The sequence below is a fragment of the Mangrovitalea sediminis genome (genome assembly GCF_002514725.1).
Lineage (GTDB): Bacteria > Pseudomonadota > Gammaproteobacteria > Pseudomonadales > Oleiphilaceae > Mangrovitalea > Mangrovitalea sediminis.
This window is the reverse complement of record NZ_NTLB01000002.1, coordinates 115,344-173,014: the sequence shown is the minus strand read 5'-3', so window position 1 is coordinate 173,014 and position 57,671 is coordinate 115,344. Positions and strand designations below refer to the sequence as shown.

The window sequence follows — 57,671 nt, the reverse complement described above, 5'->3', positions numbered from 1 at the left end:
TTCCCGAGGGGCACTACGAAGACGTCACCATGAAGAGCACAGTGGTACCCAATCGCAACATGATCCTGCTGTCGCTCGCCGTCGGCTACGCAGTCAGCCTGGAAGCCCAGGCTGTCTGGTATGGTGCTCACGGGGGCGATCACGCCATCTACCCGGACTGCCGCCCGGAATTCGTCGAGAAGATGGATGCCGTCTGCCGTGTTGCCAACTACGAACCGGTCGCCGTGGTCGCGCCCTACCTGTACAGCAGCAAGGGCGAGATTCTGCGCGAGGGCCTTGCCATGGGACTGGATTACAGCCATACCTGGACCTGCTATAACGGCAGGGAACAAGCCTGCGGCCGCTGCGGCTCCTGCGTGGAGCGGCTGGAAGCCTTCGCCGAGAATGGCGCCAGGGACCCCTTACCCTACGAGACGACCTGATGTATCGCGTCAAGGAAATGTTCTACACCCTGCAAGGGGAAGGCGCCCAGGCCGGCCGGGCCGCTGTGTTCTGCCGTTTCAGCAAGTGCAATCTCTGGAATGGCCGGGAACGTGACCGCGCCAAGGCCGTCTGCAACTTCTGCGATACGGATTTCGTCGGTACCGATGGGCAGAACGGCGGCACCTTCGATAACGCCGACAGCCTGGCGGAGAGCATCGCCTCGCACTGGCCCACCGAGGCAGGCGGCCGGCCTTATGTGGTTTGCACCGGCGGCGAACCTCTCCTCCAATTGGATGCGCCGTTGATCGATGCCCTGCACAGCCGCGGTTTCGACATCGGCGTCGAGACCAACGGCACCCTGGCGGCGCCGGCGGGGATCGACTGGCTCTGTGTCAGCCCCAAAGCCGATGCCGAAGTGGTCATCGAACGCTGCGACGAACTCAAGCTGGTTTATCCACAGCCACTGGCCATGCCCGAGCGTTTCGAGCACATCCAGGCACTGCATTACTTCCTGTCCCCCATGGCCTCTCCGCTACATCCAGAAGGTCCGGATGCGCTAAAGGAGCGTAATACTCAGGCGGCCACGGCTTATTGCCTGGCCCATCCAAAATGGCGACTGACACTGCAGATGCACAAGATTATCGGTATCGATTGACGTTAATATCGACGCTGTTTTGTCAACGGCTATCGACAGGGATAAGGCGAACCCATAACTGGTCTGATCCCTCCGTTAAGCGACCGCATGATCGCACTGCCACTGCGGAACGATCGAGCGCTGTCGAACACCAGGGTACCCTCATCCGGCTTTCCGGCATCGGTGACGCCACAACCGCAGCCTCAGTCCCGGGCCAGCAGGTGATCCAGGGTCTTGCTGTAGCCGGGGGCGAAAACCTCGAGGAAATACTGTACCTCCGGCAGCCCATCTTCCTTGAGACGGGCCAGGATCTGATCCGCCGCATGATCGAATTCACGGTTGCCGGCACGGATCTCCGATTGGCACTTGAGGTAGGCCGACAGCCTGTCAGCTGCCTTGACCAACTGCCGGGTTTCCTCCGGCCACTGGCTTTCTTTCAGGTACGGCAAAAAGGCCTCTCGCAACGTCTCCGGCAGCAACGCCAGCAACTCATCCTGGGCCTTGTCCTCGATATCGCCAAATGCCGCCCGCATGACCGGGGAATGGTATTTGACCGGCGTCGGCATGTCGCCCGTAATCACTTCCGCCGCGTCGTGATAGAGCGCGGCAGTGACCACAGCGTTGGCATCGACGTTGCCGCCGAATTCCTCATTGCGGATCACCGCCAGTGCGTGGGCGAGTACGGCGACGTCCCAGGAATGGGTCGCCACATTTTCTTCGATGGCATTACGCATCAGTCCCCAACGCTGTATCCAGCGCAAACGACCGAGATAGGCGAAGAAATGGCTGCGACGTGCAGGCTTTGCTGAAACCGCTTCTCTTTTCGACATCGACACTCCCGTCGCTCACACAAATCGCTGATTATTGGTTTGTACAACAGGCTACGCAGACCACAACCGGCAGACCCTGGCGTGACTATTCGGCGCTTGTCCGGCCACCCCTCGCCAGGGTATCGAGAAGCCCATCGACATGCTCGATAGCCGCATCGAAATCGTAACTTTCCAAGGCACGCTGTAGCTGGAGTCGATCGTCCGCAACATTGCGGGCATCGAGGTCCGCCGCCAGGGCATGCAGGGCATTGACGGCAGCTCCGTCGTATTCCGCCAGAAGCTGCCGTAGTTGCCGCAGCCCGGACAGCAGTTCATCGTCGGTCAACGTCGCCTTCCGTACGGTTTTCTCCACCGGCTTCAGGTCTGCGGCGTCGATGGCATCAAGGACCGCCCGATGCGCGTTCGCCACGTCCCGAAGCTCCTGATCCGACGCTGTCCGCTGCTGCAGCGACTTTTCCAGCCGCGCAGCAGACCGTTGCAGGGCTCCCGCACCCAGGTTACCGGCCAGGCCTTTCAGGGTATGGGCCAGCCGCTGAGCCAGTTCGGCGTCGCCAGCATCGAGCGCGGCCTGCAACTGTGCCATGGCATCCGCCTGCCGAGCACGGAATAGCTGCAGCAATTGATTGTAGGCACGCTCATCGCCGCCCAGCAGTGCGATCCCGCGGCGACGGTCGAGCACAGGACCATCCGCGCGGGAGGGCTTCGGCGCCGGTGCCGCATGTACCTCGGGAATTGCCTCGGTCCCCAGCCAACGCCAAATGACCCGATGCAGTTGGGCAATGTCTATGGGTTTGGCGACATGATCGACCATGCCCGCAGCCAGCGAGACTTCGCGATCGTCAGCCAGGGCATTGGCGGTCATGGCCACAATCGGCGGTGCCTGCTCGCCAAGGCGACGCCGAATCTCAGCCGTCGCCTGATAGCCATCCATCACCGGCATCTGGCAATCCATCAGCACCAGCTCGTAATGCCCCTCCAGGGCGCTGTCGACCGCTTCGCGGCCATTTTCGGCAAGATCCACCTTGAGACCGATTTCGCCCAGCAGTGCAGCAGCCACTTCCTGATTGATATCGTTGTCTTCGACCAACAACACACGCCGCCCCTCCAGGTGGGACAGCTGCTGGTCCGAGAGGATCGGCATCAGGTGGTCGTCACCTTGACGCCGCACCGAATGCCCCAACGCCTGCAACACGCTGTCGAGCAAGGTCGATGGGCTCAACGGCTTGGGCACGAAGTGATGGATACCTACCGCCTGGGCCTCACTCAGGGCATCACTCTGATCATAGGCCGATACCATGATAATAACCGGCGCCTCCGGTGCCGTACCGCTACGTTGTATTCGTCTCGCCGTTTCGACGCCATCCAGCCCCGGCATGCGCCAGTCCATCAGCACCAGCCGAATCGGCGGCTCCGCCACCGCCAGTTGGTGTAGAGCCTCCTCACCCGAGGCTGCCATCACAACCTTCAGGTCGAAACTTTCCAGGATGTCGCGCAGGTTGTCACGGGCGGTTTCGTTGTCATCCACCACCAGCACCGGCAACCCTTCCAGCACATTGAGCGGCATAGCGTCGATCAAGCTGCCTTCGGCAATGCCCATGCGGGCGGTGAAATGGAAAGTGCTTCCCTCACCGGGCGTGCTCTCGACGCCGATTTCGCCGCCCATCATCGTCACCAGCTGCCGGCAAATCGCCAGCCCCAATCCGGTACCGCCGAACTGCCGGGTGGTCGACCCGTCAGCCTGACTGAATGACCGGAACAGGCGCTGCTGCTGCTCAGGCGAGATGCCGATACCGGAGTCACGCACACTGCAATAGAGGAGAAGGCTGTCAGCATCCCTTTGCTGGGCTCGCAGACTCAGGACGATTTCACCCTGGTCAGTGAACTTGATGGCGTTACTCACCAGGTTAATCAGTATCTGTGAAAAGCGCAGGGGGTCGCCCACCAGTTGCAGTGGCAACCCCGGTTCTTCCACGAAGACCAGCTCAAGCCCCTTTTCACCGGCCCGGTGTCCGAAAAGATCGCCGATCTGCGTCAGGATATCATCGAGACGGAACGTCACCTTCTCCAGGTCGAGACGGCCAGCTTCGATTTTGGAGAAGTCGAGAATATCATTGATGATGCCCAGCAGGTTGTGGGCAGCCCCATCGATCTTGTCGATGTAGTTACGCTGTTGCGCATCCAGCGACGTTTGCTGGGTCAGGTGCGTCAAACCGATAATGGCATTCATCGGCGTACGGATTTCATGGCTCATATTGGCCAGGAACTCACTCTTGGCGCGACTGGCCTGATCCGCTGCCTGCTTGGCCTCTGCCAGGGCCATGGCCACCCGCCGCTGCTCCGAGATATCGGCAATAATGGCGATACACTCATCGGGCTCGCCTTGACGGTTGCGCATGACCGTAAACCGCAGATCCCCCCAGCGCAAAGTGCCGTCCTGCCGCCGGAAGCGGACCTCCTGCTTGAAGTGCAACTGACCATCCTGGCCGATGGATTGCAGGTGCCGGCTGATGGCATCCTGGTCATCCGGATGGATCAGCATCAGCAGGTTCATCTGCTGCAGGGACTCCCCCGAATAGCGGGACAGCCGCTGGAAGGCGGGATTGGCCCGCTGGATATTGCCGCGGATATCCAGACTGACCAGGCCCACATCCGCCTGGTCGAAGATGGTGCGGAAAAAGGCCTCGCTCCGGGCCAGCTCCTCTTCTGCCCGTTTTTGCCGGCTGATATCGACCCAGTAACCGTTCCAAAGCACCCGTCCGTCCCGTTGCCGATAGGGCAGTGCACTACAGCCCAGCCAGCGCCGGGAACCACCCGGCAGACGGACTTCCACCTCTTCATTGACCGGGCCTTCGGCCTCGGCGAATTGGGTAATGAGCCGTTGCCGGGTTTCATCATCGACGACCGCCAGCATCAGGTCGGGCTGGGCAATCGCCAGCTCGCGCCGGATGCCGTGAGTACGGATCACGCCGTTGCTGAGGAAGGTCACCTTCAACGCCTTGTCTGTCTGCTGCTCCAACTGAAAGACCGTCCCGGGCACGGAGTCGGCGATTTCCTGCAGGCGCTTCTTGGCCAGCTCGATCCGTTCGTTGGCCTCCTTCGGTTCGGTGATGTCCATCATCAGGCCGTCCAGGCTGGCGGCCCGTCCCTCGCTATCCGCCGAGACCTGCCCCCGCTCGCTGATCCAGCGCCTGGCGCCGTCCCGGCGCTGGATGCGGTACTGGACGTAATAGGTCGACCGGGTTTCGATGGCCTGCTGTAGGGTCCGTTCGACGGTGTCCCGGTCTTCGCGCTCTATCCACTGGTGCAGTTGTGACAGGGGCTGTCCGATCAGTGCCTCCGCCCGTTCGCCCACCAGGTTTTCGATCACGTCGCTGATAAAGCGGATGCGCGGTGGAGCCTCCAGGTCAGCACGGTATATGGCGCCCGGCGTGTTCTGGACCAGCGTGCGAAACTGCTGCTCCTGCCGCCGCAATTCCGTCTCCGCCGCCTTCTTGTCGCTGATATCCCGCATGGCCACCAGCACCTTGGGACGACGATCCGTCGTCTGCCGGGCGACCGCCCAACTGACTTCCATGATGAATTCGCTGCCGTCCTGGCGCCGACCGGGAATTTCCAGCCCCGTGCTGACCTGCGCATCGAGTGGCCGCGTCAACACCTGATCCAGTGTCGCCCGGCAGCCGGCCTCACAACGATCGGATATCAGCGTCATGAAAGCCTGGCCGCGCAGGGTCTCCGGCGCATAACCGAACAGGCTGCGGGCCCGCTCGTTGAGGTATTCGATGCGTCCCTGATCGTCGCAGATCACCATCGCGTCCGGCGTCGCTTCCAGCAGGTGCTGGAACCAGCGCGCGACCGATGCCAGCTCGGTCACGTCGGTGACCAGGGCTTCCACCGCCAGGACCTGTCCGTCGCTGGCACAGATCGGACGCAGTGCCAGTTGCAGCTCATGGGTCTGGCCATCGGCATCGCGCATCTCGATGGTATGTAACGGCGTGGTCTTTCCACTGAGCGCCAACTCCGTGTAACGCAGATTGTCACCGTTGATCGGATTCGGCGTGAACAGACGCGGATACAGGTGCTGGAACTCTTTCGGGGAATAGCCCAGCACGCTGGCGACCGTTGGCGTCACGGTAAGGATGCTGCCGCCCGGCCCCATCTGAAAGTAGAAGAAATGCTTCACCAGGCCTTCCAGCAGCGCGGAAAAACGCTGGCCACGGGCATCGAGAATACTTTCCTCGCGCCCTTTAAGCTCCTGCGCCATCTGCGACAGGGTTTCCGCCAGGCTACGCACTTCCACGCTACCCCTATCGACGGGGATCGCCGTATCCCAATCCCCGGCACGCATCCGCTCCACACTGAGGCGCAGGGATTCCAGGGGCCGCGATACCCGGCGTGCGGCAAAGAAGACGGCCAGCGCCGCCCCCACCAAAAGAATCAGCAGGCCCGCCAGCGCGGTATGCATCTCATGTCGAATCGGTGCGTAGACCACCGCCCTGGATTGGGTAACCAGCAACCGCCAGTCAGGCAGCGGCACCGGCGCATGGGCAGTCCACAACATGTTGCCATCGCTCGTCTCCACCGCCTGGAAGCCTGGGCTGGCGCTCAATGACCGGTCAAAGAAATGGAAGTGGTCGCTGAACAGCTGGTCCGACTGCAGATTGCTGTTCATGATCTTCAGCGGATCAGGGTTGTAGATGTACTGGCCGTCGCTGGTGGTCAGGTAAAAGCTGGCTGGGTCCAGGTCCAGGGCTTCCGCCAGCTCCTGCACATTGATATCGGCGGTGATCACCCCCAGCAACTGACCATCCACGACCAGCGGATAGGCATAGGTGACCATCACCACCTGGCCGGCGGACCGCTCGAAATAGGGTTTGCTCCAGTAGGGACGCAGGGTGTCCGCCGGGACGTGGTACCAATCGAAGCGGGGAGCCGTGTAGTCGATATCGGTGGCGACCAGATCGAGGCTGACCGTGCCAGCCTGCGAGCGACGCACGTAGGGGGCAAACAGGCGGCGGTCGTGATAGGCATGGGGCGCAAACGCCACCGCCATCGCGTAGAGCACGTCATCCGTGTGCTCCAGGTGATTACGCAGCAGCAGGTAGAGCTGATCGGGGGATTGCTGGGGATTGGCCTTGATCAGCTCGGCCAGTTCCCGCGTGCTTTGGGCGGTCCTGAACAAGAGGCCATCCAGATGCTTCGCCGCACGGTCGGCCCGGTGCTCGAGCTGCGCCACATTCTCCTGCCGCACCTGCCGACGGCCTTCGATGAGCTGAAAGGACAGCAGCAGGACAAAGATGAGGGCGACCGGGACCAAGGTCGCCAACATGATGCGATAACGCAGCCGTCCTGGTCGCATAGCCATCCTTCCGCGTGGTCTGTCGCCCCGGTTCAACGAGTCCCCATGGAGAAGCCGAGGACGACTTTGCCCTGTTCAAACTTCGCCGACATCTCCGGCGACTTGACGAACAGCTGTTTGGGTGGCGCCTGGTACTGCGTCACCAGTGCGTGCTGCAGGCTTTGCGCCCGGGCATTGGCCAGTTTGGTCAGCGCATCGGCGGGGAGTTTCTGCGTCTTGGCGAGCGCGTCAAGCAAGGCATTTTCCCAAGCCGTACTCTGCAACCGCTCCGCGCCGGCAACCCCTGATGCCTTTTCCAAGGCGGCGAGTGCTGCAGCGCCCTGCTGGCTGCGCAAGCGACTTTCCAGCGCCTTGATTCGATCACCCAATGCGGCATCTGCACCGAGTTGCTGATCCAAGTCGCCCATGATCCGGGCCCGTCCCAAACCGATCCTGTCCGCCGCAGGAGCCACGCCACCGCTGATATTGAGGATCAGTTGCGGTCGCTTGGCGAGGGCCTCGGCGAGACCTTTCAACTTCTTCTGTTCGCTTTCCGGAATCTGAGCACTGCCAGGCTCGAACCGGGCATGACTGAGTTCGTCCCCGGTCAGGCCGGCCAGATCGGTAAGGGTGCCGAGAACCGCGAAGGGTGTCGTGGCGGCACGCACGATCAGGTTGACGAACGCATGCAGGACAACGCTACTGACGCTGAAACTGGGATCGTCGAGATCGCCACTCACCGGAATATTCATATCGATGACGCCATCGCGGTTCCTTAACAGTGCCAATCCCAGCTTGACCGGCGCCTTCACCGCGTCGGGGCTGTCCGTCGCCGCCCCCAGGTCGAGCTGGTCCAGGTTTACCCGGTTACTGGACTCCAGATGCTTTCCTTCGATCTTATAGTCGAGGGACAGCGCCAGCTTGCCGTTGGCGACCTGATAACCGAGATAACGGCCGAAATAGGGTGATAACGGCGGCAGGGAAATGTTGTCCGCCTTAACCGTGAACTGGGTCGTGCTCTGTTTGCCGATGGCCCCCAGTTCCCCATTGACGTTGAGTTGCCCGTAATCCCCCAGCAGGCCTTTCAGATCGAGCTTCGCCTTTTCCGGTCGCACGTTCGTCAGGCCGGTAATGGTGCCGTTGAGATCATGCAACCGCGTGTTGACCGCCGGTTTCATGGAGCGGTCCTCGAGATCCACCTGCCCCTTCTGCAGGGCAATATGATCGATGCGGAGCACCGGCCAGGGACCGGCTTCGGACGTATCCTTCTGCGCCGCCGGGGCCGGGGCGGCCTTGGCGGGCGCGGCAGAAGCTACCGCCAATTCATCCAGGTTGGTCTGCTTGTCGTTGAGGCGAATGATGTGCGCTGTCGGCTCGGTCAACTGCACCTGGCCGACATGGAAAACCAGCGGCTGCAGGTTGAACTGGATCTGGTTGATCGCCAGCTTTTGCCAGTCCACCAGGGGTTGTCCGTCGGCAAGGGTCTGGGTCGCCAGTTGGTCGACACTGGCATCGCCGGACAGGGTCCCGCTCAGCTTGTTATCTTTCTGCCCCAGGTTGAGTTCACCGCTGAAGCTGGCCGTGCCGTCCTTCACTTTCATGGCAACCGACTGCTGCAGGTAGCCCTGCACCCCCGCCAGCGCCATCTGATCCAGGCGGATCTTGCTCGATAGGGTGAAAGGTTGCGGCGTGACATCGCCGGTCACCTGCAAGCTACCCTGGGTACCCGGCTGCAATTGCAGGCTGTAGTTGATAGGGCTGTCCAGCTTGTCGCTCAGACCACCCGCCTCGGCGGAAATATCGCTCAGGGTGATGGTATCCGGGTGCGTCAGGGTACCGTCGTACCAGCTTACCTGACTGTGTTTCAGGCCGATGTGCTGGATAGACCAACGAAAAGCGGCGCTGCCGCCGCCCGCCGGATTGGCCGGCTTATCGTCGCCCGAGGACTGGAACGGACGCATCACATTCAGCGCACCCGTTTTGTCGCGACGCAAAGCGATGTCGAGATCCTGGGCGGCAATGTCGGCAATGCCGAGCTGCTGTTGGTCCAGGTCAAAATGAATGCCGCTGACCTTGATGTTAGCAGCCTTCAGCAAGGTGTTTTGGGGGGCATCAGCCGTGGCATCGCCGATCAGCCCCACCGCTACATTGTTCAGCTCGACACTGCCGTCATGAGTACTGATATTGAAACGATTGCCGATATCCAGGTTGTAACCCGTTGTCACCGACACATCGCCGGCCGCCAGATGATAGGGCGCATAGGCCGCAGCAAAATGCCAGATAGTCGCCTGATCGATATGCTCCAGCTTGAGTTTGCCCTGGGACTGGAACGGCAGCAGATTCAGCGATCCCTCCCATTGCAGCGACTGTTTTTCGCCGATCTTCGCCGACAGCTGGTAGTGGCCGGCGTTTTCAGCATCACCCGTCTTGTCCAGCGTGCCGATATTGTTCAGGCTGAGATCGATCGGGGCGACATTGAACTCCGCTGGCTTGGCCTGACTGAAATCCCGAAGCTTGATATGCCCGCCCTTGATCTCGATGTGCGACAGCAAGAGTGGCGGCGGCGACCCAGCCTCCTTGGACGGTGCTTTATCCGTCGTAGTCGGGTGCCGCTGCTGCCAATCCCGCACCAGGTTCAGCTGGTAATGCTTGAGCAGATCGAGACGGACAAACGGCTGATCCAGTTGGATATCGTCAAAATCGATCACACCTCGAAACAGCGACCAGAAAGACAGGTTGACGAACAACCGCTTGAAGGCGACCACCTCTGCACCCTGGGCATCCTTCGCCTGCAGGTTATCGATCTCCAGCGTTAACCCAAACGGATCGAAGTAGATGTCGCTCACCTGCGACTGCCAGCCGAGCTGCTCCTGCAACTGTTTCGGCAACTGCTGCTTGAGCCACCAGGGCACAATGACAAAACCGACGAGGGCATAGAGAATCATCAGCAGTGACAGCCAGAACGAAACCATGCGATAGATCGGTTTGCGGGGACGGGTCGCCGGGGCTGTCACGGAAAGCTCCTTCTGAGGATTGGGACGCACGATAGCCGGAGAAACGGGCCCACTGGCCCATGAATTCTGTGTTTCCTAACTGGCAGGATACGAACAAATCGGGGTCAAGTGTAGAGGGCTTTATGTTTAGCCAAGACATCGCATGATCTGGAGCAGCCTTCGACGCCCGCGGCGCCGCCTGGCCTAGTCCTCGACCGGCATCTCCGGCAGTGCCACCGACTTTATCAAAGCAAACAGTAACTGGCCGGGGTGGAGATCGAGCAGGCGTGCCGAGCGCCGGGTAATCCGGGCGAGCAAGGCACCGGTCTCGGTCTCCAGGCGGACCGTGCACTGTCCGTTGCCATGGTCATACCAATCCAGGACCTGCACAGGCACGCTGTTGAGAATACTGCTGTCGCTCGGCCGTTCCAGGGCCAGGCTCAAATCCCGGGCATGCAGCAATAAGCGCACGCCATCCCCCGGTTCGCCGCCAACACGGGGAATCCAGAGCGTTTCCCGGCCCCAGGCGATAGCCGTCAGACCATCAGCCACATCATGGGAACGGATGCTTCCATCAATCGGCGTGAGCGCATGGGGCAGCCGGGCCTGGGATTGTTCCAGATCAGTCAGTAACGGTCGCAGCCCACCTGACGCACAAATGCGCCCCGCCTCGATCAACAACGCATGATCCGCCAGCAGGCCGACCTCCTCCAGGCTGTGACTGACATAGAGCACCGGAATACCCACCCGCGTCGGTAACTGGCGCAAAATTGCGATCAACGGCTGACGGGCCTGCTGATCCAGCGCCGAAAGGGGTTCATCGAGCAACAGGACGCTGGCGTCAGTGACGAGACTGCGGGCAAGAGCGACACGCTGCCGCTGCCCGCCCGATAGCTGGGAGGGCCGCTGTTCCAGCAGATTCCGGATGCCGGTCAACGATATCGCCTCGTTCCTTGCCAGACGGGGTTTTTGGGCGCGCTTGAGTGCATAGTCGAGGTTACCGGCTACCGTCAGGTGCGGCAGCAGGGCGCCGTCCTGAAACACCAGACCAACGCGACGCCGGTGCGCCGGCACCTGCTGCTCCGCCGACAACCAGGTTTCATCCCCCAGGCGAATATGGCCGGTTGCACGGGTTTCCAATCCCGCCAGCACCCGCAGCAAGGTGGACTTACCCGCCCCGGAAGGGCCGATCAATGCCGTAATCCCGCCCCGGGGCACCTGTCCAACAGCCTCCAACTGAAAGTTCCCCTGCCGCAAACGGATGGCGAAATCGAGCGTCATGACATCGCCTCAGACCAACGTCGTTTCAGCAGATAAACCGCCAACAGCAAGCCGAACGACACGCCAAGCAGGATCAGCGACAGATGATTGGCCGCCGCGTAATTGAGGCCCTCCACCTGATCGAAAATCGCAATGCTGGCGACGCGGGTCTGCCCCGGTATATTGCCGCCGATCATCAGCACCACGCCGAACTCGCCCAGCGTATGGGCAAACGTCAAGACACAGGCTGTCAGCAAGCCGCCTCGGGACTGGGGCAGGATCACCGAAAAGAAGCGGTCCAGCGGTGCTGCCCCGAGGGTTGCCGCGGCCTCCAGCGACCGTCTATCGAGGGCAGCGAACTGGGTTTGCAGGGGTTGAACCATAAATGGCAGCGAATAGAGGCAGGAACCGACCACCAGTCCCGTAAAAGAAAACACCAGCGGAGGGCCACCGAGCGCCGCGATCCAATGCCCCACGCTGCCGGTCGGGCTGAATGCAACCAGCAGGTAAAATCCCAACACCGTCGGCGGCAACACCAGCGGCAAGGCGACGACGGCTTCGATAAGGGCCCGGACCGGATGCCGGTTGCGCGCCAGCCACCAGGCCAACGGCAGCCCCAGCAACAACAGCACCAGCGTCGTCAGGCCCGCCAGCTTGAGGCTGAGGAAGAGTGCGCCGGCATCGGCCATCGGTGATCAGTCCGGCAGCTTGTAGCCGGCGGCCTCGATGATCGGACGCGCCTTGGCACTCTGCAGGAACGTCAGGAAGTCGCGCCCCGCCGTATTGTCGGTCAGACGTACGGCCTGCTGCTCGATCGGCGCGTGCATGCTGCCCGGCACTATCCAGAGTGATGAATCCGGCAGGTGATTGGCACGGGCATGGCTCAACGCGATAAAGCCCAGGCTGGCCGCACCGGATGCAACAAACTGGTAGGCCTGACTGATATTCTCGCCCAGCACCAGACGATCCTTTACCGACTGCCAGAGATGCATTTTTTCCAGGGTTTGCTGCGCAGCAAGACCATAAGGTGCCAGCTTGGGATTGGCAATCGCCAGAAGCTGCCACTGACCCGGTTGCAGAAGGGTGTCATGCGCATGCATTCCACCCGGCTGCCATAACGCCAATTGCCCGATGGCATAGGTGAAACGCGAACCCGCCTTGCCGTGACCGTCCGCCTCCAACAATTTGGGGCGGTGGATGTCCGCTGCCAGGAAGACGTCATAGGGGGCGCCATGTTCGATCTGGGCATAGAGTTTACCCGTGCTGCCCCGCACCAGCTCGATCCGGTTACCCGACACTTTTTCGTACCGGGCAGCCAGTTGCTTGGCGACTCCGGCGAAGTTGGCTGCGACGGCGACCCGTGCCGTCTCACTCCAGGCAGATACACTGGCGAGACACAGGCAAAGCAACAGAACGAGACGAGACACGGTCAATTCTCCTAGACTGTAGGCAGGTGGGGTGGTGAGGCACCGCAAGCATGTGCGCACGAACGCGCGGCCACAACCCCGGAAGCAAACCATTGTTGACCGCAGAGGTCAACCGATCGCGGAGACCGTCGTGATGACGACACAACCCAGACTGGACCCCAATCAGGCAGCCCTGATGGTTATCGATATTCAGGGACGCCTGGCGGAATTGATGTGCAACGCCGACAGCTTCGAACAGGAAGCCGCCCGCATGATCCGTGGCGCGCGACTCTTCGAACTCCCCGTATTCTGGATGGAGCAGATCCCTGAAAAACTGGGGCCGACACGGGAAACGGTGGCACAGGCGCTGGAAGGACTGAGCCCGATCCCCAAGACCACATTCAGCGCCTGGGAAAACGACGAGGCCCGGAGGCGCCTTCAGTCCAGCGGCCGAAAACAGGTGCTGCTGGTCGGCATCGAGGCCCATGTCTGCGTCTGGCAGACCGCCCGCGACCTGCTCGACCAGGGTTATGCGGTATGGGCCGTCTCCGATGCCATCAGTGCACGTCAGTCCAGCAACCGGGAGCTCGGTCTCATGCGGATGAAAGAAGCCGGCGTGCAACTGACCTCGGTTGAGATGGCGCTGTTCGAAATGCAGAAACAAGCCGACACGTCCGACCGCTTCAAGGCCATGGTTAATCTGTTTCGTTGATCTGACGCGGTGTGACAGGAACCCGAAGCCGTTATCATGGGCGACTGACCGACTTTCCCAGGAGGAATGCAGTTCGTGGACATCAGTCAATTGCGTCGCGAGTACGAAAGCGAGGGCCTCGACGAACGTCACCTCGATCCCGACCCCTTCAAGCAGTTCGAACGTTGGTTCCAGGACGCCCAGGATGCCGGCCTTGCGGACGTCAATGCCATGTCCCTGGCCACCGTGTCCAGCGCCGGTATGCCCAGTGTCCGCACGGTACTACTCAAGGCCTTCGACGGACAGGGCTTCGTCTTTTTCACCAACTATAACAGCCACAAGGGACGGGATCTGGACAGCACCCCCCGTGCGGGCCTGCTGTTCCCCTGGCTGCCGCTGAACCGGCAGATCCTGCTGGAGGGCGATGTCAGCCGTGTCGACCCGGCCGAATCCCGCGATTATTTTCACTCCCGACCGCGCGGCAGCCAGCTGGGCGCCTGGGCCTCGGCGCAGAGCCAACCGATAGCCTCCCGCGACGCGATCGAGGAAAAACTGACCGAAATGGCGCAGCGCTTTCCGGAAGGAGAGATTCCCCTGCCCGATTTTTGGGGCGGTTATCGGGTGAGCCCGACACGTATCGAATTCTGGCAGGGGCGCCCGGATCGACTGCATGACCGCTTCGAATACCGGCGCGGCGCAGCAGGCTGGACCCTGCAACGCCTGCAACCCTGAGCGACGGGAATCACCTTGCCCGATATCGGCTTCTGGCTCTACCAGCCGGCCCCGCTATCCCCAGCCTCTGAACCGCCCGACTGGTTATCGTCCGCCGAGCGGTCTCGCTGGCATGGGCATCAGGGAGCGGCGCGAGAACGCTTCTCCCAGTCGCGGGCACTGTTGCGGCAGGCTCTGACCCAACAGACCGGCGAACCCTTTGCTGACTGGTCACTCTCGGCAAAAGGACCACCAACCGTAGTCACACGGCCGGACTGGCGACTGTCTCTATCCCATACCGGCACCTTGATGCTGGCCGGCATTGCGGTCGGCGGCGAAGTCGGTGTGGATCTGGAAGAACGTCGCCCGGAGCGGCGCTGGCGTGACGTTGCCGAGCGCTGGTTTGCGCCTGCCGAACGAGACCTGCTGGCCACCCTCGACGATAGGGTCGGGAGAGACGTTTTCTATCTGCAATGGACCCTCAAGGAAGCCTGGGTAAAAGCCACCGGCCGGGGGCTGGCCAACCACTTCGACAGTATCCAGCTGACGCGCAACCGCAAGGGCGACTGGTGCGTCAGCGGTGACCGAGAGGAAAAGGACTGGCGCTGCCGACTGGGCTATTGGCGGGATAATGTAATGGCATTGGTTTGGCGCCTCCCCGGGCAGGAGCCTCCGCCACTCCATCTCCTGGCCTGGAAGGCCGATCAGCCGGAAGCGCTGTTATCCCGTCATCCGGTTGACGTAGACTGGCGCATCGATACCCAGATTGCGCCGAGGTCGCCATGAATGATACCGCTCAACGCTGCTCCTGGTGCGGCAATGATCCCCTTTATGTCCATTACCACGATCACGTCTGGGGCCGGCCGGTCGCCGATGGGCAGGAACTTTTCGAAAAACTCTGCCTGGATGGTCAGCAGGCCGGACTGAGCTGGATTACGATCCTGCGTAAACAGGAAAGTTACCGGACCGCCTTCGACCACTTCGATGCCGAAAAGATCGTCCGTTACGACGACGCCAAAATCGAAGCATTGCTGCAGGATCCCGGCATCATCCGAAACCGGTTGAAAGTAAATTCCATCATCCGCAACGCGCGCGGCTATCTCGAGTTCGCCGAGCGCGGCGAGTCGTTCAGCGAATTCATCTGGTCCTTTGTCGGCGGACGCCCCATCATCAACGAACGGGGGAGCCTTGCCGACGTCCCCGCCGTAACGCCGGAAGCGGAAGCACTGTCCCGAGCACTCAAGAAACGAGGCTTCAACTTTGTCGGCCCGACCATCTGCTACGCGTTCATGCAGGCCGTAGGCATGGTGAACGATCACCTTCTGAACTGCCCGGCGCGCTCAGCCAGCCTGAAAGACGCGCAAACCTTCCAGTTGTAACCGGTACCGCCGCACACGGATATAACACCCCGGATGATCTCCGGAGGCCGGGGCCTCGTATGTTCCTGCACAACGCATGAATGAGGTATACCGCCGTGCGTATTACCCTGGACCAGTTACAGCCGCTCAGCACGGGTATCGACTGCCTGGAAATTCTTTCACTGGAAGGTCAGCGCTACGTCGCACGCCTTTGGATAGATGGGCAACCGGCGCTGCTCTCCGACGCAAAGCAGCAAACCTGCCTGTTTCGAAGTGCCTGGGAAGCCCAGAACCTGCTGAGGGAGATTCCGATCGGGGAAACCGTCGTCGTTCATCAGGCCGCCTACAACGAAATGGTCGGGCTCGACGAGCACGCGGTAGCGCCGTTGCGAATCAGGCTGAGAGGGAAAAGCTGATGCTGGCAACGCAACGTCTGGCGGTGGCGGTCGGCCTGGCGGGGTTGATCCCCTTTCTCGCCGGTCCACCAGCCCTGCTGCTCTGGCCCGAGTGCACGCAGATAGTACCCCTGTTCTATCTTTACGCGGCCGGCATTCTGGCCTTCATGGCCGGCATTTACTGGGCGATCAGCATGCAGGTAGAGGACCGGGCATACCCCATTTCCCCCCTGGTATCGCTGCTCCTCAGCCAGGGCTTCTTCATCGTTGCCGGCCTGGGTTTGCTCGCGCCACAATCGATGCGCACAGGCGTATTCCCCCTGGCCTACATCGCGCTCTACATCGTCGACCATCGCCTGTTGGACAGCTATTGGCCGCACTGGTATCTGCGCCTGCGCGGCGGGCTCACGCTGGTCGCGGTGCTATGCCTGCTCGGCTTTGGCCTGGTCGAGGGATTCCTCGGAGTGCCCTCCCTGGCGCTACTGTAAGACTTCAGCGCCCCTGCTGTTGCAACCACTGGCTGATCTGACTGGCTCGCATCGCTCCGCTCATACGGGCGACTTCCTGTCCGTTATCAAACAGGATCATCGTCGGGATGCTACGGATGCCATAGCGCGCTGCGCTGCTTTGGGCGACTTCGGTATTCACCTTGACGAAACGGACCCGGCCTTCCCAGTCAGCAGCCGCCTGTTTGAATTCCGGCGCCATCATCTTGCAGGGACCACACCAGGATGCCCAGAAGTCGATCAGTATGGGCAGGTCAGAACGGCGCAGATGGGTATCCAGGGTCTGGTCATCGAGCTCAACAGGCCCCATACCCAGCAGCGGCTTTTTACAGGCGCCGCAGGACGGTGACTCCTGAACACGGGCTGCAGGCACCCGATTGGTCTTGTGGCAATGGGGACAGACGATTTGAAGAATATCGGACATAACGCACACTCCTTGGGAAGCGCTGATCCAATCCCCGCACGTTTGCCACGCCTGAAACCCACCTTGTCGAGATTTCAGAAATGACCAAAGGTTTCCGGTCGACGACCGGCTCAAAAGCAGAAGCGCTGGGGATTGGATCAGCGCTTCCCTTGCACGTTATGCCCGATATGGAGGCAAGACGCCCCGTTTCAAGCACCCGACGAGGCGACCGAGTCCCGCCCTGTGCCTGACGACGCTTTTTGTGCGTGCATCCGGCTCGTCAGCCGGACAACCGGACCAAGCGCCAGGCCCGGTATCCCGATGCGGCATTGCGCCGCTCGTCAGGCAGCGACGATCGCATACTCGTGGTTATGCGGTTCGATCAATGCCTTGTGGAGATTGGCGATGGATTTCTCGTAATTCTCTTCGTCGACAATGAATTGCATATCGACCTGACGAATACACTGGTGGATAGCCAGAATGCTGATGTCCTCGTCCGCGAGGGCTCGCACGGTACGCGCCAGCAGACCCGGCACCTGCATGTCGCTGCCGATGGCCGATACCATGGCCACCTTCCGCGTCGTGATTTCCGCATTGGGGAACACTTCTTCCAACGCTTTCACCACCCGTTTCACCTGACGCAGCGTGCTGTCCAGATAATGGGTAATGGTGTTGGCATTGGTGTCCTTGGTAATGAAGCGGGTCTTGAAGCGAGCCAGGACTTCCAGGATCTTGCGATCCGAACCCGGTTCCCCCTGCATATCCTGGTCGAACACCTCGATCGCGAACACGGATTTGCGACCGGCGATGATCTCCACCTGCGGTTTTTCACTGACATAACCGCGAGTGATCAACGTACCGGTGTGCTCCGGCTCGAACGTATTCTTCACGCGCAGGGGAATATCGTTCTGGCGCAGCCCCTTGGCAGCGCGCGGATGGATCGCCTCCATCCCCAGGTTGGCCAACTGGTCAGCCACGTCATAGTTGGTGCGGCCAATCGGCACCACCTTTTCCTTGCCGACAATGTTGGGGTCTGCGGAACTCAGGTGATACTCCTTGTGAATGACCGCCTCCCCTGCATCCGTAATGCAGGCAATACGGCTGAAGGTCATCTCACTGTAGCCCCGGTCGAAAGTGCGCATCAGGCCTTCCTGACATTGCGCATAACCCGTCACGATGGGCAATTCCCGGCTGAGGTCGATATTCTCGAAGGTCAGACGGATTTTCTCGTCCAGCGGCAGCAGCGCATTGTCACGCCAGCCAGTGAGATCGACCATGCGTGCGTTGATGCCCTCGTTCTGCAGCAGCAGCGCGGTATTGAACGCACTGTGGGCCTCGCCGATTCCGGCCAACATTTCACGAACGGTCAGCAGATGCTCCTCCAACTGGAAGTGCCCATAGGAACAGAGCCGCTGAAGATCCAGCAGGCAGTTGCGGACGCCTTCAACCCGTTCGGTGATAAACTGATCAGCCTGCTGTGCCAGCATTTGATCCGAGAACAGTTTGGCATTGATCTCGCACAGATGACGGCTCAGCCGGGTCAGTTCGTCGCCCCAGGCCCAGTCGGATTCAGCATTGGCGAAGAGGCCGAAAACACCCGGTTCGCCGGTTTTCTTATGCTCCAGCAGCTTGTCCGTGACGCCGCCGTAAGCGGAAACAACGAAGATGCGGTTGTAGAGGTCATCACTGTCGCGTTCGCTCAAGATGATGTTCTGACGAACGGACGGATAGTCGCTCATCGAGGTTCCGCCGATCTTCTCTACAGTATGATTTGCGTGTGTCATAGTCCTGTTCTTTCGGTCGCGTGAATGGGAACCGCCTTCCTGCAGCGGCGGACGCCGGACTTCCCGGCGTCCCAGGCACGTCTGCGCCCGATGACAATACCGGTCTCAGCCCTGAACCGGCTCCGCGTCCAGCGGATAAACGCCATTCTCGTCATGTACCTCTTTGCCGGTCAGCGGCGGGTTGAAGGCGCAGACAACCTTCATCCCCTCAGGGCCGCCCCGCAAATAATGCTCGTCATTCTGATCGAGGATATAGACGGTGCCCGGAACGATTTTGTGCTTCTTACCGTCGGCGATGGTTTCCACTTCGCCTTCACCTTCGATGCAGTACACCGTTTCGAGGTGGTTCTGGTAATGGATATGGGTTTCCGAATTGGGATAGATCGTCGTGATATGGAAAGAGAAGCCCATACCGTCATCCTTCAGACTCAGGCGGGTGCTTTCCCAGGTATCCGTTGCCACACGACGGTCGGTTTTTTCACAATCACTCAGGGTACGAACGATCATGGATGTGATCTCCTGGCAGTCAATGAATAGGGGGTCAAAGCGGGCCCGGCGCCCATGGCCGGGCCTCATCAAAGCAGACGATCAGGAAGCCTTGCTCAGCTCCGATTTCATGATCGCGTGAATACTTTCGGACAGGATATCGAGGCCCTTGTTCAGTTCGGCTTCGCTAATCGTCAGCGGCATCAGGCATTTCACCACCTGGCCTTCGGAACCGCTGGTTTCGATGATCAGGCCCTTCTCAAAACACAGGCTGGTGATCTTGTCCGCCAGTTCGCCGCTGCGACACTTCAGACCACGCATCATGCCGCGACCCTTGAGCTGCATCTGCGCCGGGCCGTATTGGTCGGCGATCGCCTTGAGACGACGCGCCAAAAGCTCACCCTTGGCTTGTACACTCTTGGTAAAGGCGTCGTCAGCCCAGTAGGTCTCGATGGCTTTGGTGGCGGTCACGAATGCCATGTTGTTGCCACGGAAAGTCCCGTTGTGCTCACCCGGTTTCCATTGGTCCAACTCACTGCGGAAGGCCACGATCGCAAATGGCAGGCCGTAACCGCTGAGAGACTTGGACTGGGTAATGATGTCCGGCTGGATACCGGCAGGCTCAAAACTGAAGAAGGTACCGGTGCGGCCGCAGCCGGCCTGGATGTCATCGACGATCAGCAGCATGTCGTGCTTGCGACAGATTTTTTCCAGATCGCGCAGCCAACTCATGCTGGCTGCATTGAGTCCGCCTTCGCCCTGCACGGTTTCGACGATCACCGCCGCCGGATGATCGATACCGCTGGATTTGTCGCTGAGCATTTTGTCCATCATCTTGATGGTATCGACATCGCTGCCGAAATAGTTGCAGAACGGCATGCGGTCGACGCTCGCCAACGCTACGCCGGCACCGCCGCGGTGGCCCTTGTTACCGGTCGCCGCGACCGCTCCCAGGGAAACCCCGTGGAATCCGTTGGTGAACGAAATAATGTTGTGACGCCCTTTGATCTTGCGCGCCAGCTTCATCGCCGCTTCCACCGCATTGGTTCCGGTAGGGCCGGTGAACTGGACCTTGTAGTCGCCCAAACCGCGCGGCTCCAGGATATGCGTCTTGTAGGCTGTCAGAAAATCGGCCTTGGCCCGGGTAAACATGTCCAGACCGTGGGAGACGCCGTCATGCTGAATGTAGTCGAGTAACGCCGCTTTCAGGGTGTCATTGTTGTGGCCATAGTTCAGCGTACCCGCACCGGCGAGGAAATCCAGGTACTCGGTACCGTCCTCGGTGTACAGGTACGCGCCCTTGGCCCGATTGAAGATCACCGGGAAGGAGCGGGAATATACACGTACTTCAGATTCGGTCGTCTTGAAAATATCCATGTGTCTTGCCTCTTAGCATGTCAGGTTCGAGGTAGTGGGTGCCGGTCGGACACCCCGGTTCATGCCGGTGCGTGGATAGAGTTCGGTCGCTCCCTCGCACCGACGCTCTTCAGGTTGCAGCGGCCTGTTCGAACGGGCCGATCCGCAGGAGATACTCGGTGTCGTGCCGACCGCCAAAATGGCGGTCGCGCTCGAAATGGGGCTCACGCTGCATGTCAGCGCCGAAATCCCGGGCCAGGGAGCCAAACAGCCCCCAGGATGCCTTGTTATCACCGGTAATGGTGGTGTGCACGAAACGAACGTCGCGGCAGACTTCGCGGGCCAGAATCGCTTTCAACATACGCTTACCCAGCCCCTGGCCACGGCCGTTCTCATGCACGGCAACCTGCCAGATAAACAGGGCATCAGGCGTCTGCGGTGGGATATATCCGGAAATAAACCCCACGAGCTCGCCATCTTTTTCAGCAGCAACGCCCGTGTCCGCAAAATGGGAGCACTGCAACAGGTTGCAATAGACGGAATTCGGATCCAGCGGCGGACAGGCCGCCACCAATTGATGCAGCCGATAACCATCTTCGGCCTGCGGTAGGCGCAGGCTGATCGGCGCTTGTGTCGTGTTACGTTCAGTCATAGCATCAAATAGTCATGTAAAAGTTAGTGGTGTAGAGTTTTTGCATCCCAATATGCACAAGCTCAAGGCGTTAATAACTAAATAATCAACACTTTATAACCACTTTGCAGCAACATTGGCCACTTCATTGGGTTTAAAATTATATAGACCACAAAATAAAAATCAAATATGAAGAAACCATGACATCATGGATAAATAGTTGTCTACATTCTTGAGCGCCAAAAAAAAGCGTTTCGGGACAAGGTGTTAGCGAAGGACGGCAAAGCCGATTTGGAGAGGGTCGAGCGTGGTTCCGCCACGGATACGTTCAGCGTAGGAAAGATCGGCTTCCGAGCCGGCTGGCCACCAGATCCGAAACTGCGACCACCAGGCGTCGACATCGAAGGCGACAGGGAGCAGCTCCAGTTTCAGGTCATTGTGCTCCATGCGATGGGAAGCCTCAGGGTGAGGATCGGCAGCGATGCGCACAAGATGTCCCCGCGGATCATCACGGAAATTCCCCATGCCTGCCGAGCCATTGTTGAGCAGGCTGCATGGGCGGCCAGCAACCACCTGCTGCCAGAGGTACGGCAAACAGGTGTGGGTGGACACGATAATGTCGGCACCGCACGCCTCGAACCAGGCCCACAAACGCGCCGGCCCTTCCGGCAGGGACAACGCCTCATAGGACAGTCCCCAACCCGCCAGCGACTCAGGGTCACCGTGCAGCACCAGGACTTTCAGGCTGCCCAGCCGCAGGCACAGGGTGCGAGGCAGCAACCGCAGTTTCGCACACAACGGGGGAAAGCCGCGCGCCGCAGACTGCAGGCGCGCCATTATCCGGTTGGAACGGTCGACCACCGCCTGTGAGACCGATGGCGGATAGCCACAACCACAGCCAGCTTCCAGGTGAGGATCAGCCAGCTCCCATTCGACATTACCCAGGGTGGCCGTATGCTCCAGCACCCGAGTCGTGATTCCGGCAAAGGCCTCTGGTCCCGCATTGAACCAGTTGAAATCACCATTGAAGATCAGGCGCACGCGGCGGCCCGCATCCCGTTCTTCTTGAGCCATCCGTTCGATACGGTCCAGGGCCAGCGGATTGCCATAGAGGCCGCCGACCACGTAGAGCACGTCGGCCGCTGCAGGACCCGGGTCCGCGCAGAGCTCCTCCGGAGAATACCGATAATGCAGCGGACAGGTGCGTCCCGGATCACTCACAAGGCTTCACCGACACGGCGCCCGGCCAGCGACTGGACAACCAGGGGGATGAAGAAGCCCGCCGTGCAGATCAGCAGCCCCCAGGCATTGACACCCAGCAGCATGGCATAGTGCCCATCGCCAATAGCCCAACTGGGAGGGATCGCGCCAACCGTCATCAACACCCCCAACACCACACCACTCCAGAAACTCAGGTGGAAACTCCAGGGCGACCAACGAACAAACCGATAGAACAGGAACACCGGCGCCAACCCCATCACCATGGTACCGCTGACCGTGGTGGCCTTAAGGATGGCCGCGCCGGCGAACATCGGCAGGTTGCCGAGAATGGCGAATGCGATCATCACCAGCGCCCCGGTGCGGATACGCGGCGCCCTATCCTTGCCCCACCCCAGCAGCCGGGGCAAATCGATGGCCAGGGATTTCGACAGGGAGGTGAACGTCGAATCCAGCGTGGAACCTGCCGAGGTCATCATCACCACCGTCATCACAAAGAGCGCACCGATACCCAGGGCCCGACCCACCGCCGCCGGCGCATTACCTGCCGCATCGATGCCGGACAGCTGCGCATGGACACCCACCAGACTGAACACGAAAACGGCAATAAAACCGAGCACACCCGCGACGATAAAACTCTTCAGCATATGTCTTTCGTCACTGACGAACCCCCGGTCGGTCAACACCGGATCGTGAAAGGGGTAGCTGAAGATCTGCAACCCTGCGACCAGCAACAGGTCGAGACCGCTATTCATATGGAAAGACCCGGTGCTCAGAAGGGTGCCAAGAGGATGCTGCGGCAGAATGAGAAAGGCGACGGTTCCCACAAAGACCACGAACACCACCGCCTGGATCACATCCGTAAAGATCGAGCTGCGCAAACCGCCCTTGAGGCTATAGGCCAGCGTGAAAATCGTGAACAGGATAGCCGCACCATAATAGCTCGCCTGACCGGGCGCACCGAAATAGCCGCCGACCACCTCAGTATTGCTCCAGACCTCATTGTAGAGACGAATCAGAATGGCCACCGAAAACCCCACGGACGCCAGACGGCCGTAACGTGACGTCAGGAACTGGGTCAGGCTCTCTGCCCCTGTCTGGGTACGAATGAGGTAGATGACGTAACCGGCCACCGGTATGGAGAACCAGTAAGTGGCATAGGCAAGTCCGCCAACCACCCCATAGGTCGCCCCCAGGTTGGCCGCATTGGTGACCGATTTCGCAAAGATCCAGCTGATAAAGATACTCGCCATCAACGACCACTGACCGACCGGCCGCCCCTGAGCATCGGCCCCCCGGAAAAACGAAGCAGGACTGGTGCTGCGCGGCGACAGCACATACATCACCACGCCATAAACCAACAGAAAACCCCAGAAAAACAGCGTTTGCGTCGTCGTCATGCCCTACTTCCCATTCAAGGACCAGTCGTAATCGAGAAATTCCACGGGAACCTCCTGCTGCCGGATACGCTGGATCGCCGCCGGCTTTTGCGCCAGCACCTCCGCATAGCGGGCGAAGAGATCCTTGATGCCGTGAAAGCCGACGGCGTTGTTTTGCCAGTCATCGCCATACCAATCGAAGATCTTGGAGACCTGAAGCTCTCCCGCACTCGCGTTGTAGCGATTACGCGGCCGATCCCCCAAAAAGCGCCGCACGCTGTCGTTCAGCTGCGCATCCAGCCGGTCAGCTTCATAGGCCTCCGGCCTCAGGGCAGGACAGCCTTTGGAGGCACAGTTCAGCGCCATATGCACTCGCGGATCCCGATAAACCGGTCGGATCAGCTTATGCTCGACGTCATCCAACGTGCGCTTCCCGTCCAACAGGGTAAAGAAACGGATACTCCAGGGGCTGCTGAACCAGGACCCGATATCCTTGATCGATTTGATGCCGGGGTAGTGGCGCAGGATCAGATCAACCGTGAAGGCGTTGTAGGCATTGATCAGAAACGCCAGTTGCTGGTCCCGGGTCCAGCGTTCAAACGTCGCTTTCGGCACAGCGGACAAGGTCGCCAGATAGGCCTCCAGCGCCGGCTGATCCCGCTTGAAACCGGCATAATCCACCACCGAAGCATGGCCATCGCGAATCCAGGTCACATGCTTGCGCAACAACTGCGTCCAGGCGGCGTGGCTCTGATCAAAGCTGGCATAAGCTGGAAAACTCAGCCCCATGACCAGCAGAAAACTCCAGACAAGACGCATCAATGGTCCTCCGACGGCGTAGTGGGCGATGACACCGCGCTCCCGCCGAGACGCCAGCGATGATATCGCCCCAGCCAACCCAGGACCGACGCTGGCGCATGGGCACGCTTCCAGTTGCCTGCGGTATATTTCACCGCCTCGTTCCAGGTGGGGTAGGGATGAATCGTCGCCAGGATTTTGTTCAAGCCGATGCCATGCTTCATCGCCAGAATAAATTCGCTGAGTATCTCTGCCGCATGATCGGCCATCACGGTCACGCCGAGGATGCGGTCCTTGCCGGGTGGCGTAAGGACCTTGATAAAACCCTGTGCTGCGCTGTCCACAATGGCCCTGTCCAGGTCATCGAGATTGTAACGGGTGACCTCATAGGCAACGCCTTGTGCCTGAGCCTCCCGCTCGTTGAGACCGACGCGCCCCACTTCCGGCGCCGTAAAGGTCACCCAGGGAATCACCCGGTAATCCGCCTTGAAGCGCCGGAAACCGCCAAAGAGGCCGTTCACAGCCGCATACCAGGCTTGATGCGCCGCCGTGTGGGTGAATTGATAGGGACCGGCAACATCGCCGCAGGCGAACAGGTTGGGGTAGCGGACGCTGAGATCCTCCGCGACCGGCAAAGTGCCATTGCCGGCGGGTTCGATACCCAAAACCTCAAGCCCCAGCCCCGCCGTATTGCCCGCCCGGCCCACAGCCACCAGCAGTTGATCGAAGGGCAGGCGAACGTGCTCACCCCGGTGCTCGGTATAGAGCACCTTCTCACCATCCTCCCGCACGAATCGGGTAGCCCGATGGCCAAGCCGGACATCGATCCCGTCTTTCTGGAAGGCCACCAGTACCGCCGCCGAGACATCCTCGTCTTCCCGGCTCAGCAATCGGTCCCCGGCCTCCACCAGGGTGACAGCCACACCAAGACGGGCAAAGGCCTGGCTCAACTCGGCCCCGATGGGCCCGCCACCCAACACCAGCAACCGCTCAGGCTTTTTGCGCAACGACCAGATCGTATCCGACGTCAGCGGTGCCACGGACTCCAGCCCTGGAATCGGTGGAAGAAACGGGCGGCCGCCGGTCGCGATAACCGTCGAGCGGGCGCTGAGCCGGCGTGTTCCCGATGCCGTCGACACCTCCAGCTCCCAGGGGCTGACGAAGCGTGCCTCACCTTGAATACAATCCACACCCAACGCCGAATAGCGTGCAACGGAATCATGCGGCTCGACAGCCTGGATCACGGACTGTACCCGCTCCATAACCTGCCCGAATGGCACGTCCGGCTCCTGAGCCGGCAAACCGTAGCGGTCCGCGTGCCGGAACAGGTCCGCCACACCGGCCGAGCGAATCAATGCCTTGGAAGGGACACAACCGGTATTGAGACAGTCACCGCCCATACGATCCCGCTCGATCAGCCCAACCCGGGCCTTCACCGCCGATGCGATGTAAGCCGACACCAGCCCGGCCGAACCGGCGCCGATGACCAGAAGGTTGTAATCGAAACGCTTGGGCCGCTGAAACCCTCGATACAGTCGCGCACGCTGGAGGCGCGCGAGGACAAACTTGGCGACCAACGGGAATAGACCCAGCAGGGTCAACGACAGCAGCAACCCAGCGGACAGGATGTCTCTCGGCTGGGCAATCTGCCCAAGCTGCGTCCCCGCATTCACATAGATAAAGGTCCCCGGCAACATCGCCAATTGGCTGACAACGTAGAAGGTCCGCAACCGCAAACCGGTCAGCCCCATCACCAGATTGATAACGAAAAAGGGAAAGACCGGCACCAGACGCAGGCTCGCCAGATAAAAGGCACCGTCGCGCGCAATACCGGCATCGACCCGCTGCAAGGCTCGGGCATAGCGCCGCTGCAGGCCGTCACGGAACAGATACCGCGAAGCCAAGAAGGCGAGACTGGCGCCGACCGACGAGGCGAACGACACCATGATCAGCCCCCACGCGAGGCCGAACAGCGCACCACCGGCCAGCGTCATCACCGTCGCACCGGGCAGCGACAACGCGGTCACCAACACGTAGATCAGCATGAACACCGCCGTAGCGGTCGCAGGGTCCCCGGCGATCAATGCAGCCAACGAGGCCTGTTCCTGCTTGAGCCAGGCCAGAGACAGGTACTGCTGCAGGCCCAGTGCAAAGAAGGCGGTTATCGCCACGATCACCAGACCCAACAGCAAAGGTTTTCCCAATCGCGTCATCATTACCCTGTCTCATTTGCGGAGCGCGAACGCCCACCGAAGTCATTCCGCGGGAAGATCCCTTCGTAAGGGCACTGGAACCCACCACCCTCTTACGGAAAAAGTTTTCTATCAGATGGACCCGTGAGTCCGGAATTTGTTACAGCGCCGACTTTCCCGGCAACACCCCAGGGGAGGTGCGCATCGCTCTCCAAAGGTGCAAATAATCGGGCAGTGCAAGTAAGATGATGCCTCAGAAGCCCTCCAGACACCCAGCCCGGACGGAGGCAGACCGAACAGACCATACAAGGATACGCTATGGCCAAGGCAACCGGAGATGAATCCCCGGCAGATGCCCTAATCGAGGACACGCTGATTGCCGGTCTTCGTGCCGGTGACGCCAAGGCTTACCAGGATGCCGTGCGATGCTACTCCAGCGTGATGCTGGCCACGGCACGCGGCATGCTCGATCCGGCGGCCGCGGAAGATGTGGTGCAGGATACCTGGCTGGCCGTTGTCGACGCTATCCACAAGTTCGAAGGACGCTCCAGTCTCAAGACCTGGCTCTGTACCATCGTCGCCAACCGTGCCCGAAACCGCTTACGCAAGAGTTCGCGGGAAACGCTGACAGACATTACCGAATGGCTGGAACCCGATATGGCGGACCGCTTTGCCAGCGACGGTCACTGGGGTCAGCCGACCCGATCCTGGGGCCACAACGAAATCGAAAACCTGTTCGAACAGCATGCCCTGCAGGACTGCCTCGACAAGCACATCGAGCGACTGCCGGAAAATCAGCGGTCAGTACTAACCCTGACCGACCTGAAGCAGCTTTCCGCCGATGATGTCTGTAACATTCTGGAGATGTCTGCGTCTAATGTCAGGGTGGCCTTGCATCGTGCCCGACAACGTTTGTTTACGATGATCGAAGGATTTCGGGAGACCGGCGAATGCTAAAATGCCGAGAATTCACGTCACTGGCGAGTGAGTATGTCGACGGGCAATTGTCCCCGTCGCGGCGTTTCGCCATGCGTTTTCATCTCCTGATCTGCAATCACTGCCGGCGCTTTATCCGCGGATGGCGCCAGACAGTGGACATCCTCAAGCGGCTTGAGCGCAGTCAGGCAGAGCCCTCAGAAAGCCTGATCACACGAATTGACGACGCACTGGCCCAACGGCTGGCGGAAAGAACACATCCCCCAGGCGCCGGATAGAAACACGCGAGATAACGCTCATTTTGTTCCAGTTTCCGTGACAGTCTTTCCCCAAGGGAGCAGTATTTCATCGAAAACTGAAACGGTAGAATGGGCCTCTAGTGCATATAGGAGGTACGGCGTGTCAAAAGCCTATTTCGTGTCTCATGGCTCCCCCATGACAACGGTCAGCCAACATCCCGTTCGCGCTGAGTGGAAGGCGCTCGGGGAGCAGATCGCCAAGCAGGCTCCGGCAGCCCTGATCGTGGTTTCCGCCCACTGGACAACCACCGATCCGACGATCGGCGTGCGTTCGCATTTCGATGCCTTCCATGACTTCTACGGTTTCCCTGACCGGCTCTATCAGCTGCGTTACGAAGCCAGGGGCGCACCGGAAACGGCGGAGGCCCTGGCAGAACACCTGGCCGCCAGCGGCCTGCCAATCGCTATCGATGAAAAACGCGATCTCGACCATGGCGCCTGGGTGCCCCTGCGTGACATGCCGGCCCTGAGCGACGTACCTGTCATCCCCGTGTCAGTCCAGCCACAGCGCTCGCCCGCCTGGCATATCGATCTGGGCCGGCAGTTGGCCGGTTTTGGCGGAAACTGTATCGTCCTGGGCTCGGGCAGCGTCGTACACAACCTGCGTACCATCGACTTCAACGAACAGGCGCCGGTTGCGGATTGGGCGGCCGCTTTCGCCGATAAGGCCGAACAGCTGATTCGGCATGGTGACCAGGACGGCCTGATCCACCTTTCCCAGCATCCGGACTTCCACCATGCCCATCCCACACCGGAACATTGGTATCCGCTGCTGGTGGCCGCTGGCGCTGGTGGCACCACAGGCGCGGCCTCCTACCGGGGCTGGGCACACGGCACCCTGACCATGGACAGCTACCGCTGGCCGGTATCGGCCTGACACCCGGTCAGGCGCGTTTGCGCTGTTCGACGTAAGCGGTGGAATCGGCCACCACCGAAAGCACCGTCTGCAGTTTGTCCAACTGCGCCATCAAGGTGCCGATCGGACGCGTGCCGCGCACGATCAGCGCCAGATCGATCAGGCCGTCCGCGAGGTCGGCCTTCATCGACTCGATACCAAAACCACGGATACGAATCACCTGCAGGGCTCGCTCAAGAGCGGCGGGCTCTGCCTGCATCTGGAACTGGATCTGATGACACTCTGCGGCCTTGTCGGATTGCGGGTTCATGACGTTGTCCTTGCATGCTGGGTTTGGGTTTTGATCTGCGACTGAGGCTTACCCTCAATCATGTCGAGGTTGGCTTCGCCGGGTTTGACGATGGGCCAGACGTTGTCCTGACGCTGAATCGCCACGTGCAGCAGCATGGGCCCGGGATAGGCCATCAGCGTTTCGATACCACGGCGAATCTGGTTGGCCTGGCAAATATCCAGATGAGGGATATCAAAGGCGCGAGCCATGGCGCCGAAATCCGGGTTGTCGGACAAATCGATCTCGCTTTCCCTCCCCTCGTAAAACAACTCCTGCTGTTGACGCACCATCCCCAGGCACTGGTTGTCGAGGATGATCATTTTTACCGGCAGCCGATATCGTTTGATCGTCGCCATCTCCTGCGCATTCATCATGAAGGAGCCATCGCCGCTGACATTGATCACCATTGTCTCGGGCGATGCCATCCGGGCACCGATTGCCGCAGGAAGACCAAAACCCATGGTGCCGAGGCCGCCGCTGGTCAGATGCTGACGGGGATGATCGAAATCGTAGTACTGGGCCACCCACATCTGGTGCTGCCCCACGTCGCAGCTGATGATGGCCCGGCCGCCGGTGATACGGGACAGCTGGCGAATGAACGCCGGTCCGCTGATCGGCGCCTCCGGCGCATCGATACTCATTGGCTGGAAACCGTATTGCGCCCTCCAGCTCCGACACTGGGATTGCCATTCAGACAGCGCCAACGGCATCGACAATGCTGCCAATATGACGCTCAGGTCGCCTCTCAGGGCGATATCCGCCTCTCTCAGTTTGCCCAACTCGGCTTGGTCGCCATCGATATGGATCAGGCCCGCATTGGGCGCAAAGGTCTCGATCCGGCCGGTCGCCCGGTCATCCAACCGGGCCCCCACCACTATCAACAGGTCGCACACATCCACCGCCATGTTCGCAGCCCGTGAACCGTGCATTCCGAGCATGCCGAGACGATTGGCGTTTTCCAGCCCGGCATTGCCAAGACCGTGCAGGGTTTCCACGTTGGGCAGGCCTGTCGCATTAGCAAAAGCCCGGAACGCGTCAATGGCGCCGCCCAGTTTGATGCCGCCGCCGCTATACAACAGGGGACGTTTCGCCTGCCTCAGCATTTGCCGTGCACGTTCGAGCGCTTTCTCGTCCGGTTGACGCGGGGCGGCGATGGAAGGCACATAAACCTCCGGGGATTCCGCTGCCTGCAACAACACGTCCTTGGGGACGTCGATCCAGACCGGGCCCGGCCGCCCGCTCGTCGCCAGATCGATGGCCTCATCCATAATGCGGGGCAGTTCGTCAGCCTCCGTCACCAGATAGCTGTGCTTGACGATGCCCAGCGTCATCCCCAGCACATCGGTTTCTTGAAACGCATCCGTGCCGATGAGGCCACTGGCAACCTGGCCGGTGATCACCAGCAGGGGCACCGAATCCCGATGAGCGTCGGCAACCCCGGTGATCAGATTGGTGGCACCCGGTCCGGAGGTGGCGATACAAACACCCAGTCGACCGCTGGCCCGGCTATAACCCCCGGCAGACAGGGCGCAGGCCTGCTCATGGCGGCATAGCACATGGGCGACATCGCTTTCCACCAGGGCGTCGTACAAGGGCATGATGCAGCCGCCCGGGTAGCCGAAAACCGTGTCGATCCGGTGGCGCCGAAACGCCTCGATAATGTGTTGTGCGCCGTTCATGACGGAGTCCTTCCTCGCTGGTGTTGCATTTTGGGTTGGCCCAGAAACGAGAAACCCCCCGGACCTTTCGGTGCGGGGGGCTTCTGGGATGCTGTCGGTCAGCTATCTCTCATCCACGCGTAAGCCCCCCGGGCGGCACGACGACCACCAGGACCAGGTTCACGACAAGGACGAGCACGTTTTTGATCATGGGTTTTCTATTCGACCCTAAAGATTGGCTGACAATTGACCAGAGAATAATCAAGCCCTTTCACGGGCGCAACACTTTTATCGCCGAATCTGGCGCGAAAACGGCCTCCAGGGTTCCCCGACACTGAAAACGAGAGATCGGTCGGGTTTTGGCCGTCCTAACTACGCGTCAGATGCCGGATGATCTCCTGATGCTTCGGATACTCCTGCGTCAGCCGCTCCCGCTGCCCCAGCTCGAAATCGGAAAATTCGAAACCCGGCGTCACGGTACAGGTCACCAGTGCATATTTATCGCCCTGCGCCAGCTCTGCGGCAAACCAGGTAAATGGCGGTACCGCGAGGGTCAACACCCCATCCGGCCCCAGGCGGGTCGTCGTCAGTTTACCGTTGACGTCGATACGATGAACCCGCAGGACGCCGCCACTGTGCCAGTGCCAGAGCTCATGACTCGATAGCCGATGCCAGGCGCTGAAATCACCCTGCTCCAACAGATAATAAATCGCCGTCATCGTCGGGCGCGGGCCCCGTGACGTATTCACCATAACGGGACTGGTAAACAGTCGCCGGTAACGACCGCCTTCCGGATGGACTTCGAGTTGCAGGCTTTCGATGAGTTGCTGGGCCGACATAATGGCTGACCCCAATGGGGAAATTGACTTCCAGTCTACGGGAGATCGCCCCTCAAAATCGACGGGGGAAGCATCATTTTTGTGCTTCCGCCTCCACGGACGCCTGAGGACTGACCGCCATTTCCTGCAGCTGATACAGGTGGCGATAGAGACCTTCTACCCTCAGCAACTCGCGATGCGAGCCCTGCTGGACAATCTCACCCTGGTGCAAGACGACGATGCGGTCCGCGGCGGTAATGGTGGACAGGCGATGGGCAATCACCACCTGCGTCACCCGCCCACGCAGGTTTTCGAGGGCCTGCTGGATACGTCGTTCCGTGTGGCTATCGATATGGGCCGTGGCCTCATCGAGAATCAGCACCTTCGGTTGACGGGCCAGCGCCCGGGCCAGGCAGATCAGCTGTCGCTGACCGGTGGACAGGTTCTGCCCGCGCTCTCGCAGCGGCGTATGGTAACCCTGGGCCAGTCGCTCGACCCAATCGTCGAGCTGTGCCGCCCGCCCCGCCTCGGCAATAGCCTCGTCCGTCAGCGGCAGTCCCAACGCAATGTTATCGGCGATAGTGCCGTCGACGATGAAGGGGTCCTGCAACACCGGCACCACAGCCCGGCGCAAGGGGCCCTCGGCCATCTCCGCCAGCGGCATACCGTCGATACGAATATCCCCCTGATCCGGACGGTGGAATCGCAGCAACAGACTGGCCAGGGTGCTCTTGCCGCTACCGGTATGACCGACAATGGCCACGAACTCGCCCGCACGGATATCGAGATCGATATTTTTCAGGACCGGCTGCACCTTGTCGTAGCTGAAGCTCACATCATGAACGGCAATATGTCCCTCCGTAACCGGTGTCGCCGTTCCCCCGTGCGTTGGCGGTGCTGCCGCCATCAGCCCGAAAATCCGTTGACCCGCCACCAGTGCCTGTTGCAGCAGGTTGAGCCGCTGGGTCATCTCCACCATGGGTTCGGTAAAGCGATGGACGTAATTGATAAAGGCATAGATCACCCCGATCTCAGCCACATGCTGCAGGGCGTGATAGCCGAACACTGTCAGCAGGCCGGCCAGAACCAGCATGTCGAAGAAGTTCATCAGCGCCCGCAGCATGATGCCATCCAGGGTGACGCTGCGCAGCCGGGTCTGGTAATGGGCATCGACAGTGTCATCGAACTCACGGCGGAAGCGACGCTGCTGGTTCAATGCCTGAATCAGCCCCATTGCCTGCAGCGATTCGTTAAGCCGGGTATTGATATCGCTGACCAGTTGCCGGGCCCGCTGGAAAATCGGGGTACTCATCCGCTGGTAGGTCCACATCGCCGCCAGCATCAGCGGCATGATGGCAACGGCCACCAGCATCAATCGCCAGTCGAGCAGCGCCATGGCGATAAAGATGCCGATAATCAGCAGGCTGTTCTGGATGGTGGTGGCAATCACCTGCACGAACAGATCCTTCACCGCCTCCGTATCATTGGTGATACGCGATACCAGGCTGCCCGTTGGCGTGTGATCGAAAAACGCCAGCGGACGACGCAGGATACCCGCAAACAGTTCGTTGCGAATCCTTTCCACAGCACCCAGGGCGATACGACTGAGCAGGATCGCCTGGATATAGCGGGCGGCCGCCGATATCGCGTAAACGGATAAATAGATGACCGACAGGAGTACCAGCGGACTGGTCGGGAAGTGCCCCGGGGTCAGGTAGTTGTCGATGAAACGCTTGATCAGGTAAGGGCCTGTCACGTCACCCGCCGTTGCCACCATCAACAGGCCGACCGCCCACAGCCAGCGCCGTTTGTCCGGCCGGCTGTAACTGAGCAGTCGCGTCAGGACACGACGCCGCTTCATTTCAGATTCAACGGCCTTCATGAACTTGCTGCTCCAGTTTCTGCCAGGCGTGCGTGCGGGCGTACCAGCCATCCAGGGCCAGCAGATCGGTGTGCGTCCCCTGTTCGGTAATACGGCCGGCTTCCAACACGATGATCCAGTCCGCGTCTTCCACGGCACTGAGACGATGGGTGGCAATCAGGGTGGTAATGCCGCGCCGCGCCTCCCGCAGGTGTCCCAGGATCTGGCGTTCGGTTTGTAGATCGACGGCCGACAGGGCGTCATCGAGAATCAGTGCAGGCGCCTCCCGCAACAGGGCTCGGGCGATGGCGATCCGCTGCTTTTGCCCGCCGGAAAGGGTAACGCCCCGCTCACCGACCAGGGTATCGTAGCCATCGCTGAAACGCTGAATATCCTCGTCCACCGCAGCCAGCGCCGCCGCGCGCACCACTTCTTCGCGGCTGGCGTCGGGTCGTGCCAGCGCAATGTTATCGGCCACGGACATGGAGAACAGGAAGGAGTCCTGTGGCACATAGGCAAAGGTGTCGCGCAGGGTACTCTGTCTGTATTCGGCGATGTCATGGCCGTTGAGCAGGATATGGCCCGCCTGGGGCTCATAAAGGCGCAACAGCAGGCTGAACAGCGTCGTCTTACCGCAACCGACGGGCCCGACGATGCCAAGCGTCTGCCCGGACGTCAGCGCGATATCGATATGGCTGAGCGCACAGAGCGACTGCTCCGGATAAGCAAAGCGCTCGACCTGCAGCGCTAACGCCACTTTCTCAGGCGCCGCTCTTTGCCCGGTGTCCGCAATCGGCTCCTCGGTGTTGAGGACATGCTGGACCCGCTCGTAGGCCGCACTGCCACGCTCGACGATGTTCAGCAGCCAGCCAAAGGCGAACATGGGCCAGATCAGGAAGCCCAGATACATGGTAAAACTGGTCAGGTCGCCCAAGGTCAGTCGCCCCTGAGTAATCAGCCAGGCGCCAAAGCTTACCGCCAGGAAGAACGACGCGCCCATCGTCACGACGATCACCGGCTCGTACTTGCCATCGGTGCGCGCCACGGCCAGATTGGCCTCGGAGGCGGAACGCACCAACCCGGCAAATCGCTCGCCTTCAGCGGCCTCACGACCGTAGGCCTTGATGGTTCGGATTCCGGAGAGCGCCTCCTGCACATGATCGTTGAGATCGCCGAAGCGATTCTGCGCCTGGAAAAAGTCGCGATGCATGGCGTTGCCGAAGCGGTACATGAACACCGCCATAATCGGCCAGGGCAGCAGTGCCACCAGCGTCAGCTGCCAGGAGATCAGGGTGGTCATCAGGATCAATACGACAACGCCGGTCAACAGGCCGTCGATCATGGCCAGCACACCCTCACCGGCGGTCATCTGCACTGCCTCGATGTCGTTGGTGGCCCGCGCCATCAGGTCGCCGACCTTGTGACGCTGATAGAAAACCGGCGACAGACGGGACAGGTGCTCGTAGAGACGCTCCCGCAACAACGCCGACAGGCGCAGGGAAGCCCCAAACAGCCAGATACGCCAGAACACCCGCAGGACATACACCACGACCGCCAACAGCGTCAGACCACCGCCGACCCAAGCCAGTTCGCGACCTGTCAGGGTGTGGGACTGAACACGGTCGATCAGCCACCCGGTCACCCGCGGCGGCACCATCGACAGCAACGCCACACTCAGCAAGGCCAACACCGCCTTGCCATAGCGCCAACGCTCCAATCGAAAAAACCATCCCAACCGCCAGAATATGGACACAACCACTCTCCTCGATTCAGGCGCCATTGTACGAGCATTCGACGGTTTTGGCCGAATCGGAAATTATGCAAGTATCAAAGGAAGGACAGTACTTGCTGAGGGATACCGCCGCACATTATAGTAGCGCGGTCTTCATCTCCTTAGAGCGGGAGTAGCTCAGTTGGTAGAGCATCAGCTTCCCAAGCTGAGGGTCGCGAGTTCGAACCTCGTCTCCCGCTCCAATAAGATCAAATAGCTGCGCACCACTTTATCGCCCCAACATTTGCCCACTCGACACAATGTGTTTTCGATCTGCGAAACCCAGCAACAATGGGAAAACAGCCGAACTTTGACATTGTCCTTTTCCGCTCGCCCACTGTCGGCTTCTTTTACATATCTATTTTTAGCAGTAGCCAGATCCATATTTATTAAACTGTTTTAAATAAACAATCTTTGTTCTCGTACAATTTTTGCTTGACGCGTTGCGGCTGCATTGTTCGCTCGACTTCGTGGCAGAGTCGAACGAATAAGCAATGGATGAAACGAGGAAAGGACGAGGAAAGCACAATGAAAAAAAAATCTCTTCTGTCAGCGACGCTGGCCTTGGGAATGGCTTTATCACTATCGGCTCACGCAACCGTGATCAATTTTTACCAAGCCGGGAGCGACCAGCAAACACTTGGCTTTAACTATAATTTCGGCGGCATTGTGGCTTCCGCTTTCAGCTTTACCTATGACGCCCCTTCAGCCCCGGATTTCAATAACATAAAGTGGCAAAACGCGAACCTGTACCAAAGTAACTTAAACCACGGGCTCTCAGAGGCAGGCTTAGGCGTCACTAGAGGCAATGGTCCAACCGAGTTTGGCTCAACGACTTGCAACGATGGACAAACCCGAGAAATCAACTGCAATGAATTCATTCGACTCGATTTCTCTAATCTCGCCAGCAATAGTGACTTCCTGACTCAAGACATAGCGGTGACGCTGGCATCTGTACAAACCGGAGAGACGGCCACGATCTATCTTGGCCATCCTAATCATGGCAACGCAACAACCGCGGGCTCAGTCATTGGCTCGGGCAATACCATCCAAACCTTAGGGCTATTCAATGGCTCTGCACTGCTTGGCGGCGCCAATAACCTTTACATCGTCGGCGGTAAAAGCGACGTGTTGTTGCAATCAATTTCTGCTGTGCCAGAGCCTGGCACCCTGACCTTGATGGGCTTGGGGCTACTGGCACTCGGTATCGCGGCCAAACGCAAGCGCAACAGGGTAGCTTGAGCAACCGCACAGGCCTTGGGCGAAGCACTTCTCGCTCAAGGCCAACCCATCGGGCCATGCACCCCAAAATGCTTACGTCTTCGCGCCGCCAACCGGTTTAAGCCCCCCTTGCATCCCAGTCTTCGCCCGCTGAAACACTCCTTCTTTGGTGGACGCTATACAGGCTCAAGTCAGCAGGGATCGATGAGCACCCGACGGCCTCGAATCAATCAGCCGGTCATCTACCACAGCGTAAAATGGCAAATAAACCTAAAGGACCGTCGAAGATCGCAGCAGGCATGACACAGTCTGGGCGAGCCCCTGGTCCATCAGGAGTATATCTAGCCAGATTTATCGTAGGGGCCTGGGAGGGATCAGGCCGAAATATCTTCGTCCTGCTCAACATCTTGATGGAACCACAGAGACCCGACACCATCTGCGAGTCACTTTGCCTCCGCCATAAAAAATCCCGGACAATGCCGGGATTTTTCAAAGCAGCAGGTATTCGTTCGTATCAGCTTGCCATCGAGCGGCGACGAGCGGCGAAGCTAAGACCGAACAGACCCAGCCCCATCAGGGCAAGCGTGCCCGGCTCCGGCACTGCATGCGCGTCCAGTGCACCGAGGTAGAACTGCGTGCCGCTGTTACCGAAACTGTTCGGGCTGCCGTCAGCGACGCGGAAGGCGAATTCCTTGCCGGTCAGACTGGTCGAGATTGCGCCGCCCAGCAACATGGAGGTGAAGCTACTGCCATCGACGGCGACCGCAAAATAATCGTTCTGGCCAAAATAGGTCCCGTGAGTGGCGTTACGGAAGTTCAGGGTTGTCAGCGTCACAGTCTGATCGAAAACAATCTTCAGCAGTTCGTTGGCACCGACGTTGTCATCTGAACTGCCATTACAGTTTGAGGTTTTGCACACACCCAAACCTGCGTGGCCATAATCCAGATAGGCATAGTACTGGGTACCGGTTACAGGATATTGCTCGCCACTGGCAGACAACGTGAGGCCACCCTGGGTCCAGTCGAAACTCGGAGAGTACGAGGTATCCTGGTGAAGAGAGTCGGCATAGCTGGCAAAGTCGAATACCGTAGCGCTTGCCCCCTGAGACATCAGCAAAGCACCCACAAAAAGAGCAGACAACTTGAACAACGTTTTCATGGTCGGATTCCGTCAATAGGATGTTTTTTTATCGGGCGGCAGGCTTATAACGTTTTCGCCTATTCGCAATGACGCCATGAAATACAAAATATGAACCATAAATATTTTATTTATTTAAAATCAATCAGATAAAAACAAAAATCTTGCCACTAAATTCCCCTTTACACCTGCACTGTAAAATTCACCGACACTCACACAGCACCCAAAAGAAGGTCTGCGAATTCTCTGCGCCTCACCCTGACGGCGTCTGCGGAACCCCTTCAAGCGCTTCGCGCTGCCGATAATCGTCATAGGATGCCTGTGCCGCCAGGGCCCGCTCTGGCGGCCCGAACATCTGCCCCAGACGCTGCCGCCAGGTCAGTCCCGGTCGCATGGCGTCACGGAAGAGATCCCCCCATTCGTGCAAATTCAGCGTCAGCGGATTGTGGGTATGAATCTGATTGACGATCCCATATTCGGGCGGGTCCTCCGGATCTTCTTCCACAAAGGTGCCGAATAGCCGGTCCCAGATGATCAGGATGCCGCCGTAGTTGCGGTCGATATATTTCGGATTCCGTGCGTGATGGGCACGATGGTGCGACGGCGTGTTGAAGATCCACTCCAGCCAGCCCAGTTTGGGTACGGCCTGCGAATGCACGAAGAACTGATAGGCCAAGCTGATGCCGACGCTGAATATCACCGCCTCCGGAGGGAAACCCACCAAGACCACCGGAATCCAGAACAGCCACATGCCGGACACCGGGTAGGTGATGCTTTGGCGGAACGCCGTGGAGAAATTCAGGCGCTCGGAGGAGTGGTGCACCACATGCGAGGCCCAGCACCAGCGGATGCGATGTGACGCCACGTGAAAGAAGTAATAACAGAAATCCTGCACCAGGAAGAGCAGCAGAACCGACCACCAGGCAAACGGAATATCAAACAGCCGCCAGGCGAAAAAGGCATGATAGATCACCAGGATCGCGACGGCACTAATGGCATCGCTTACCTGATATGCGGCGGCCAGCGTGATGTTGCTCAAGGTATCGACACCACTGTAGCGTGCGCTATCCGGCAGATCGGAGCGTGTCTTCAAGTGGCGATACTCCATCAGCATCACCAGCAGGAAAATGGGTCCAAGGCCCAGTAGCAGGTATTGGGGATCGAAACCCAGCGCTCGGGCAATATCGAATGACGGCATAGTGATCCTGTGCATTTGGGCGCAAGTGACTTTGCCTGCGCCTGTTATAGTTTAGAGTCAGCAGCTGTTTCACACGCACCTTTCTTATTACTATTCAGGTGAACGGAACACACTGCATCTTTTTCAAGCTTAACCATTAGGTCGAAAACCCTCTTGGCGAACGACGACACGACAATTGATACGGCACGACAACCGACGGAAACTCCGCAGGTAAACGCACTGTACCTGCGCGGGTTACGCGACTATCTGCGTCAGCATGGGCTTGACGTCGCCGCCTTCATGCGGCCTTTCGGGCTGGAGGAGGAACTCTTCGACGAACCGCGGCGGCGCCTGCCTGCATCGCTTTATGAAGAGCTAATGGTCACTGCCGGACAGTTGGCGGAAGATCCCGACGTCGGGCTGCATGTCGGTGAGCACATCCGCCCGGGTCATTACGGGGTATTGGGCTTTGCCTGCATGGCCTGCCGTGAAGTCAGCCAAGTATTCCGCCGTCATCAGCGCTATGAAACGCTGGTGGCGAATATCGGCGTTTCACGCTATGAAGCCCGCGGCGATCAGATGCACCTGATCTGGGACACCGGCGCCGGCCATTTCAACCGCGTGGTCTTCGACGAAACGCTTGCCAGCTGGATCACCTTCGCCCGCTGGCTGGTGAGCGAGCCGCTGGCGCCGACGCTCATTCGCCTGCCCTACCCTCAGCCTGCCAACACTGAAGAGCACCGACGCATCTTCGGCTGCGACCTGGAGTTTGACGCCCCACTGGCCGAAGTCGTCTTCCCGCTGGATTACCTGTCAATGCCGCTGGCCCAGTCCGACCCGGAACTGTCACGCCTGATGGACCGGCGCGCCGATGTCGAGCTGGCGTCATTGGGGGGCGACGAATGGATAGGGCGGGTTCGGCGCCAGATCATGGATCTCCTGGCAGAAGGCGAAGTCTCGCTGGGACAGGTGGCAAAACGGCTGTCGATTTCCGAAAGGGCGCTTCAGCGGCGACTGCAGGAACGCGGCTTCAGCTACCAGCAGGTTCTGGAAGACACACGGCGTACCCTGGCGATCGAATACGTCAGCAATCCCACCCTGACACTGGCCGAAGTCGCCTTCCTCTTGGGTTTTGCCGATCAGTCGGCCTTCAATCGCGCCTTCCGCAACTGGACCGGCGAGACGCCGGGGCAGCACCGCCGACGTCACGCTGACGCCTAGGACGCCTCTGGCCGAGGCTCAGTGAAGTTTCAGGCGCGGATGCAGGACACGTCCGATCCGGTCTCCGAGCCAGATCAGGCCCGTACGGAAGATCCCATGCAAGGCCACCTGATGCATGCGGTAGAGCGCAATGTAGAACAGGCGGGCGACACGACCTTCAATCATCATACTACGCCCGGACAGGTTCCCCATCAGGTTGCCCACGGTGCTGTAGCGGCTGAAGGAAATCAGCGACCCGCGATCATGATAGACATAGGGCAGCAACGGCTTGCCCTGCAGCCGGTTGATCAGGCTATGGCTGAGTGTCGTCGCCTGCTGGTGAGCCGCCTGCGCACGCGGCGGCACCGGACGCTCAGTGCCCGGCTGCGGACAGGACGCGCAATCGCCAAAGGCAAAGATATCCATGTCCTGCGTGGTGCTGAGATCCTGATTGACGATCAACTGGTTAGCCCGGTTGGTCTCCAGCCCCGCCAAGCCTGCCAGAAACTCAGGCGCCTTGATGCCGGCACACCAGACCCGCATCTCGGCCGGGACCTGGGTGCCATCTTTCAGGATCAGGCCATCCTCACCGACCGAGGCGACCGGATTTCCGGTAACCACCTCGATATCGAGCCGCTCCAGCTCCCGGGTAGCCGCGGCCGACAGGCGTTCCGGCAACGCCGGCAGAATGCGTCCGGCAGCCTCGACCACAGTTATACCGATATCCTTGGATTTCAGGTGTTTCATGCCGTAGGTCGGCAACTCACGGGACGCCAGACGCATCTCTGCCGCCAGTTCCACGCCGGTCGCACCAGCGCCGATGATGGCAATGCGCAAGCGGCCATCCTTCTGATGTTCAACTTCATAGTTGTGCTGCAAAAAGGCATTGAGCAGCAGGTGATGGAAGCGGCGCGCCTGGGCGAGGCTGTCGAGAAACAGACAGTGCTCCTGAGCGCCCGGCGTTCCGAAGTCGTTGGCGGTGCTGCCCACGGCGATCACCAGGGTGTCATAGTCGATATGACGCTCCGGCACGACCTCTCGTCCGTCCTCATTTGTGACCGGCGCCAGCAGGACCTGCTTTTTCTCACGATCCAAGCCCGTCATCCGCCCCAACTGGAACTCGTAATGGTTATGGCTGGCATGGGCACGGAAGTTCACGGCATTGACCTCGGCGTCCATCGAACCGGCAGCCACTTCATGCAGCAGCGGCTTCCAGACGTGGGTGAGAACGGCATCGATCAAGGTGATACGGGCCTTGCCTCGCTTACCCAGGCGCTTACCCAGACGCGTAGCCAGTTCGAGACCACCGGCCCCGCCGCCCACGATCACAATATGGTGCTGTGCGTTCATAAAAGTCTCCAATGAGATTGCGACAGCCAAGCACTCTCGGAGAAAAAGTGCTTGGCTCTCGGGATCCCGACAGGAACACACCGGATTTGAGCGAATCAGCGGCCGGCAACGTAGAAATGCGAACCGGCGCACATTGTAGCGGATCAAGAAGGCGAAAGGGGGCTCCCGCTGTTGCGGGTTATACTGTGCCGTCAAACAGCGCCAAGTCGCACCCGATACTACGTTCCCAAAGAGGAGACTCTCATGACCGAAGCGCAACCTCTCGGTCACCGTATCGTCCATCAAGAGCGAAACGGTTTGCGCCACGTGCACGAAATCTTCTACCCGGAAACCGCAGGAGCCTGTCCCGGCATCCTGATGACGCCCAACTTTTTCGGCCCCAGCGACAGCGCCCGAGAGCATGCCCGCAGCATCGCCCGCCACGGCTATACGGTCATGATGGTGGATATGTTCAGCGAGTCGGTGCGCCCCCAGGATCGCGCTCAAGCGGTCGACGCCATCACTCCGCTACTGGGCGATCACCTGGAAATGCGAGCGCGGATTCGGGCGGCTCTGGACTGCTTCCGTCGCGAAGCCGCGGATCGCCTGACAGGGCCTGACCACATCGCTGCCGTAGGTTTCTGCTTCGGCGGCTGCGTATCCCTGGAGCTTGCCCGCGACGGCGCCGACTTGCGCGCCGCAATCTCCTTCCATGGTCGCCTGACAACACCGAATCCCGCCGATGCGCGCAAAATCCGGGCGCCGATCCTGGTGCTGCATGGTGCCGAGGACCCGGGCGTCACTCAGGACAGCGTTTCAGGCTTCATTCGCGAAATGCGGGAGGCCGAGGTAGACGACTGGCAATTGGTCCAGTACAGCAAGACCGTACATTCCTTCACCGAGCCCAGCGCGAACATTCCGGGCCAGGCGGAATACAACCCCCGCTCATCCCGCCGGGCCTTCGCCCTGATGTATGCCTTACTGGATGAGGTCTTCGCCGCTTAAACCGGCAGGCATCGCGCCGGCCTCCTCCGGCATGGTGCCATGAACGCACCCGATGTGGGCCGGTCGCAACCACAGGACCTCCCAGCGGCAGGAACATCCATGAGCCAAGACGATACCCCGTTTAGGGGAGCCCCGAAACAGAATGCTATGATGCCTTAAAGGAAAACGCGTCGTGACCGGGATCGAAAGGCCGGATTGAACCGTAACCCAGGGCTGCCGCGCCAGGGATTTCCTGGCGGTTTTCCCCCGTCTCTGCAATGACTTCAGGGAGGCCCGTTATGACATTTTCACGCAGGCCTGCATTGCGGCAACACCGAAAAATCGGTGCCAACCGGGAAGGCCGGGACTTTGTCGTGGGAGATATACACGGCCAGATGGGCCGACTCCGCCAGCGTCTGGATGAGGTAGCATTCAGCCCGGAGCGGGACCGCCTCTTCGCCGTGGGCGACCTGGTCGATCGCGGCCCGGAAAGCGCAGCAGTCCTCGACCTGCTGGAGCTCCCCTGGTTTTTCAGCGTGGCCGGCAATCATGAAATGATGCTGCTGGACAGCCTGACCCGGCCCGACATTGCCCACATACATCGCCTCAACGGCGGCGAATGGTTCCATGCGCTGGAGCGGGAACATCAACTGATTCTGGCGGACAGGATTCTCCAGCACTGTACGCTCACGCTGACCATCGACAGCCCTTCCGGCACAGTGGGACTGGTCCATGCGACAGCGCCCTCCGACTGGCGGGTACTGGAGGACACGCCTCTCGACCCCGCGCATCAGGATACACTGCTGTGGGACCGGGAAGATTACCGCCGCGCCCGTCAGGCCCCAGACACCCTATTCCCGGTCAGGAACGTCGACTGGGTCGTGCAGGGCCACGTTTCCTGCGAGAAACCCGTCCGCGCCACCAATCGCTGCTGGATCGACACGCTGTATCGCGGCAACGGCCTGACACTGGCCCCATTGAGCGACCTGCACCGCCTCAAGGATCTTGCGAAAGCCCGGAACGGATAGCCGGAGAAGAGCCTCTAGCAGGATTCGGTTGCCCACTGCGCCGGCACAGTGTCCCCTGGCCGGGCGTTGGAGAACCACTGTAAAGCCGCCGCGGTATCCGGCATGTTCTCTGCCGGCGCCCAGGCCGCAAAATCCTCGGGCGACGGTTGGACGTAAGGACCGGGTTTGACTTCCAGCGCCTGGGTTCCAGGCGCGAAACAGACAAGGGTGTGCCAGGTGTTCGGTGGAATCTCGGTCACACGGGTTTGATCCGCCGCCAGTTCGACACGATCCAGCACCGTCCCGGTATCATCGAAAATCAGCAGGCTGAGATGCCCTTCCAGCAGCGTGAAACACTCCCACTTCCCTGCATCCGAGTGGCGATGGGGCCGGATATAGGTCTCCGGTTCGAAGGCGATGAACAGACGCTGAACCGGATCCTCCAGTTCCGCGTGAATATTCTTGTGGCTACGAAGGCGTGGCGACTGCCGAGCCTGGGTGGATAGATCGTTCAGGTCTTGCTGGGTATATTGCTTCATGATCACTTCCCGGTGTTGCCGAGTCCGATAGGGAGGCTATATTTAAAGGGTTCGAGCCTGCACCTTGGGCCACTCGATTCGAAGTTGCCCATGATAGCCGAAGGACATCTCTTTCGGCATGTTAGTAGGGCGGCGAATGTCGGACAGGTCTGGCAACAACGGCTCTGACAGACTGGTGATGAACAACGTATTGTGACGGGGTTGACGGAACCATGCGAGTTCCAGGCATTATCGCCATCACGCTGCTGATGGCATCCATGCTCGCCCATGCGGGAGTGGACAGAGTACTGGTCAAAAAATCGGAACGCCGCCTTTATCTGATGGAAAACGGCAAGGCCATCGAAAGTTTCGAGGTTTCCCTCGGCGAACACCCCCTTGGACAAAAGTATTTCGAAGGCGACCAGCGGACCCCCGAAGGAACCTACATCCTGGACTGGCGCAACCCTCACAGTCGCTTCTACAAGTCCATTCATATTTCCTATCCCACAGCGCCGGAAATCCGGAAAGCCGAAGCCTGGGGCATGGACCCCGGCGGCGACATCATGATTCACGGCCTGCCCAATGATGCGGGCAAGTGGGCCTTCGCCTTCAAGGGGCTGGACTGGACCGACGGCTGCATTGCAGTCAGCAATCAGGCAATGGATGTCATCTGGCATGAGGTTCCGGACGGCACACCCATCACCATCATGCCCTGAGTGATCAGAGCCGCAGGCGACCTTGGTCGCAGACGGAAAACTTTCTTCGACGCCCGGCTTTCTGTATAAAAGTCATCCAGATCAAGAAAATGCTCGAAACATGTTACTGTGGTAGGGACAAACCCTTATCCAGGTTTCCGGCTGCGAAGCCAATGCTCTAAACTGGGTGCCGTGATTCGTTGGCGCCCAACGCCGCGGAAAGAGGTTTACACCAAGGAAGGGGTAACCAGCCTTATCACTTCTGGAAGAAAAAACGACCAAAGAAGGGGAACGACAATGCGTAAGTTGATAATCGCGGGTTTTGTTGCAGTGACGGCGTTGACGGCAGGTTGCGCCAGTATGTCGCCGGCGGATAAAACCGCCATCAGCGATGCAAACACCAAAGCGGAAAGCGCCCAGCAAACAGCAGATCAAGCGCTGACTGCAGCCAAGTCCGCACAGTCCAAGGCAGACTCTGCGTACAACACCGCAGAGCAGGCCATGGCCGCAGCACAGGCAGCTCAGAAGTCTGCTGACGAAGCGAACGAGCGCGCCAAGCGCATGCTTCAGAAAGCCAGCATGAAATAAGCTCGCGCGCACTAGCTGCCGCGACTTATAAAAGGGCCGGCGATCGGAAGATCGCTGGCTTTTTTTGTGATGCGGCCGCAGTTCGACTCTCCCGGCACTACAGCCGAGGACAGCACAACTGTAATATTGGCTTGTTATCGTCCGCCCAGGGGATGGGTCCGAAAACCGGCTTTCACCCTAAAAATCCCCGCGCAACGATGTCCCTGCTATGATTATTATGCGCGTTTGTTCCTGACAGGAGTGCCTCAATGGATGCTAAGCAAGACAGCCACACCCATCATATTTCGGGTCAATTCAACAAAGACCTGATCGAATTGAAAAAACACCTGCTGGTGATGGGTGGCATGGTTGAGAAGCAGCTTGCGTCGGCCATGGAAGCACTGGTCAGCGGCAACAGCGCGCTGGCCCAGGAAGTGCGGGACAACGACAAGGAAGTGGACGGCATGGAGCTGGTGATCGACGAAGAGGCGATCCGCGTCATCGCCCGTCGCCAACCGACCGCCAGTGATCTCCGGCTGGTGATCTCTGTACTGAAGATGGTCGCCGACGTCGAGCGCATCGGTGACGAGGCGAAGAAAATCGCCAAGTTGTCCATCGCGCTTACCGAGGAAGGGCAACCGCCACTGGGAACCATGGAAGTCCGTCACATCGCCAATCACGTAACTGCGATGCTGCGCGATGCGCTGGATGCTTTTGCCCGTTTCGACACGGAGCAGGCGCTTGCGGTTATAAAGGAAGACAATACCGTCGACAATGAATACCGTTCCGCCACCCGCTCGCTGGTCACCTACATGATGGAAGATCCGCGCAGCATCTCACGCTGCCTGAACATGATGTGGATACTGCGCGCACTGGAACGCATTGGCGATCACTCCGAAAACCTGGCGGAACATGTCATATTCATGGTCAAGGGACGCAACGTTCGCCACGTTCCCCTGGCCGAAACCGAAAAACTGATGGAAACCGGCAAGACTTCCTGAAAAAGGAACCGAGTCGCGCCAGTCCTGCCCTGGCGTCCGATCCCATCACGGTTCGGACGCCCCGCGTCACAAAAATCTCTTCAATAATCCCTTCCAATCTGCCAACAGATTCACAAAAATAGGCGGGTTGGAGAATGTCATCTTTCTGTCACATTGACTCCCTAGACTCTCACCCACGTTAGGACTTTGAATCCAACGGGAATAACATACAACCGAGGAGCATGTTATGTTGAAGAAGCTTTCATGCGGTCTGGTGGCGGCTCTGACGATCAGTGTAAGCGCCACAGCAGCCGCAGCCGACGTCAAGAATATTTCCGGTGCCGGCTCGACTTTCATCTACCCCATCTTTGCCAAGTGGGCTGACACTTATCACAAGAACACCGGCGTAAAACTGAACTATCAGTCGATCGGTTCCGGTGGCGGTATCCGTCAGATCGAAGCCAAAACCGTTGATTTCGGCGCTTCCGACGCTCCCATGAAGCCGGAACAGCTGGAAAAGCAAGGCCTGATCCAGTTCCCGATGGTTATGGGTGGCGTTATTCCCTGCGTTAACCTGCCAGGCATCAAGGCGGGCGAGCTGAAGCTGGACGGCACTACCCTGGCCGACATCTTCATGGGCAAAATCAAAGAGTGGGACGCCAAGGAAATCCAGGCTCTCAACCCTGGCGTTAAACTGCCCCACCGCAGCATCACCGTCGTTCACCGCGCTGACGGTTCCGGTACTACCTGGATCTTCACCAACTATCTGACCAAAGTCAGCAAGACCTGGGCTGAGAAAGTTGGTAACGACAAAGCCGTACAGTGGCCGACTGGCGTTGGCGCTAAAGGCAACGAAGCTGTAGCCAACTACGTTGAGCGCATCAAGGGCGGCATCGGTTACGTGGAACTGGCTTACGTTCTGCAGAACCACATGACTTACGTCGACCTGAAGAACAAAGCAGGCAAATACGTCGCTCCGACTCTGGATACGCTGCAATCTGCAGCTGCCAATGCTGACTGGGCTGACGCAAAAGGCTATTATATGGTCCTCACGGATCAGCCTGGTGATACCAGCTGGCCGATCACGGGTGCCACGTTCGTACTCATGCACAAGCAGCCCAAGGAAGCAGCCGTCAGTCAAGCCGCTATGAAGTTCTTTGACTGGTCCTACCGCAAGGGTGCTGGCATGGCGAAGGAACTCCAGTATGTTCCGATCCCGATGAACGTTGTCGAGATGATCGAGAAGTCCTGGAACCAGGAAGTCAAAGATGGCGGCAAAGCAGTATGGAATGGCTCCATGGCCGCTAAATAATCAGACTTTGAAAAAGTGTGATTAAAGCCAATCCGGCAGGGGTAATCCCCTGCCGGATGTTTGTCTCTGGTAGAACCATCAGGTAAGCAGTAAACGGAAAAAGCGGAGATTTCGATGGAACAGTCCGTCACAGCAGGCCAGAACAATGTCTCCGCAGGCAAGTCGCAACCCGGAATCCTGGGCGACAGGATTTTCCGCGGCATCACTCAGGTGTCTGCCCTATTTATAGTGCTTGTGGTTTTTGGCATTGTCGGGATGCTCCTCTACGATGCATGGCCGGCCATCCACAAGTTCGGTTTCGGTTTTCTCACCAGCAAGGAATGGAACCCGGTCGCCGAACAATTCGGGGCCGTCTCCGCCATTTTTGGCACCCTGGTCACCTCCGCCATTGCCATGGTCATCGGGGTTCCCGTCAGCTTCGGTGTTGCGCTGTTTATTACTGAGCTGGCACCAGCCTGGCTAAAGCGCCCCATCGGTACCGCCATCGAATTGCTCGCAGCCATTCCCAGCATCATCTACGGTCTCTGGGGATTGTTCGTTTTTGCCCCTTGGTTTGCCGATAACGTCGAACCATGGCTGACCGATAATCTCGGCAACTGGCCAATCATCGGCCCCCTGTTCAACGGCCCGCCCATGGGTATCGGTATCCTGACCGCCGGTATCATCCTGTCCGTCATGATCATTCCCTTTATGGCGGCGGTGATGCGCGACGTCTTCGATAGCGTCCCGGCTGTACTGAAAGAGTCCGCTCATGGCCTGGGCTCCACAACCTGGGAAGTGGTCTGGAAAGTGGTTTTACCCTACACCCGAGTCGGCGTAGTGGGTGGCGTTATGCTGGGCCTGGGTCGCGCACTCGGGGAAACCATGGCGGTCACCTTTGTCATCGGCAACAGTCACGACATCTCGGCATCCCTGCTGATGCCCGGCAACACCATCTCTTCGACACTGGCCAATGAATTCACCGAGGCCACCGGGCAGGTTTACATGTCCTCGCTGATCTATCTCGGGCTGGTCCTGTTTGCAATTACCTTTGTGGTACTGGCGTTGGCCAAGCTGCTGCTGCTCAAGCTGAACGCCAAAGAAGGTAAGAAGAGCTGATCCTTATGAACACCATTTACCTCCGTCGTCGCATCATCAACGTTTTCAACCTCACCGTTGCCCTGCTGACAACGCTCCTGGCCCTGTTTTTTCTCGCCTGGCTGCTCTGGACACTGATCAAGAATGGCGCGCCGCATATCAACTGGAGCCTGTTCACCCAAAGTACACCGCCACCGGGGGACAGTAACGGGGGACTCGCGAACGCCATTGTGGGCAGCCTTATGATGACAGCTGTCGGCGTTCTCCTGGGATCGCCGCTTGGCGTTCTGGCGGGCACCTACCTTAGCGAGTTTGGTCGGGAGTCGCGGCTGGCGTCCGTCGTACGATTCGTCAACGACATCCTGCTCAGCGCACCTTCCATCCTGATCGGCGTCTTCGTCTACGCCATCATTGTCGTCAATGTCGGGCACTTTTCCGGCTGGGCCGGCGGCATAGCCCTGACCCTGATCATGATTCCGGTTGTGGTAAGAACTACCGAGGATATGCTGAGCCTGGTACCGGATCAGATGCGGGAGGCGGCGGCAGCGCTCGGAGCCCCATATTGGAAAGTAATCCTGACCATCGTATATCGCTCGGCATCCAAAGGCATTATGACCGGCATCCTGCTCGGGTTGGCGAGGATCAGCGGCGAGACCGCACCATTGCTCTTCACCGCGCTGAATAACCAGTTTATGTCACTGAATATGAATGACTCGATTGCCAACCTCCCGGTTGTTATCTTCCAGTTCGCCATGAGTCCTTACGACGACTGGCAGCATCTGGCGTGGGCAGGTTCGCTGCTCATAACCGTCACAATCCTGTTGTTAAATATCATTGCAAGATTGGGACTGGGCGGCGGCTCAAGTAAAGGATACTGATATGACGATCAATTCTAGCGCGGTCAACGAATTGGCGAAGAACAACGTACGCGAGATCGACCGGTCCGGCGATGCACCGACCCATCATCAGGGCGTCGGTCGTACCACGTCAGCCAAAAACGAACGCGGCACAACCGAGAAGCAGGCCAAGATCGAAGTCAAGGACCTGAACTTCTACTACGGCAAGTTTCACGCCCTGAAGAACGTCAACATCAAGATCCCGGCCAGTGAGGTCACGGCCTTCATCGGCCCGTCCGGTTGCGGCAAATCGACGCTCCTGCGCACGATGAACCGGATTTACGAACTCTATCCGGAGCAACGCTCGGAAGGTCAGATCCTGCTCGACGGCGACAATATCCTCGACCGTCGCCAAGACCTGAACCTGTTGCGGGCAAAAGTGGGCATGGTGTTCCAGAAGCCGACGCCATTCCCCATGTCTGTGTATGACAACGTCGCCTTTGGGGTCAAACTCTATGAGCGGCTGTCCCGCTCGGAAATGGATGACCGGGTCGAATGGTCTCTGCGCAAGGCGGCACTCTGGGATGAGGTCAAGGACAAGCTGCACCAGGGCGGCACACGCCTCTCTGGTGGTCAGCAGCAGCGCCTGTGTATCGCCCGCGGCATTGCCGTGAAGCCTGAAGTGCTGCTGCTCGACGAACCGGCATCCGCGCTGGACCCGATCTCCACGCTGAAGATCGAAGAGCTGATCCACGAACTGAAAGGCGACTACACCATCGTGATCGTCACCCACAACATGCAGCAGGCGTCGCGGGTGTCGGACTATACCGCCTTCATGTATCTCGGCGAGCTGATCGAGTTCGACGAAACCACCACGATCTTCACCAACCCTGCCAACAAGCAGACAGAAGACTACATCACCGGTCGCTACGGTTGATCGGCCAGCGATAAGGGCCCTGGAAGCACCTTGGATTTAATTAACTGCAAGGGCTCCCGGGGTGCTGGCTGGCACCAGACTTTTTAGCCGGTGACGGAGGCGAGCAGTCCGCCTTGTTTTCCCCCATAGCTTGCTGCTGCAACTGTCCCACCTGCTGGGGAATGCCGTCAGCACCCTTCAGCGCCTTCCGCAACGCCGCATGATCGATAGCCATCATCGGGTACTGCAGCTTCCAGTTCTGTAACTGGTTCACCGCATCCTTCTGCAGCTGCACTTCCGTGGCCGCTTTCAGCTTCTCGCCCTGATGGTGCACCTCCACCCACAGGGTCGCACCCTGCATCCCGAACTTGACCGGCTGGTCGATAATACGAACCGGAGTGCCAGGCTCCACCTGCCTGACCAGGGCGGTAATGTCCGGGTTATACATGCGGATACAGCCATGACTGACGCGCGTACCGATCCCGAACTGCTTATTGGTACCGTGAATGAAGTAACCTGCCACGCCAAGTTGCAGCGCATAGGGACCCAATGGATTATCAGGACCCGCCGGAATAGCTGCCGGGATAGGCTCCCCTTCGGCGGCGTGCTCCTGGCGAATATCCTTGGGCGGATACCAGGTCGGCGCCTTGATGCGCGATTTGACCTCGGTTCTCGCTATGGGCGTCGCCTTTCCGTCAGCCCCAATACCGATGGGAAACACTTCGACCGACGACTTGCCATCGTTCCGGTGATAATAATAAAGCCGGTACTCTGCCAGGTTGATCACGATCCCCCGGCGCGGCCCCGGCGGCAGGATGTAACGGGTCGGAATCCTGATTGTGGTTCCGTCACCGGGCAACCAGGGATCCACCCCTGGATTGGCATGCACCAATGCCAGATAGCCAACACCCTCAGCCGCACCGATATCAGCAAACGTATCTTGGTAGCGAGTCTTCTGGGATTTCACCGAGCCCACAACATCAGACATAGGCTCAATGGGGAACGTATGGGCAACAACCGCACTGCTCAAAACCGCGCTCGCACAGAACAAGGCCCAACGCGCGTACCGGTAAACCTTCATAGAAAACGTAACCTGGACAGTTAAACGACAATGCCTGCGGCATACTGAGCAGACGCGCTCAAAATTTCGTAACACCCTAATGCCTGAGGAGCACTGGGTCCAGTCCGGACCTGCACGGACCAGCGAAGAGCATGGCTTTGCTAGTATTACATAAAGATGACCTCACACCGTTACGACACGGGGAACCGCACCAACGTTACGACCGATACAGGCCGAACATGGTTCCCCTACACCGGGAGAACATATGGATATCGAAGATGCGCTGATTTGCGCCTGGCGCGTTGCAGGGCCACAAAGTGAGGCGATCGCCGTCGAGACACTGACGGATCAGCTGCCGGAGGGTCCGCTCTGGATACATCTCAATCGCGACGCCCCAGGGCTGAACCAGTGGCTAAAGGACATCGCCGGCATACCGCCTCATACAGTGGCTGCCATGCTACAGGAGGACACCCGCCCCCGCTGCGAGATCCTTCCTCAGGGCGTCATGCTGAACCTTCGTGGCATCAATTTCAACGAAGGTGCCTCGCCGGAGGACATGCTATCGCTGCGCGTATGGAGTTCGCCGACACTGTTGATCACCTTGCGCAAACGCCCCCTGAACACGATTCAGACAATTCGCGATCATTTGCAGGCAGGCAACGGTCCACACTCCCTCGGCCACCTGATTGTTCAGTTGGTTGCCGGGCTCACCGACCGAGTAGCCCGCCGCGCCGAAGAGCTGGGTGACGAACTGGACGAGCTGGAGGATCAGGTGATGAGCGGGCGTCGCGGCCCCCTGGACTCCATTTCCCAACTACGCGCCAGTGTCGTCCGCCTGCGCCGTTTCCTGGCACCTCAAGCCGTTGCATTGGGTCAACTGCTGGAAGCCGAGTCCGAGAGCCTGACCGAGGCCGACCGCGCCTTTCTGCGCAATGCAATCGACTCGACCCAGCGGGTGATCGAGGAGCTCGACGCCTTGCGCGAGCGCGCATCGATCCTGCGCGACGACATCAGTAACGAGCTGTCAGCTCAAATGGGCCGTAACATGTATGCCTTTACGCTGCTGGCCGGTATCTTCCTACCGCTGGGATTCATTACGGGGCTATTGGGTGTCAATGTCGCCGGCATTCCCGGCGCACAGACCAGCGATGCATTCTGGATACTGTGTGGGATTCTGGCCTGCTTGCTGACCCTGGAGGTCTGGCTGCTGCGCCGGCTGAACATGTGGCGCGCCTGATAGCACTGATGAAAAGGCAACGCCCTTGATGGACGTGACTAAACGGGGCTTTTCAGATCGGATCGTGGGATAAGCGGAGATAGCGGAGCCTGAAAGGACCAACCTGCAAGGCTCGTCTTTTCAGGTCCGAAGGAACGCGGCCTCAGTCCATCTTGTCCGCGTTGCTGAGGATCTTGTTGATCAGACCGCTGGCGACCTCAAGGTCGTCATCGCTGACACCGGCCAACAACTCGTTGCGCAACTGTTCTGCACGGCTATTCAGTTCACTCATGAATTTTTCACCCTCAGGCGTCAGATGCAGGCGCCGGGCGCGGCGATCACGCTCACAGGGACGACGCTCCACCAGCCCCTGACCTTCCAGACTGTCGAGCAGGCGAACCAGCGTCGGGTTCTCGATAGCCATCAGGTTAGCCAGTTCACGCTGGGTAAGCCCCTCGCCGCCACGCTGCAGATACAGCATGGTACTCCATCTTGCCTGAGTCACATTGAGGTCCTTAAGACGCTCATCCAGCAGCTTGCGCCATCGGCGTGTCAGTCGTGCAACAATAAATGGGAACTGCTCCCTCATGTCGAGCGCCTCCGAGTAAAGACTACCTATAAGTAAACTAATGTTTTATAGCACAACAGATTTCCAGGATCACTGGATACTGTGGAAAACCGAGACGAGACAGTGTCATGAATCGGAACAAACGCCATGCAGCGTGACATCGTAGGCTTTAGACGTGATGAGGACGGGGACTGGGTGGCCGTACTGGCCTGCGGCCACGGACAACACGTTCGCCACAAGCCCCCCTTCATAAACCGCCCCTGGGTCCTAACGGCCGCAGGCCGGCAAGCGCACCTCGGACAGGCGCTCGAGTGCCTGAAATGCGACAGGGGTGAGCCGGCCGACTGAGCGGCCGGGGCATTCAACTCGCTTCGCGGATATCCTCCGCTTCCGGCGATTCGACAAACTCGTCGTTACGCGGATCCATTTCCGCAATAACCGGCGTCGTTTCCGGGAACGTATTGACGAAGTCTTCCTGCGCGGCCACCGGAACCTGTGGCGTATGCCGTATACGGTATAGGGTCAGCAGGGCCAACAGCGCCAACACACCGGCGTTACCGATAAAGAGACCTGCCGGCCCTATCGAGCCCACCAGGGCCGATCCGACGATGGGTCCGATACAGCTTCCGATACCGTAACTCAGCAGCAAACTGGCACTGGCAGACACGATCTTGGTGCTGTCCATCCGGTCATTGGTGATAGCCACCGCGACAGGATAAATCGTAGACGCCAGCCCCAGGAAGCAACCTACCAGCAGGAACAGCAGCGGCAAGCTGCCCGGCCCCACCAGCGCGGCTGCCAAACTGCAGATGCCGGATAGTACCGAAATCCAGAACAACACCCAGCGGCGATCGCTCTTGTCGCAGATACGCCCCAGCGGCCAGGCAAACAGCATGGCTGCCAAAATGGCACTGGCCATGAAAATGGAGACCTGATGCAGGGTCAGGCCAATGAGATTGCCATACACCGGTCCCATGGCATAGAAAGCGCTGATCAGCACACCACTGATCATGGCGCCGACGATGCCCGTCGAGGATTCGCGGAACATCGCCACGAACGAAAGACGCTCCACCTGTTCGATGACCGGCGCTTCCATACGGGTTAGCGAAAGGGGGATCAATGCCAGCGTCAGCAGCACCGCCGCGAGAGTAAAGGGCTCGAAGGTGGCAGGATCCCCCACATTGACCAGTAGCTGCCCACTGGCCGCCGCCAGATAAAAGACGATCTGATAGATCGCAAAAAGGGTACCGCGATTGTCGTTGGTCGCACGGCTGCTGAACCAGCTTTCGATCACCACCAGCAGACCCGCAATGGACACACCGCTGACAGCCCGTAACACCGCCCAAAGGGGAGGCCAGGAGCTCAGGGGGTAGATAAGGGCGGCGGCAGCAGTCAACGCTGAAAACACCGCAAAGCTACGAATGTGTCCCACCCGCTCGATCACCCGGTTCGCATAGAGCGTCCCGACCACAAAGCCGATGGAGTAGCACACCAGAATCCAGCCAATCAGTGCCGGTTCAACCTTCTCCAGACTCAGTCGCAAGCCAAGCAGCGTCATCAGAAAGGCATTCCCGCTCACCAGGAGAATGATACTGAAAAGCAACGCCGATAAAGAGGTGACCACACGGGTCATGGCTGCACTCCTATAACTGGAACAAGGGACATTTGATGAGGAAAACCAGAAAGGCGATAGCGGACCACAGTCCGGTATCGCCAACAGTACAAGGGGAAATCACTGGACTTCCCGCGCCCGACAGGAAAAGATGCCACACAGGACGCCAGCTCGCGGGGTTAACCCGCGACTATGCCATGACTGTACACTAGACCACCCGTGCGGCTAAAAGCCAGTACGGGAATCCCGACACCTCAAAAAACTCCGCGCCCCGTGCGACGCTTGTCTTGAAAGCCAGCCACAGTTGAGGCATGGTTGCGTCTTTCGTCCTCTGGCCCTATTGCCGGTACTCATGCGCACCTTCCGCCCGGTCATCAAGATTCTCAGTGCCCTGCTGATCATGGTCAGCCTGTTCATGCTGCTTCCCATCGTCACCTTGATCGATGGTCAGCACGCCGACTGGAAGGCTTTCCTCATCTCCTCAGCCATTACCTTCGTCAGCGGTGTTATCGGGTTGATCGTGGGGCGGGGCGACATCCATCACCTACGTCAGAAGCAGATGTTCCTGCTCACCGTGATGGCTTGGTTCGTCATTGGTTTCTATGGTTCCCTGCCACTGATTCTGTGCAGCTACCACCTATCCATCACCGACGCCGTCTTCGAAAGTATTTCCGGCATCACCACCACCGGCTCGACGATCCTGAGCGGCCTCGACCATATGCCGTCCGATCTGCTGCTATGGCGGTCGCTGCTGCAGTGGATGGGAGGTATCGGGTTTATCGGCATGGCGGTTGCCATCCTGCCATTCCTGCGGGTCGGTGGGATGCGCCTGTTCTCCACCGAGTCTTCCGAGTGGTCGGACAAGGCCGTCCCACGGACAGGAACACTCGCCAAGGGATTGGTCGGTGTTTATCTCGGACTTTCCGCCGCTTGCACACTGGGCTACTGGCTCGGTGGCATGGACATCTTCAATGCGGTCAACCACGCCATGACGACGCTGGCGACGGGCGGCTATTCGACGTCCGACCAGTCCTTCGGCCAATTCCATTCGAACGCACTGCTCTGGGTCTCCACCGTTTTCATGGCCCTCGGCTCAATGCCCTTCTTTCTTTTCCTGCGGACCGCCCACGGCCAGTATCGGGCACTCTGGACCGACGACCAGGTACGTTTTTTCGTCAAGTTTCTCCTGATCGTGTCCCTCGTGCTCGGGGCCCATCACGCCTGGACGACCCATACCGGCTTTTGGGACGCCTTCACTCAGGCGGCCTTCAACGTCACCTCGATTGTTTCCACCACCGGCTTTGCGTCTCAGGACTACACCCGCTGGGGTGCCTTTGCCATCGCGATCTTCTTCTTCCTCGCCTTTGTGGGGGGCTGCTCCGGCTCCACGGCCGGGGGTCTCAAGATTTTTCGTTTTCAGCTGTCGATGATGCTGTTGAAAGAGCAGGTTGTACGCCTGATGCACCCGAAGGCTGTCTTGAGCCGTCGCTATAATAGACGCATTATCGGCGACGACATTATCGCCTCCAGTGTAGCTTTTTCCTTTATCTATCTGGCCACTATGGCAGCTATGACGCTGCTGATGTCCCTGGAAGGTGTCGACCTCGTCACCAGCATCACCGGTGCTGCCACGGCACTCGGCAATGTCGGTCCCGGCCTCGGCAATCTGATTGGTCCCGCGGGGAACTTCCAATCCCTGCCCGACGGCGCAAAGTGGGTTTTGAGCATCGGCATGATACTCGGTCGCCTCGAACTCCTCAGTGTCCTTGTAGTGCTTTCGCCTGCCTTCTGGCGTAAGTAGATCCACGCCTGTCTTTTTGCCGCCTGTTCCTTCAGAACAATCCTGACGACGCCGATTGCGACATCTGTCCACCGGCGTCAGTCGCTTACGCTCGGCAACTAATTTACTTTTTCAACTATCATTTGTAAGCATGAGATACATGTTTTTACGAAACGTAACCTGTATGAGAGATCAGTCACGTTTTTTCTTTCCGTGTTTTAATGCTTCAAAACGCTTAATTTTCCCGCCGAACCTGTTAATATTTGTCAAATTGATCAATATATAACCAGGAAATGTCGCTCCTCTAAGTATGTCTCTGACGAATACACATAATAGCGAAGCCGCAAAACTGACGTTAAAACCACTGACGTTGACATTGAAGTTGCTTCACCTCTTACCACCCGTTGGACGAACTATGAGTTTGCTGTCATGAAAAAGACCGACTGGCCGATACGCTGGGACCTTCTGTTGCGTTACCGTCTTATCGAAATCATCGCCTTCTGGGAAGGACGGCTGACGACCAATCATATCTGCCACGCGTTTGGAATCGGTCGGCAGCAAGCCTCGAAAGACATCAACACCTATCTGCGTGAAATCGGTCCCGAAAACCTGGACTACGATCGCCACCTGAAAGGCTATGTACCCACTGCGGCCTTTACGCCCCGTGTAACCCTCGGCAGCGCGGACGAATACCTCGACCTGATGATGCGCGACGACGCCTTGAGCCGGACCTTCGACTCGCTGGACGTTGGGCTGCCCGGCAGCGAGGTGCTGCGGGCACCGGTGCGCAACGTTCGTGCTGAAGTCGTGCGCCCCATCGTCAGGGCCACCCGTCAGGGCCGACGCCTGGAGGCGCGCTACGTCTCGATGGGCGATCCCGCGGGGGATACACTGACCATCGAACCTCACAGCCTGGTGTACAGCGGCCAACGCTGGCACGTGCGCGCCTGGTGCGAAAAGAATGCCGACTATCGCGACTTCGTGATCAGCCGCTTCCGGGGCGAACCACAGATTCTCGAGAGCAAAAGCCGGCACAAGCAATCGCAGGATACGCTCTGGAATACCCCGGTCCGCATCATCGTGCGTCCGGATCAGCGCTTGAGTCCCGACCAGCAGATGATCATTGCAGAAGACTACGGCATGGCCGAACGTCAGCTGG

53 protein-coding genes and 1 tRNA gene (2 of these 54 cut by a window edge) are annotated in these 57,671 nt (G+C 59.2%); 27 read left to right on the top strand and 27 right to left on the bottom strand.

Annotated features, from left to right (window positions below):
• Positions 1-422 carry the 3' portion of a 7-cyano-7-deazaguanine synthase QueC gene (queC, locus tag CLR77_RS06665; RefSeq protein WP_097459851.1) on the top strand. 241 nt of this gene lie to the left of the window's left edge, so the window shows 422 of its 663 coding nt (coding positions 242-663); its start codon lies off the left edge, out of view; it ends in the stop codon at positions 420-422.
• The gene (gene queE / locus CLR77_RS06660; RefSeq protein WP_097459850.1) at positions 422-1,078 is read left to right on the top strand and encodes a 7-carboxy-7-deazaguanine synthase; all 657 of its coding nucleotides are present in this window, start codon (positions 422-424) and stop codon (positions 1,076-1,078) included. Before queC ends, queE begins: the two co-directional genes overlap by 1 nt.
• A gap of 182 nt (positions 1,079-1,260) precedes the next feature.
• Here the strand turns inward: queE and yfbR are convergent, their stop codons facing one another.
• The 6 genes from yfbR to modA form a co-directional block, all read right to left on the bottom strand.
• Complete coding sequence (yfbR, locus tag CLR77_RS06655; protein WP_097459849.1) at positions 1,261-1,887, bottom strand: 5'-deoxynucleotidase; 627 nt, start codon at positions 1,885-1,887, stop codon at positions 1,261-1,263.
• Between the two features lie 85 nt (positions 1,888-1,972).
• Complete coding sequence (locus tag CLR77_RS06650; RefSeq protein ID WP_158227136.1) at positions 1,973-7,243, bottom strand: PAS domain S-box protein; 5,271 nt, start codon at positions 7,241-7,243, stop codon at positions 1,973-1,975.
• A 32-nt stretch (positions 7,244-7,275) separates the two neighbouring features.
• A complete protein-coding gene (locus CLR77_RS06645) occupies positions 7,276-10,236 on the bottom strand; it encodes a DUF748 domain-containing protein (RefSeq protein WP_097459847.1) in 2,961 nt (986 codons plus the stop codon).
• A gap of 183 nt (positions 10,237-10,419) precedes the next feature.
• Positions 10,420-11,496, bottom strand: a complete 1,077-nt coding sequence (gene modC, locus CLR77_RS06640) for a molybdenum ABC transporter ATP-binding protein (RefSeq protein WP_097459846.1) — start codon at positions 11,494-11,496, stop codon at positions 10,420-10,422.
• Positions 11,493-12,164, bottom strand: coding sequence for a molybdate ABC transporter permease subunit (modB, locus tag CLR77_RS06635; RefSeq protein WP_097459845.1), 672 nt, complete (start codon positions 12,162-12,164; stop codon positions 11,493-11,495). The genes modC and modB overlap by 4 nt, the downstream gene beginning before the upstream one ends.
• Before the next feature lie 6 nt (positions 12,165-12,170).
• Positions 12,171-12,902 carry a molybdate ABC transporter substrate-binding protein gene (gene modA, locus CLR77_RS06630; protein ID WP_198962701.1) on the bottom strand — a complete coding sequence of 244 codons (732 nt, stop codon included), beginning with the start codon at positions 12,900-12,902 and terminating at the stop codon, positions 12,171-12,173.
• A gap of 133 nt (positions 12,903-13,035) precedes the next feature.
• On the opposite strand from modA, the gene CLR77_RS06625 reads away from it, so the two are divergent.
• The 6 genes from CLR77_RS06625 to CLR77_RS06600 all read left to right on the top strand — a co-directional run bounded on the left by CLR77_RS06625 (position 13,036) and on the right by CLR77_RS06600 (position 16,524).
• Positions 13,036-13,593, top strand: coding sequence for a hydrolase (locus CLR77_RS06625; RefSeq protein WP_097459843.1), 558 nt, complete (start codon positions 13,036-13,038; stop codon positions 13,591-13,593).
• A 75-nt stretch (positions 13,594-13,668) separates the two neighbouring features.
• Positions 13,669-14,304, top strand: a complete 636-nt coding sequence (pdxH, locus tag CLR77_RS06620; protein WP_097459910.1) for a pyridoxamine 5'-phosphate oxidase — start codon at positions 13,669-13,671, stop codon at positions 14,302-14,304.
• Positions 14,305-14,319: 15 nt separating this feature from the next.
• Positions 14,320-15,069 (top strand): 4'-phosphopantetheinyl transferase family protein, encoded by a 750-nt coding sequence (locus CLR77_RS06615; RefSeq protein WP_097459842.1) that lies wholly within the window; start codon positions 14,320-14,322, stop codon positions 15,067-15,069.
• Entirely contained in the window at positions 15,066-15,662 is a 597-nt protein-coding gene (locus tag CLR77_RS06610; RefSeq protein WP_097459841.1) for a DNA-3-methyladenine glycosylase I, read from the top strand. Before CLR77_RS06615 ends, CLR77_RS06610 begins: the two co-directional genes overlap by 4 nt.
• A 95-nt stretch (positions 15,663-15,757) precedes the next feature.
• Complete coding sequence (locus tag CLR77_RS06605; RefSeq protein WP_097459909.1) at positions 15,758-16,057, top strand: DUF6482 family protein; 300 nt, start codon at positions 15,758-15,760, stop codon at positions 16,055-16,057.
• A complete protein-coding gene (locus tag CLR77_RS06600) occupies positions 16,057-16,524 on the top strand; it encodes a DUF3429 domain-containing protein (RefSeq protein ID WP_097459840.1) in 468 nt (155 codons plus the stop codon). Before CLR77_RS06605 ends, CLR77_RS06600 begins: the two co-directional genes overlap by 1 nt.
• Before the next feature lie 4 nt (positions 16,525-16,528).
• Here CLR77_RS06600 and trxC read toward each other — a convergent pair whose 3' ends face one another.
• From trxC to CLR77_RS06555, 9 genes are all read right to left on the bottom strand, one after another.
• Positions 16,529-16,966, bottom strand: a complete 438-nt coding sequence (gene trxC, locus CLR77_RS06595; RefSeq protein ID WP_097459839.1) for a thioredoxin TrxC — start codon at positions 16,964-16,966, stop codon at positions 16,529-16,531.
• Positions 16,967-17,286: 320 nt separating this feature from the next.
• Positions 17,287-18,729 carry an aspartate kinase gene (locus CLR77_RS06590; RefSeq protein ID WP_097459838.1) on the bottom strand — a complete coding sequence of 481 codons (1,443 nt, stop codon included), beginning with the start codon at positions 18,727-18,729 and terminating at the stop codon, positions 17,287-17,289.
• 105 nt (positions 18,730-18,834) lie between these two features.
• Positions 18,835-19,236 (bottom strand): ectoine synthase, encoded by a 402-nt coding sequence (locus tag CLR77_RS06585; protein ID WP_097459837.1) that lies wholly within the window; start codon positions 19,234-19,236, stop codon positions 18,835-18,837.
• Between the two features lie 81 nt (positions 19,237-19,317).
• Positions 19,318-20,592, bottom strand: coding sequence for a diaminobutyrate--2-oxoglutarate transaminase (ectB, locus tag CLR77_RS06580; protein WP_097459836.1), 1,275 nt, complete (start codon positions 20,590-20,592; stop codon positions 19,318-19,320).
• Between the two features lie 109 nt (positions 20,593-20,701).
• Positions 20,702-21,223, bottom strand: a complete 522-nt coding sequence (ectA, locus tag CLR77_RS06575) for a diaminobutyrate acetyltransferase (protein ID WP_097459835.1) — start codon at positions 21,221-21,223, stop codon at positions 20,702-20,704.
• 246 nt (positions 21,224-21,469) lie between these two features.
• Complete coding sequence (locus CLR77_RS06570) at positions 21,470-22,423, bottom strand: hypothetical protein (RefSeq protein WP_097459834.1); 954 nt, start codon at positions 22,421-22,423, stop codon at positions 21,470-21,472.
• Positions 22,420-23,820 (bottom strand): SLC5/6 family protein, encoded by a 1,401-nt coding sequence (locus CLR77_RS06565; protein ID WP_097459833.1) that lies wholly within the window; start codon positions 23,818-23,820, stop codon positions 22,420-22,422. The genes CLR77_RS06570 and CLR77_RS06565 overlap by 4 nt, the downstream gene beginning before the upstream one ends.
• A gap of 3 nt (positions 23,821-23,823) precedes the next feature.
• Positions 23,824-24,618 (bottom strand): DUF547 domain-containing protein, encoded by a 795-nt coding sequence (locus CLR77_RS06560; RefSeq protein WP_097459832.1) that lies wholly within the window; start codon positions 24,616-24,618, stop codon positions 23,824-23,826.
• Entirely contained in the window at positions 24,618-26,810 is a 2,193-nt protein-coding gene (locus tag CLR77_RS06555; RefSeq protein WP_097459908.1) for an FAD-dependent oxidoreductase, read from the bottom strand. The genes CLR77_RS06560 and CLR77_RS06555 overlap by 1 nt, the downstream gene beginning before the upstream one ends.
• A 297-nt stretch (positions 26,811-27,107) precedes the next feature.
• Here CLR77_RS06555 and CLR77_RS06550 point away from each other — a divergent pair, with 297 nt between their 5' ends.
• The 3 genes from CLR77_RS06550 to CLR77_RS06540 all read left to right on the top strand — a co-directional run bounded on the left by CLR77_RS06550 (position 27,108) and on the right by CLR77_RS06540 (position 28,901).
• Positions 27,108-27,746 (top strand): RNA polymerase sigma factor, encoded by a 639-nt coding sequence (locus CLR77_RS06550; protein WP_097459831.1) that lies wholly within the window; start codon positions 27,108-27,110, stop codon positions 27,744-27,746.
• A complete protein-coding gene (locus tag CLR77_RS06545; RefSeq protein WP_097459830.1) occupies positions 27,740-28,003 on the top strand; it encodes an anti-sigma factor family protein in 264 nt (87 codons plus the stop codon). The genes CLR77_RS06550 and CLR77_RS06545 overlap by 7 nt, the downstream gene beginning before the upstream one ends.
• A gap of 121 nt (positions 28,004-28,124) precedes the next feature.
• Positions 28,125-28,901: a DODA-type extradiol aromatic ring-opening family dioxygenase gene (locus tag CLR77_RS06540; protein WP_097459829.1), complete on the top strand. Its 777-nt coding sequence runs from the start codon at positions 28,125-28,127 to the stop codon at positions 28,899-28,901.
• 7 nt (positions 28,902-28,908) lie between these two features.
• On the opposite strand, the gene CLR77_RS06535 is transcribed toward CLR77_RS06540, so the two are convergent.
• From CLR77_RS06535 to CLR77_RS06515, 5 genes are all read right to left on the bottom strand, one after another.
• Positions 28,909-29,190, bottom strand: a complete 282-nt coding sequence (locus CLR77_RS06535; protein ID WP_097459828.1) for an ACT domain-containing protein — start codon at positions 29,188-29,190, stop codon at positions 28,909-28,911.
• The gene (ilvG, locus tag CLR77_RS06530; protein ID WP_097459827.1) at positions 29,187-30,890 is read right to left on the bottom strand and encodes an acetolactate synthase 2 catalytic subunit; all 1,704 of its coding nucleotides are present in this window, start codon (positions 30,888-30,890) and stop codon (positions 29,187-29,189) included. The genes CLR77_RS06535 and ilvG overlap by 4 nt, the downstream gene beginning before the upstream one ends.
• 347 nt (positions 30,891-31,237) lie before the next feature.
• Positions 31,238-31,708, bottom strand: coding sequence for a cupin domain-containing protein (locus CLR77_RS06525; protein ID WP_097459826.1), 471 nt, complete (start codon positions 31,706-31,708; stop codon positions 31,238-31,240).
• A gap of 73 nt (positions 31,709-31,781) precedes the next feature.
• Positions 31,782-33,569, bottom strand: a complete 1,788-nt coding sequence (locus CLR77_RS06520; protein WP_198962700.1) for an ABC transporter ATP-binding protein — start codon at positions 33,567-33,569, stop codon at positions 31,782-31,784.
• A complete protein-coding gene (locus CLR77_RS06515; protein ID WP_198962699.1) occupies positions 33,556-35,301 on the bottom strand; it encodes an ABC transporter transmembrane domain-containing protein in 1,746 nt (581 codons plus the stop codon). The genes CLR77_RS06520 and CLR77_RS06515 overlap by 14 nt, the downstream gene beginning before the upstream one ends.
• A 145-nt stretch (positions 35,302-35,446) precedes the next feature.
• Between CLR77_RS06515 and CLR77_RS06510 the strand changes: the two genes are divergently transcribed.
• Positions 35,447-35,522: transfer RNA gene (locus CLR77_RS06510), tRNA-Gly, on the top strand.
• A 325-nt stretch (positions 35,523-35,847) separates the two neighbouring features.
• Complete coding sequence (locus CLR77_RS06505) at positions 35,848-36,561, top strand: PEP-CTERM sorting domain-containing protein (protein WP_158227135.1); 714 nt, start codon at positions 35,848-35,850, stop codon at positions 36,559-36,561.
• A 493-nt stretch (positions 36,562-37,054) separates the two neighbouring features.
• Here CLR77_RS06505 and CLR77_RS20270 read toward each other — a convergent pair whose 3' ends face one another.
• A complete protein-coding gene (locus tag CLR77_RS20270; RefSeq protein WP_097459823.1) occupies positions 37,055-37,699 on the bottom strand; it encodes a PEP-CTERM sorting domain-containing protein in 645 nt (214 codons plus the stop codon).
• A 232-nt stretch (positions 37,700-37,931) separates the two neighbouring features.
• Complete coding sequence (locus tag CLR77_RS06495; protein WP_097459822.1) at positions 37,932-38,876, bottom strand: sterol desaturase family protein; 945 nt, start codon at positions 38,874-38,876, stop codon at positions 37,932-37,934.
• A gap of 153 nt (positions 38,877-39,029) precedes the next feature.
• On the opposite strand from CLR77_RS06495, the gene CLR77_RS06490 reads away from it, so the two are divergent.
• Complete coding sequence (locus CLR77_RS06490; RefSeq protein WP_097459821.1) at positions 39,030-40,076, top strand: AraC family transcriptional regulator; 1,047 nt, start codon at positions 39,030-39,032, stop codon at positions 40,074-40,076.
• A gap of 18 nt (positions 40,077-40,094) precedes the next feature.
• On the opposite strand, the gene CLR77_RS06485 is transcribed toward CLR77_RS06490, so the two are convergent.
• Positions 40,095-41,405 carry an NAD(P)/FAD-dependent oxidoreductase gene (locus tag CLR77_RS06485; protein ID WP_097459820.1) on the bottom strand — a complete coding sequence of 437 codons (1,311 nt, stop codon included), beginning with the start codon at positions 41,403-41,405 and terminating at the stop codon, positions 40,095-40,097.
• 243 nt (positions 41,406-41,648) lie between these two features.
• On the opposite strand from CLR77_RS06485, the gene CLR77_RS06480 reads away from it, so the two are divergent.
• Together CLR77_RS06480 and CLR77_RS06475 are read left to right on the top strand one after the other, a co-directional pair.
• The gene (locus tag CLR77_RS06480) at positions 41,649-42,389 is read left to right on the top strand and encodes a dienelactone hydrolase family protein (RefSeq protein ID WP_097459819.1); all 741 of its coding nucleotides are present in this window, start codon (positions 41,649-41,651) and stop codon (positions 42,387-42,389) included.
• Between the two features lie 278 nt (positions 42,390-42,667).
• Positions 42,668-43,396: a metallophosphoesterase gene (locus CLR77_RS06475; protein WP_158227134.1), complete on the top strand. Its 729-nt coding sequence runs from the start codon at positions 42,668-42,670 to the stop codon at positions 43,394-43,396.
• Between the two features lie 14 nt (positions 43,397-43,410).
• Here CLR77_RS06475 and CLR77_RS06470 read toward each other — a convergent pair whose 3' ends face one another.
• Positions 43,411-43,914 (bottom strand): WbuC family cupin fold metalloprotein, encoded by a 504-nt coding sequence (locus tag CLR77_RS06470; RefSeq protein WP_097459817.1) that lies wholly within the window; start codon positions 43,912-43,914, stop codon positions 43,411-43,413.
• A gap of 248 nt (positions 43,915-44,162) precedes the next feature.
• On the opposite strand from CLR77_RS06470, the gene CLR77_RS06465 reads away from it, so the two are divergent.
• The 7 genes from CLR77_RS06465 (at position 44,163) to pstB (ending at position 50,297) form a co-directional block, all read left to right on the top strand.
• Positions 44,163-44,609: a L,D-transpeptidase family protein gene (locus CLR77_RS06465; protein WP_264754681.1), complete on the top strand. Its 447-nt coding sequence runs from the start codon at positions 44,163-44,165 to the stop codon at positions 44,607-44,609.
• Between the two features lie 276 nt (positions 44,610-44,885).
• The gene (locus CLR77_RS06460) at positions 44,886-45,176 is read left to right on the top strand and encodes an Lpp/OprI family alanine-zipper lipoprotein (protein WP_097459815.1); all 291 of its coding nucleotides are present in this window, start codon (positions 44,886-44,888) and stop codon (positions 45,174-45,176) included.
• 248 nt (positions 45,177-45,424) lie between these two features.
• Positions 45,425-46,156 carry a phosphate signaling complex protein PhoU gene (gene phoU / locus CLR77_RS06455; RefSeq protein WP_097459814.1) on the top strand — a complete coding sequence of 244 codons (732 nt, stop codon included), beginning with the start codon at positions 45,425-45,427 and terminating at the stop codon, positions 46,154-46,156.
• A 226-nt stretch (positions 46,157-46,382) separates the two neighbouring features.
• Positions 46,383-47,447 (top strand): phosphate ABC transporter substrate-binding protein PstS, encoded by a 1,065-nt coding sequence (pstS, locus tag CLR77_RS06450; RefSeq protein WP_097459813.1) that lies wholly within the window; start codon positions 46,383-46,385, stop codon positions 47,445-47,447.
• Positions 47,448-47,561: 114 nt separating this feature from the next.
• Positions 47,562-48,545, top strand: a complete 984-nt coding sequence (pstC, locus tag CLR77_RS06445) for a phosphate ABC transporter permease subunit PstC (RefSeq protein ID WP_097459812.1) — start codon at positions 47,562-47,564, stop codon at positions 48,543-48,545.
• Positions 48,546-48,550: 5 nt separating this feature from the next.
• Positions 48,551-49,402, top strand: a complete 852-nt coding sequence (pstA, locus tag CLR77_RS06440; protein ID WP_097459811.1) for a phosphate ABC transporter permease PstA — start codon at positions 48,551-48,553, stop codon at positions 49,400-49,402.
• Position 49,403: 1 nt separating this feature from the next.
• Entirely contained in the window at positions 49,404-50,297 is an 894-nt protein-coding gene (gene pstB / locus CLR77_RS06435) for a phosphate ABC transporter ATP-binding protein PstB (RefSeq protein WP_097459810.1), read from the top strand.
• A 40-nt stretch (positions 50,298-50,337) separates the two neighbouring features.
• On the opposite strand, the gene CLR77_RS06430 is transcribed toward pstB, so the two are convergent.
• A complete protein-coding gene (locus CLR77_RS06430) occupies positions 50,338-51,357 on the bottom strand; it encodes a L,D-transpeptidase family protein (RefSeq protein WP_097459809.1) in 1,020 nt (339 codons plus the stop codon).
• A 244-nt stretch (positions 51,358-51,601) separates the two neighbouring features.
• Between CLR77_RS06430 and CLR77_RS06425 the strand changes: the two genes are divergently transcribed.
• Positions 51,602-52,573, top strand: a complete 972-nt coding sequence (locus CLR77_RS06425; protein WP_097459808.1) for a zinc transporter ZntB — start codon at positions 51,602-51,604, stop codon at positions 52,571-52,573.
• Between the two features lie 142 nt (positions 52,574-52,715).
• Here the strand turns inward: CLR77_RS06425 and slyA are convergent, their stop codons facing one another.
• The gene (slyA, locus tag CLR77_RS06420; RefSeq protein ID WP_097459807.1) at positions 52,716-53,141 is read right to left on the bottom strand and encodes a transcriptional regulator SlyA; all 426 of its coding nucleotides are present in this window, start codon (positions 53,139-53,141) and stop codon (positions 52,716-52,718) included.
• 126 nt (positions 53,142-53,267) lie between these two features.
• Between slyA and CLR77_RS06415 the strand changes: the two genes are divergently transcribed.
• Positions 53,268-53,468, top strand: coding sequence for a DUF3565 domain-containing protein (locus tag CLR77_RS06415; RefSeq protein WP_097459806.1), 201 nt, complete (start codon positions 53,268-53,270; stop codon positions 53,466-53,468).
• A gap of 13 nt (positions 53,469-53,481) precedes the next feature.
• Here CLR77_RS06415 and CLR77_RS06410 read toward each other — a convergent pair whose 3' ends face one another.
• A complete protein-coding gene (locus CLR77_RS06410; RefSeq protein WP_097459805.1) occupies positions 53,482-54,753 on the bottom strand; it encodes an MFS transporter in 1,272 nt (423 codons plus the stop codon).
• Positions 54,754-55,084: 331 nt separating this feature from the next.
• Here CLR77_RS06410 and CLR77_RS06405 point away from each other — a divergent pair, with 331 nt between their 5' ends.
• Together CLR77_RS06405 and CLR77_RS06400 are read left to right on the top strand one after the other, a co-directional pair.
• Positions 55,085-56,533 carry a TrkH family potassium uptake protein gene (locus CLR77_RS06405; protein ID WP_198962698.1) on the top strand — a complete coding sequence of 483 codons (1,449 nt, stop codon included), beginning with the start codon at positions 55,085-55,087 and terminating at the stop codon, positions 56,531-56,533.
• Between the two features lie 408 nt (positions 56,534-56,941).
• A protein-coding gene (locus CLR77_RS06400; protein WP_097459804.1) for a helix-turn-helix transcriptional regulator crosses the window boundary here: on the top strand, positions 56,942-57,671 show its 5' portion. 134 nt of this gene lie beyond the right edge of the window; only the first 730 of its 864 coding nucleotides appear in the window; the start codon lies at positions 56,942-56,944; its stop codon lies off the right edge, out of view.

Coding starts and splice junctions, on each gene's coding strand:
- queE (WP_097459850.1), top strand. CDS start 422: ATGTATCGCGTCAAGGAAATGTTCTACACCCTGCAAGGGGAAGGCGCC.
- yfbR (WP_097459849.1), bottom strand. CDS start 1,887: ATGTCGAAAAGAGAAGCGGTTTCAGCAAAGCCTGCACGTCGCAGCCAT.
- CLR77_RS06650 (WP_158227136.1), bottom strand. CDS start 7,243: ATGCGACCAGGACGGCTGCGTTATCGCATCATGTTGGCGACCTTGGTC.
- modC (WP_097459846.1), bottom strand. CDS start 11,496: ATGACGCTCGATTTCGCCATCCGTTTGCGGCAGGGGAACTTTCAGTTG.
- modB (WP_097459845.1), bottom strand. CDS start 12,164: ATGGCCGATGCCGGCGCACTCTTCCTCAGCCTCAAGCTGGCGGGCCTG.
- CLR77_RS06625 (WP_097459843.1), top strand. CDS start 13,036: ATGACGACACAACCCAGACTGGACCCCAATCAGGCAGCCCTGATGGTT.
- CLR77_RS06610 (WP_097459841.1), top strand. CDS start 15,066: ATGAATGATACCGCTCAACGCTGCTCCTGGTGCGGCAATGATCCCCTT.
- CLR77_RS06600 (WP_097459840.1), top strand. CDS start 16,057: ATGCTGGCAACGCAACGTCTGGCGGTGGCGGTCGGCCTGGCGGGGTTG.
- trxC (WP_097459839.1), bottom strand. CDS start 16,966: ATGTCCGATATTCTTCAAATCGTCTGTCCCCATTGCCACAAGACCAAT.
- CLR77_RS06590 (WP_097459838.1), bottom strand. CDS start 18,729: ATGACACACGCAAATCATACTGTAGAGAAGATCGGCGGAACCTCGATG.
- CLR77_RS06585 (WP_097459837.1), bottom strand. CDS start 19,236: ATGATCGTTCGTACCCTGAGTGATTGTGAAAAAACCGACCGTCGTGTG.
- ectB (WP_097459836.1), bottom strand. CDS start 20,592: ATGGATATTTTCAAGACGACCGAATCTGAAGTACGTGTATATTCCCGC.
- ectA (WP_097459835.1), bottom strand. CDS start 21,223: ATGACTGAACGTAACACGACACAAGCGCCGATCAGCCTGCGCCTACCG.
- CLR77_RS06565 (WP_097459833.1), bottom strand. CDS start 23,820: ATGACGACGACGCAAACGCTGTTTTTCTGGGGTTTTCTGTTGGTTTAT.
- CLR77_RS06560 (WP_097459832.1), bottom strand. CDS start 24,618: ATGCGTCTTGTCTGGAGTTTTCTGCTGGTCATGGGGCTGAGTTTTCCA.
- CLR77_RS06555 (WP_097459908.1), bottom strand. CDS start 26,810: ATGACGCGATTGGGAAAACCTTTGCTGTTGGGTCTGGTGATCGTGGCG.
- CLR77_RS06550 (WP_097459831.1), top strand. CDS start 27,108: ATGGCCAAGGCAACCGGAGATGAATCCCCGGCAGATGCCCTAATCGAG.
- CLR77_RS06545 (WP_097459830.1), top strand. CDS start 27,740: ATGCTAAAATGCCGAGAATTCACGTCACTGGCGAGTGAGTATGTCGAC.
- CLR77_RS06535 (WP_097459828.1), bottom strand. CDS start 29,190: ATGAACCCGCAATCCGACAAGGCCGCAGAGTGTCATCAGATCCAGTTC.
- ilvG (WP_097459827.1), bottom strand. CDS start 30,890: ATGAACGGCGCACAACACATTATCGAGGCGTTTCGGCGCCACCGGATC.
- CLR77_RS06525 (WP_097459826.1), bottom strand. CDS start 31,708: ATGTCGGCCCAGCAACTCATCGAAAGCCTGCAACTCGAAGTCCATCCG.
- CLR77_RS06520 (WP_198962700.1), bottom strand. CDS start 33,569: ATGAAGGCCGTTGAATCTGAAATGAAGCGGCGTCGTGTCCTGACGCGA.
- CLR77_RS06505 (WP_158227135.1), top strand. CDS start 35,848: ATGAAAAAAAAATCTCTTCTGTCAGCGACGCTGGCCTTGGGAATGGCT.
- CLR77_RS20270 (WP_097459823.1), bottom strand. CDS start 37,699: ATGAAAACGTTGTTCAAGTTGTCTGCTCTTTTTGTGGGTGCTTTGCTG.
- CLR77_RS06495 (WP_097459822.1), bottom strand. CDS start 38,876: ATGCCGTCATTCGATATTGCCCGAGCGCTGGGTTTCGATCCCCAATAC.
- CLR77_RS06485 (WP_097459820.1), bottom strand. CDS start 41,405: ATGAACGCACAGCACCATATTGTGATCGTGGGCGGCGGGGCCGGTGGT.
- CLR77_RS06480 (WP_097459819.1), top strand. CDS start 41,649: ATGACCGAAGCGCAACCTCTCGGTCACCGTATCGTCCATCAAGAGCGA.
- CLR77_RS06475 (WP_158227134.1), top strand. CDS start 42,668: ATGACATTTTCACGCAGGCCTGCATTGCGGCAACACCGAAAAATCGGT.
- CLR77_RS06470 (WP_097459817.1), bottom strand. CDS start 43,914: ATGAAGCAATATACCCAGCAAGACCTGAACGATCTATCCACCCAGGCT.
- CLR77_RS06465 (WP_264754681.1), top strand. CDS start 44,163: ATGGCATCCATGCTCGCCCATGCGGGAGTGGACAGAGTACTGGTCAAA.
- CLR77_RS06460 (WP_097459815.1), top strand. CDS start 44,886: ATGCGTAAGTTGATAATCGCGGGTTTTGTTGCAGTGACGGCGTTGACG.
- phoU (WP_097459814.1), top strand. CDS start 45,425: ATGGATGCTAAGCAAGACAGCCACACCCATCATATTTCGGGTCAATTC.
- pstS (WP_097459813.1), top strand. CDS start 46,383: ATGTTGAAGAAGCTTTCATGCGGTCTGGTGGCGGCTCTGACGATCAGT.
- pstC (WP_097459812.1), top strand. CDS start 47,562: ATGGAACAGTCCGTCACAGCAGGCCAGAACAATGTCTCCGCAGGCAAG.
- pstA (WP_097459811.1), top strand. CDS start 48,551: ATGAACACCATTTACCTCCGTCGTCGCATCATCAACGTTTTCAACCTC.
- pstB (WP_097459810.1), top strand. CDS start 49,404: ATGACGATCAATTCTAGCGCGGTCAACGAATTGGCGAAGAACAACGTA.
- CLR77_RS06430 (WP_097459809.1), bottom strand. CDS start 51,357: ATGAAGGTTTACCGGTACGCGCGTTGGGCCTTGTTCTGTGCGAGCGCG.
- CLR77_RS06425 (WP_097459808.1), top strand. CDS start 51,602: ATGGATATCGAAGATGCGCTGATTTGCGCCTGGCGCGTTGCAGGGCCA.
- slyA (WP_097459807.1), bottom strand. CDS start 53,141: ATGAGGGAGCAGTTCCCATTTATTGTTGCACGACTGACACGCCGATGG.
- CLR77_RS06415 (WP_097459806.1), top strand. CDS start 53,268: ATGCAGCGTGACATCGTAGGCTTTAGACGTGATGAGGACGGGGACTGG.
- CLR77_RS06410 (WP_097459805.1), bottom strand. CDS start 54,753: ATGACCCGTGTGGTCACCTCTTTATCGGCGTTGCTTTTCAGTATCATT.
- CLR77_RS06405 (WP_198962698.1), top strand. CDS start 55,085: ATGCGCACCTTCCGCCCGGTCATCAAGATTCTCAGTGCCCTGCTGATC.